The organism is Rheinheimera sp. KL1 (assembly GCF_001275035.1).
GTDB classification, from domain to species: Bacteria; Pseudomonadota; Gammaproteobacteria; order Enterobacterales; family Alteromonadaceae; genus Pararheinheimera; species Pararheinheimera tangshanensis.
This window is the reverse complement of record NZ_LAMX01000025.1, coordinates 1-57671: the sequence shown is the minus strand read 5'-3', so window position 1 is coordinate 57671 and position 57671 is coordinate 1. Positions and strand designations below refer to the sequence as shown.

The window sequence follows — 57671 nt, the reverse complement described above, 5'->3', positions numbered from 1 at the left end:
GCACATCCACCTGTCGAAACCAAAGCTGACTGGAGGAAAGCTCTTGCTGTAAGGTTTCAGCTGCATCTAGATCAACGTCAATAAAAGCAACTTGAGCCTGTTGCGCAGCAAAAGCACGAACCATAGCAGCCCCGATTCCGCTTGCTCCGCCGGTAATGAACACCACTTTTTGGCTTAGACTTGGATACACTGTAGCTTCCTGCAACCTGATGAACTCCGATATTGTTTGATTTGATACTATTGTTTTCTTAAACGTTTTAAGGAGATTGGCGGTTGAGTCGTGAAAATAAAGCTATACGGGGTCGATAGTCAAGTTATAACCAAAGAAACCTGCTCAGGACAAAAAACTTATATCGCAACTGTATGTATTTTAATATGATATATTACATTAATAAAATTTAAGAAGTGGTTGGCTGATGAAGAGTTCTCAAACGCATAATCTGACACATAAACTTACCTATGATTTAGGTTTAGCCATAGTTCAGGGGGTTTATCCTGTTGGAACCGGTCTTCCTTCAGAAGCCGACCTCTGCATTAAATATGATGTCAGTCGAAGTTCCACGAGGGAAGCGGTCAAAATGCTTTCAGCCAAGGGCCTTATCTCGTCTAGGCCAAAACAAGGGATCCGGGTTTTACCTGAAAGCAGTTGGAATATGTTTGATACTGACGTATTAAAATGGATTTTAAGCAGCAAACCTTCACTTTCATTACTGAAAGAATTTACTCAGGTACGGATTGCGATGGAACCTCAGGTTGCGGCATTGGCCGCAGTCACTGCCACATATCAGCAGTTGGCTGATATCGAAAAAGCGCTGGCGCGGATGGTTGACGCAGACAAAGGTCTGGACGATCCGCTAGAAGCAGATATAGCCTTTCATACCGCTATGCTGGTCGCAAGCAATAACAGATTTTTCTTACAACTCTCTGAGTTTATTAGTACGGCGTTGCATGTCAGTATTCGTTACACTAACAGGATTAAGGGTGTGCCGGGCGCCGATGTGCAAAAGCATGCAGAAATCCTGGAAACTATAAAGTCCCGCAACCCGGACAAAGCAAAAAAAGCGGTCGAAGCCATTCTGGACGAAGTGTTGGAACTGATTGAATCTAAACTCTAGTCTGTACTACCGCAAAAAAGACGAGCTCTGACCTTCAGCAGAGCTCGTCACTACCACTCTCTTTATACTGCTACTAATTCAAACACCAATGAGCTTTGCGGATGAACTATTGGCAGTTGCATACCAAAACTCATTAACGCTTCTGCACTGAGTATTTCACCCTGAATAAGCCTTAGTATCGACGGAGAATACTCCTTCAACTGAGTTGGCCAGATTAAACTGATCCGGTACTGACGTTTTGCATCCAGACCAGTAAATCGATAACGGGCCGGCAATGTACGTGCAGTTTCCCGAACTACGTTATAAGTGAACAAAGCTTTGGTTTTGTCTGTATTCACCAAGCCAAAATTTATGCAGTCACCATCGCTGTCAAGCCGGTATAAATCGCTTTGGTGAATAAACTCCCTATGCTGTTTATGCAGTTGAATCGCGGCCTTAAGTGCCACTTTTTCCTCAGGCGTCAGCTCTCTGGGGTCCATCTCAATCCCCATATGGCCAAACATAGCGACAGCTGCGCGCATTTCTAAAGTCACACGACGGCCGGTAATATGGCAATCACGCGGCCCTACATGAGCACCCATCACATTGGATGGGAAGAAAAATGAGCAGCCCCGCTGGATCTGCAATCTGTCCAATGCATCGTTAGAGTCTGAGGTCCATACTCTGTCGGTATGTGCAAGTACGCCATAATCAATACGTGCCCCACCAGAAGAGCAGCTTTCAATTTCTAAACCAGGGTGCGCGGCTTTAATGCGGTCAATCAGCGCATATAAGGCTTTTGTCTGTTGATGCACTGCAGGCTTGCCCAGTGCATTGCCCGGATGATTCAGATCACGATTTATATCCCATTTGATATAACGGATCAGTGGGTAGTGACTTAAGATGGCGTCGATGGAAGTAAACAAATAGTCAGTCACTTCGGCACGGCTTAAATCCAGCACTAGTTGGTTACGGAATCTAAGTTGCGGGTTACCGCTGGTCTGTAATACCCAATCCGGGTGTGCACGATATAAATCACTATCCGGATTCACCATCTCCGGCTCAAACCAAATACCAAACTCCATGCCAAGCGAGTTCACATGATTAATCAGCGGTGATAGCCCTTGCGGGTAAACACTAGCATCCACAGTCCAGTCGCCTAAACCTGCAAAATCACCACGCCGGCCTTTAAACCATCCATCGTCTAACACAAAACGTTCTACCCCAAGAGCTGCAACCTCATCAGCGAGAGTTTTTAGTGTCTCAACATCATGCTGAAAGTAGATCCCCTCCCAGGTATTGTAATGCACTGGTCGTGGCTTGCTGCGCTGCGCTTTGCTCAACAGGCGGTGACGCACAAACGCATGGAAGTTGCGCGATAAGGCACTAAACCCCTGATCAGACCATGAGGCATACAACACAGGGCTTTGATAACTTTCGCCTTGCTGTAAAATCATTTCTCCGGGTAACAGCAGCTCTCCCATCTGAAGGTAGCTGCGCCCCTCAGCAAGCAGCTCTACTCGAGTGCGGTGATTACCAGACCAGGCTAAGTGAAAACCAAAACACTCCCCTTGCTGTTCAGAGGTATTTTTGCCATGGACTAAAACGCCCGGAAAGTTATCGTGTGAGGTTTTTCCTTTGCGATTTTCCCGCAAAAAACTCCCCAAAAACAAATCGATAGTGCGACGTTGAAATTCATTAGACCAACGGCCTTCAAAGCTGGTCAGTTGCGTTAAGTGATCAGGCAACATAAAGGTCGGAGCAGCACACCAATGCATCTGTACAGGTTCTGCAGCAAGGTTACGGACTGCAGTTGATGCCTTTACAACGTCGTATTGTTCATCTAAGGACAGCAGATGTGTTAGTTCAATATTCCTGAGTAAATCGACGCTGACTAACTCAACCTCATGCAACGATAACTGCCGCACTTCGGTCAGTTGTGGCCCAACTGACCAGGCCTGCTGCTCATTACTTAATTCAAGGCCAGGCGCTCCGGTAAATCCCTCTGCATTTAGGGGTGTCAATGAAATAGGAGCTTCAATCACAACAGAACACTTCGCTTCTTGCCTTGTGCTCAGCAGAGTCAGCATCTGTGCCGTCGTGGCTTCAGTTAACTTTTTGCCAAAATACAACAAAGCAGGCGTACGGTTTCGGCAGTCCAATAACAAGCTCAGCGACTGACTTTCCAGCCGGATATACGAGGGAATAGCACTCATAGGTAAATTCCTTTGGCAAAGCGAACAATCAAGCTGATGCAAATGTACAGAGCATTAGACAGTCAGCATAAATAATAATATTATATATCATACAATTAATAATATCCTGTATTCAAGTTGCTGATGAAGACAGGTAGCTATGAAACAGCATCGTGATTTCATTCAGTTTTTTCGCAAAGGTCATAGGGAGTTTTTTATGTTAGGTGTGTGTTATTATCCGGAACACTGGCCGGAATCACTCTGGGCTGAAGATGCCAGAGAAATGGTTGAACTTGGCCTTCGTTATGTGCGGATCGGTGAGTTTGCCTGGTCCAGATTAGAATCTGCACCAGGAGTGTTCCATTTTGAATGGCTTGATCGCGCTATCGATACTCTGGCGCAAGCTGGGTTAAGCGTCATCATGTGTACACCTACAGCAACCCCACCTAAATGGTTAATTGATCTTTATCCTGATATTTTGCCTGTTGACATTAAAACAGGCACAGTTCGCGGTTTCGGCTCTCGTCGCCACTATGATTTTTCCAGTGAAAACTACCGTCGCGAAGCCATGCGGATATCACAAGTAGTGGCAAAGCGTTATGGTACTCATCCTGCCATTTGTGGCTGGCAGACAGACAACGAAATTGCATGCCATGACACAGCCCATAGCGGTAGCCAGAATGCGAAAATTGCGTTTCAGCGCTGGTGTAAGCAGTTTTACGGCACCATAGATAAATTAAACCAGGCCTGGGGTAATGTATTCTGGTCGATGGAATATCAGACTTTTGAGCAAATTGAATTGCCTATTCTGGCAGTGACTGAAACCAGTCCCTCTCATCAACTGGCCTACCGACGTTTTAGCTCAGATCAGGTGGTCAAATTCCATGACGAAATGGTTGATGTAATACGGGCTCATGCTCCTGGACAATTTGTCACCCACAACTTTATTCCTATGCACGATACCCAAACCGACAATTTTGCATTAGCAAAAAAACTCGACTTTGTCAGTTACGATAACTATCCATTAGGACGAACCGATCTATTTTTTGGCGATGCGCCAGTCGCACAGTTTAAAAAATATATGCGCACTGGCCACCCGGATTTTTCCAGTTATGCCTTTGACCAAAGCCGCGGAATTAGCAATAGTAGTTTTTGGGTAATGGAGCAACAACCAGGACCAGTAAACTGGGCACGGCATAACCCAAGACCAGAGAAAGGAATGGTGCGTCTCTGGTCATGGCAGGCTTTTGCTCATGGTGCAGAAGCAGTCTGCTACTTCCGCTGGCGCCAGGTTCCATTTGCACAGGAACAAATGCATGCAGGGATCAAAAGAAATGATAATTCCAGAGCAGCAGCCTATGCCGAAATTGCACAGGTGCGTGATGAATTAAAACTCATTACAGATCTGGCAGAGCAGCCCGTTCAGGCCAAAGTGGCCATCGTAATGACCACTGAAAATCAATGGGTGACTGAAATTGAGCGCCAGGGTGACAGCTTCAATCAGCATAAAGTAGAATTCGGCTGGTACAGTGCTTTACGTCAATTGGGTCTGGCGGTAGATTTTATTTCTCCGGAACATGATCTCAGCCCGTACCAGTTAATTATTGCACCTTGTATGCCTATTGTGAGCCAGAGCTTTGTCGATCGCTGTAAAGCCTCTTCAGCTCTGCTGGTATTTGGCCCACGTAGTGGCGCTAAAACCTTAGAATTAACCTTAGTGCCGAACCTCGGACCAGGCTTGTTGCAACAATTGATTGGAGTGAAGGTATTAAGTACTGAAACTATCCGGCCAGATTGTTATGAAGAGTTAGAGCTGGCAACAAAGTCAGGCAACAGCTATCAGAGCACTCAATGGCGGGAAGAACTGGAGCTCAGTGCGAACACTCGTGTTATAGCAAGCTACCATGATAAAACGCCGGCTGTGGCCCGTGACGGTCGCACTCTGTACGTTGCAACGTTAAGCTGTAATAGCTTTTTAGTGGATTTGTTTGCAGATTTGGCGAATGAACTTCAGTTGCCAATATTGCGGCTTGATGAAAGCCTGCGATCAGTCCAGCGTGGTAACTTACATTTTATCTTTAACTACAGTGCCAAAGTCCAACAGGTTGTAGCGCCTCAACATGCTGATTTTCTGATCGGCAGTTCGACTATTCAGCCTTATGACCTGGCTGTACTGCGCCTTCGCTAACACCCATCGGGGCGTTTCGCGGCGCCCCGCTTTCTGCTACACAGTAGCCATAAAAAAGCCAGTGGCCGGATCAACTCCGGCGACTGGCTGCCTAATTAGTACCACTTAAGAACCGATTTTTTCTACCACAGGTTCCAATTTGCCAGACCAACGGGTCTGTTGACCAAAGACAACTTTATTCAGTATCAAGGCAAAGGCAACGCAGCTGAATAAGGTAATGGGCATCAGGTGAATGTAATGCCAGCTGGAGTAAAATGGCGAGAAACTAAAAGTTAAAGAACCATAAAGTAATACACCAAAAATAACAGCAGCAATTGCAGCGCGCGCATCCACATTGGTAAACAGGAGACCGACCACAAAAATGGACAGGATCGGCATACTGAGCAAGCCATTAAGTTGCTGCAGTAAGTTAATAATGCTATCGGCATGCTGATAAACAGGCACCAGCACTAAGGTCAGTACTGTTAAGCCAAGTGTGACATAACCACTTAATTTAAATACATTCGGCTTTTTCTCAAAATAGGCTTCGTGAATATCGCAGACATACAATGCAGTCGCTGAATTAAGTAAACTGTTGTACGTTGATAAAACCGCAGCGGCCATAGCAGCCGCAAACACGCCACTGAGCCATCCTGGCATCAAATCTCCGACTATACGGCCATAGGCTGTATCACCAATGTCACCGTAAAGTTTATAGGAGACAATACCGGGCACCACCACTATAGCTGGTACCACAATAATCCGGATCAGAGCAGCTGCAAAGACGCCTTTTTGCGCTTCCTTGACATTGGGTGCAGCCATAGCGCGTTGGGTGATGGTTTGATTTGTGCCCCAATAATACATCTGAATGAAAATCATACCCGTGAGCAGAGTTTGCCAGGGTAATGGAGAATTCTCGTCCCCTATCAAGGTCAATCGTTCAGCAGGAATACCAGAAAAATCAAAATCAATAGCGACTAAAGCCATAATGACGACTAACACCGCCATACCTAAGACTAAGACACCATTGTAAGTATCAGACACAGCCACAGCTCTCAAACCACCAAAAAAGGCGTAAAAAGCCCCCACCAGTGCAAATAGTGTCGCTAAATAGATTAGTGGAATATCGACTTTAAACATGGTTTGCATTAACAGCGCACCGGAGTAAATAACAGCCGGCATATAAATAAAGGCATTCCCCAGAAAAAACAAACCTCCAATCACAGCTCTGATATGTTTATTGTGGTAGCGCTTTTCCAGCAATTCAGTGGTCGTCGTGCATTGGTATTTGTAGTAAACAGGAATGAATACTTTTGCCAGGATAATAAGCCCAATAACAGCGGCAAGCTCCCACCATACTAACAACATCATTTGGTTGCCGTTCATTCCGACTAACTGGTCGGTACTTAAGTTCGTCAGCGTGATAGAGCCTGCAACAAAGATCCAACTCAAGCCACCACCGGCAAGGAAATATTCTTTATTCTGACTATTGTGGTCACGACGTTGCCCACGACATTTCAGATAAGTTAAGGCACCAATCAAAGCACTGACAAGGACAAACACTGTCAGCTGAATCATATTATCAGACATTCTGTACTCACATTTTTGTTATTGTTTCACGAGAAAATAGCGCGTCAATGTTGAGAGCGATTTAATTCCAGCCGCACACTTTTCAATAATCCTAACTGCTGATCCTGAGAATCTGTCCCTGAATAACGCTGATTATGCAACTGAATCAGCTTGTTTAATTGGGTAATAGAAAGCAGCATCGCATGCAAGATCAACAAATAGCCTTGCTGCTGTAGTTGGTACACTTGTTCAGCGGTCAATGTTTGTAATTTGTCTTCATCAACAGTGGCTAACCCTTTGATGATTTGACTGCGGCCATCTTGTTGTAGCAGGTGCAAATCAAGTTCTTTAATTAATCCGAGCTCTGTGATGGTTTTGATAAACTGATAACTCAGATATTCGTGTTGAAGACCGGTTTCCAGCATAGTGACTTGCTGACGCAGAAATACCGAGGCTTGGCCATCCACAGTGTAAAGAGCATGAGCATTTGCTTCTGTTGCAGGGCAAATAACATCTTTATCCATGGTAATGGCCAATTTAGTGGGCTTAGCCTGTGATAAGGACAATGGGTAGGTTTGCATAGACACAGGCTGATAACTGGCCAGCCATTGCTCTTTCTGAACGAATAAATTTTGCCCTGGTGTAAAACTGCATAACGCAGATATTAACCATTGCCCACTCGTTTGATGACGGCTAAAAAAGACCGGAAGGTCACCAATCAGTTTACTAATTTCTGTCACTTGTATATTTAACATATGCAAACGCACGGCGAAGCGCAGTGGCGCGTTTTTAATCACTGCAGTCTGCGCATGAGTCTGGGCCGTTAATTCAACAAACATTGACATGATTTTATCCTCTGTTACTGCTAAGCCAGCCTGTAATATAATCACGGTGCGACGGCAGCGTTTGTAACAACTGCGCGGTAAGCTGCTGATTTCTTCTAATAATTTGCTCGGCTTGGGATTGTTGTTGGTACAAATAAGACTGACGGCTAAAATCAGGCTTGAAGCCCATTCCGTAGAGCACGTACTGGTAACTTGCAGCAGGGAACAACTCTAAGGCGCCATGAAAATCTTGTATTTGCGGACCGCGGTGTTGCCAAATCTTCAAATCATCTTGCAAGGACTGCGGAATAGATTCAGGCTTTAAGTGATCCTGCCAATAGGGTTCTGGTCTTTTTGTTAATAGATAATGTAACTTTAAAAAATCCAGGATCCGCTGCCATCTATACAACATCTGTTGGTTAAACCTAGTGGCAACCAATGGCATGGTAGCAAGATCCGCAGGCAAATTATCAGCAACAAAACGAGCAGAAATCTCAACCAGCATAATAGCCGTTGCTTCGAGAGGTTCGACAAACCCTGCGGACATCCCAATAGCAACACAGTTATGTTGCCAAAACTTGCTTCTGTGACCTGTCTGATAACTAATTTTACGCGCGCTAATACCTTGAGCCGCAGGGCCAATATAGCGGCGTAAATTAAATTCAGCTTCATCGTCACTCAAATACTTGCCTGCATACACATGACCAACTCCACGACGATGCGTCAGACCTATATCCCAAATCCAACCGGCATTTTGTGCTGTTGCTATCGTATGGCAAGGTATGGCTGCATCTGGCGTGTCGTATGGGACTTGCATCGCCAAGGCACTGTCATTAAATAACAAATGTTCGACAGGTTCAAAAGGCACACCCAGAGCTTTACCAAGTAACAAGGAGGAGAAACCGGTGCAATCAATAAATAAATCTGCTTCAAGTGGAGCGGTACCATCCGTCAGATACAAAGCCTGAATTTGTCCATCCTGACTCAACTGACAGCGCTCCACAGTACCAATACGGTGCTGCACTCCCAGATTATTTTTACAATGTTCTTTGAGTAAATCAGCGAAAGCCCCGGCATCCAGATGGTAGGCATAGTTGCATTGGCCTTGATATTCACCTTCAGCAAAACCTCTTGGAGCAAGCCCTGCTTCGCAGATTTGATGCTGAAAATTGCTCTCTACAGCAAACTGGCTAATATCCTGAACATAAGGGGCTAAATCAATACGGCCATAGCCCATGGGAACTGTAAAAGGGTGATAATAAAAATCCTCATTACCGTGCACCCAATTAACAAATCGACCTCCTTGTTTGAACACCGCATGACATCGTTGAAATAAATCGGCTTCTTTTATGCCAATTTGTTGCAGGGTATTTTTCATTGTCGGCCACGTGCCCTCACCTACCCCAATAGTTGGGATATCGGAAGATTCAACCAACACGACCTGCAAGCCATCTTGAGTATTACTACGATGCTGAGCTGCAATAATGGCAGCGCTCAACCAACCAGCGGTTCCACCACCAACAATAACTAATTTTTTGACTGCTTTTGACATCAGATTTGGGCTCTTATTCTCACTACTGACAACCTAACATGCCAAATCAGAGCGCGAAAGCTTTCTGATTTGGCAATTTTAGCTTTAGATTTCAGCAGGAGACGCAGCGTAACTGCGCTCTTGCTGTTGTATCAGAATGAACCGCGAATGCCCACAGAGTAGCGTGAACCATTGTCTTCCACAGAGTAAATCTGGTTCTGGAAGCGTCCGGTTTGCACCAGCTCTTCTTCCGTAATATTGATCCCCTCAATAAAGATGGTCAAATAGTCGTTGTAATCATAACTGGCGCTAATATCCCACTGACCAAAGGTTTTGGTATTAATAGGTTCGCCATTAAAACCATTGTCCAGCGCGCGCAGGAAACCTTCCCTGTTATTAAACGCGATACGTGCCTGCCACACATCCTGCTCATAAAACAGTACCAGGTTTTGCGAATCACCCAATCCTTCCAAAGCAAAACTCTGCGAACTATCTGCGGTGACAGATAAATCACTGTCAACGACGGTCGCATTGGCGGAGGCGCCGAAGCCGTTATCAAAAATATGCGTCAACGCAACTTCATAACCTGTAATACGGGCCGACTCGCCATTTTGAGGACGGGTGACAGTATAGATTTCAGATGAACCATTTAACTCATCCGTAGTGCCGACTATATCAGAGCTGCACAATGCTGAGTTGGCAATACTACAACCAAAATCAGGACCTGTGCGGCCAGTCATGTTATAAGTTTCAGTGCCTGTCAGAGTGACGATAAAATCTTCAACTTCTTTATTAAACACGGCAAAGCTGAATAAGTTTGAATCGTTGTAATACCACTCGTAAGAAATATCCCAGTTTTCAGCCTGGAAAGGTTTTAACGCCGGGTTACCGCCGCTGGCAGTCAGGTTTTGTCTGCGCGGTTCGTTAAAGGTAGTCGCAGGCGACATCTGGTCCATAGTAGGACGGGTAATGGTATCGTAACTGGCAAAGCGCAGTACCATATCATCAGCAATGCCTAATTTGACATTCAGATTGGGTAACAGGTTTGAATAGCTGGTCCCTTGATTGATATCAGTGGCAGGGCCAAACACGTTAGCAAATAACGTTGCATCTGCAGTAGGAACTATGTCTGTAACGAAACTCTGAACGGCACTGACACTAACATCAGTTGACGCATAACGTGCTCCCAGGTTCACAGATAAAGGCATATCTCCCAGATCATATTGCAGAGTAAAGTCCATATATAAGCTGGTAACATCTTCATTTATGGTATAGCGGTTATTTTGCAATGTTGGCTCAATTGGGAAGCCTGAGTCAGCCAGATACTGAATCATCTTATCGCCATCATAGGTATAGAACGTATCAATCAAGCCCGGAAAGAAGTTGTTTGCTGTATAGGGTCTAAAGTCAATCTCATCCAGTGGCGCCGCAGTTCCGTAACCACAATACACACATTGAGAACCGAGGATCTGGAAGGCTGATTTTTCACGTTCCTGACGGTAAATACCAAAATTAGCTTTTTCAAAAACACCTTTTTCAGCAAGGTATTCAAAGTCCGCTTTAAACTCGTTGATCTCGTCTTTATTGGTAAATTGATTACCTTTTTCGTTGTAATGCATACGAGCGCGACTTTCGTCAGCCAGGCTACCGTTCTCGAAGCCACCGTGTGCTACCGTAGGTAAACCACCAGTTGCATCAAAAGTGTAGTCGTTAATCATGCCTACCACATTAAAACGGTCACGGCCGGCACGATCGTTTTCAGCACTAGTGGTCGATATGTCAAAACTAGCTTTTAATGCATCATTGATTTTCCAGTCAACATTTAAACCAAAGGCATCATTGGTAATATCGCGAGAGTTTCGGGTATGAGATACAAAGTCAGTTGCAGGATCGCCGCTGCCTTGATGTAACCCTATTTCCTGGGTGAAGCGCACAAGAGTACCAGTCGCAGGATCTATTTCAGCGCTGCCCACCCGATCAGGCTCAAACCATGACGCAAGATCGGTTACCTGTGAATCGACCTCAAATTTTGATATCAAACCATCAAGCGTTACCGTCACATCTTCAGAAGGAGCAAATTGCAATACCAGACTAGCATTTGTGCGGCTACGATCCTGCTCATCGATGATCTGATCCCAGTTTCGCGGAATGTAGGCATTGGTAAACAACACACCATCGTCTTTATTAGAGATCGTTTGACCACCACGCCAGCCAGCTGTAGCAATTTGATTGATCTGGACTTTCCGTTCTTGCTGACTTACGGCAAGCAATACGCCAAACATATCATCGTTAAAGGTATTGCTGACTAAAAAAGAGGCAGATGGAGATGTCTCTTCCGATAAACTTTCATACATCCCTTTAATGGAGCCTGCGATTCGAAGATCATCATAATCAAAAGGACGTGCTGTTGTTACGTTGATTGTGCCGCCTATACCACCTTCCTGCAATTTAGCAGTGGTACTTTTATAGACGTCAGCACCTGAGATTTGATCCGCAGCTAACACGTCAAAATTAAATTCGCGGCCTGCACTTTCAGTAGCTAGCTGACGTCCATTCACCAGTACAGTGTTAAATTGAGGTCCAAAACCCCGAATAGTGACAGCCTGGCCCTCGCCGCCACTTCGATCAATAGAAACACCAGTGATACGCTGCAGCGATTCTGCCACGTTCAAATCAGGAAACTTCCCCAGGTCTTCTGCTTTAATACCATCAGAAACGACTGTCGAAGATTTTTTATCTTCAAACGAAGCTTTTAAGCTACTGCGTATTCCCCTTACCGCTATGACTTCTATCTTTTCCTTTTCAGCTGCTGGCTGCTGTGATTGCTGTGATTGCTGTGCAATAGCCTGACCACTACACAAACCAGCAATGGCAACGCTTAGCGCAGTTTTTTTTCCAATAGTTAATATTTTGCTATTTTTCATCGTTTAACACCCTGTCTTGCCTTGTTTTAAGAATCATTTTATTTTATTAGCTTATTTATCTTATAAATACTTTAATAACGATTAAAACTCAACCTTTTTTACACCTTTTGCCGGCTAAAAATGTAAGAATCTGCTCTCTCGCTTTGTCAGGTCGATTTACCACCTTGAAATTTGCTGAATGCATAAACTATTTGATGTTGGTAAATTTGATCGTTGAGCAATAACGTCGAAGGGAAATTTTTTTGGTTAGGTGAATCAGGCCAATACTGAGCTTCCAGACATAGAGCCTGCCTCGGCCGGAAAGGCGCCGACAGAGCCTGACCTGCGTAAAATTGCAAACCCGGCATAGTGCTGCTCACAGTCAAACTGATATTACTTAAAGAAGAGCTTAAGGTCGCCATCTGCCGCAATTCATCCACCTGATTCTCAAAGATAAAACAATGATCAAATCCACCAGCTTGTATTAACTGAGGATCCGGTAGTGAGAGCTTATCGGCAATCAAGCTTGGTTGGCGAAAATCAAAAGCACTACCCGTAACTTCTCTTCTCTCACCAGTAGGGATCAAATCAGAAGTGACAGGCAAAAATTGTTCTGCGTGAATTTGTAACAGATGACGGCTAATATCCTGACTACCATCCAGGTTGAAATAGCAATGATTAGTTAAACTTACCAGAGTGCTACTCTGTGTCGTGGCACGAAAACTGATTTTTAGTTCGTGATCTGTCAGCCTGATGGTTTGCCACACGGATAAATCTCCGGGAAAGCCATTGTCACCATCCGGACTGTGCAATAACAACTCAACCTCATCAACCTGATGGTGCAGAACTTGCCAGCATTTGTGACTAAACCCATGCCCACCATGCAAACAGTGCTGGTCACCCGCAGTATCAAGTGCGACCAATCTGCCGTCCAAATATAGTCTGCCCTTGGCAATCCGGTTTGCATAGCGACCAATAGTCGCACCTAAATATCCATGATTCTGTTGATAATCAGCATAGTCAGCATGACGTAATGTAAGTTCCTGTCCTTCAAACTGGATAGAACTGATAGTTGCACCAAAAGGTAGTACCTCAATCCGTAATCCAGAATTACTTTGCAGCACCAAAGGGATAAATGCAGAAGCTGTGATAAATGAGGTCATGATCAAATTGGATAAAATGACTAATAACCAAACATATCCTATTTATCGTATAAATAAAACAAAAAATGAGCTGGAAATTAACGCTTCATTTCAGGACACACCTGAATGTACTGCTTTGCACTTGTGAAGAACGCTCTGCGGCTTTGCCACTCTGAGGAACCGAAGTGGCGAATCTAAAAAGCAGCTCAATACCGTAAAAATGAGATCGAGGCGTGACGGGAGGACCATACTTTAAGTTAGAGCAACCGACTGAACTGCTGTCGTCAGACCGCCGAATCAAAGGCATAAAAAAACCAGCTCAAGGCTGGTTGATTGGTTTACTAGGTCAGAAACCCAGCAAAATGGCGGAGCGGACGGGACTCGAACCCGCGACCCCCGGCGTGACAGGCCGTGACCACTTTCAATAGTGTCCATAACCTCAAAAGATGAAAGTGGTAACTAACTGTTTTTAAATGATGTCAGTACCCCAATGAGCCGGACATCAACCAAGATCTATTAACGCGGTGACCATGGACACAGGTGTCCAAAAAGCAGGCCGAGGGTCGGCGGTTGAAGTTGTTTGGTCTGGTTATGGTCTGAAATTTCAGACCATAATTTTAACACTTTGCAGAAAGTGAGGAGGGAACTTGAACAACTCTCTCATTGCGGTCTGAATATTCAGACTCAGCTCCACTTTCCCGATAACAATTCGGCGGTCAGAACAAAAACTATCTCTCACAGCCGCAGAACTTTATTTTCACTTCAGATAAAGAAAAGGTCTGTATTGATTAATTTTCGTCGATGTCGAATTCAAGCAGGTCTGACTATTCAGACCTTAATTTCTACACTTTTCGCCAATTTTTTCTGCCTATGACCATGCTTGACCAAGCTCAAAATGATACTGCCAGAACGAGCCTATTTTTTAAATGGTGGAAAAACTGTATTGCCGGAAGGTCTGAAAAGTAGGACCAACATTTTAAGCCCCCCAAAAGCATATCCTCTAAGAGGAATGCAGGCTGACTGTAGGTTAATCTACCTCTGCTTTCTTGCAAAAACGTATTACCGGACAGTCTGAAAATTAAGACTTTGCAGTGTTTCAAAGGCAGATAACCTGAGCATACATACTCTGTATTTTGAAATTCAGACACAGCTGTATTCAATTCCAAACATAACAAAAACTGGATGAGCAAAGACGATGTACATTAGCTAATCAACATACCCCTTTAGGATTGCCATAGGTATATCACTAACTGTGCCTCAGTAAACTATCGTAGCCATAAACACTGATAATATCTGGATTTCACCGCAAGAAATTGTTGATTACACAAAATCAAGCGCCAATTATTTCAACAAAAATAGCAGGTTGGTTCTCGAGTATATTTAGATAGTAGTTAGAAGGATTAAAAAAATGAGCTCATCCCGTATAAAGGATGAGCTCTCCGCTGTATTAAAAACTTAGCTTAAAAACCGACTTAGCAATCAAACCGGTCAGCATTCATGACCTTAGACCAAGCTTTTACAAAATCTTTCACAAACTTCTCTTTGTTATCGTCCTGAGCATAGACTTCAGCGTAGGAGCGCAGAATTGAGTTAGAACCAAACACCAGATCAACACGGGTTGCCGTCCATTTTACCTCGCCACTGCTGCGCTCAACGATGTTATAGCTGTTACGGCCTGTTGGCTGCCAGCTATAGTTCATGTCGGTCAGATTGACAAAAAAATCATTGGTTAGAGCACCTGGTCTGTCAGTAAAGACACCGTGTTTACTGCCTCCATAGTTGGTATCCAGTACACGCATACCACCAATCAGTGCTGTCATTTCCGGCGCGGTTAAACCCAATAATTGAGTTTTATCCAACATCATTTCTTCAGGCTGGACCACATAGTCTTTCTTAAGATAGTTACGGTAAGCGTCATGTAGTGGCTCTAGTACTTCAAACGACTCAACATCTGTTTGCTCCTGAGTCGCATCGCCTCGTCCGGGTAAAAACGGCACTGTGATGGTGACACCAGCAGCTTTTGCTGCCTGCTCAATAGCCGCAGAGCCACCGAGGACAATCAAATCAGCCAGACTAACTTTTTTGCTCAAGCCTGCCTGAATATCCTCTAAGGTTGACATTACTCTTTGTAAACGTGCCGGTTCATTGGCTTCCCAATCTTTTTGCGGCGCTAAGCGAATACGCGCGCCGTTGGCGCCACCACGGTAATCAGAACCACGGAAAGTACGGGCGCTATCCCAGGCGGTCGATACCAGTTCACTTACAGATAAGCCACTTGCCAGGATCTTCGATTTAAGATCAACAATTTCTGCATCTGTAAGTCTATAGTCAACAGCTGGGACCGGATCTTGCCAAATTAAATCTTCTTGCGGGACATCAGTACCTAAGTAACGACTTTTAGGGCCTAAATCACGATGGGTTAACTTAAACCAAGCACGAGCAAACACATCTTCAAAGTACGCCTGATCGTTATAAAAACGCTCTGAGATCTTACGGTACTCAGGATCCATTTTCATCGCCATGTCGGCATCGGTCATGATCGGATTGTAGCGGATGGACGGATCTTCTACGTCAACCGGTTTATCCTCTTCTTTAATATTAATAGGCTCCCACTGCCAGGCACCGGCTGGGCTCTTTTTCAGTTCCCAGTCATAGTTTAATAGCAGATAAAAGTAGCCGTTATCCCATTGAGTGGGATTCGTAGTCCAGGCACCTTCAATACCGCTGGTAACGGTATCACGGCCTATACCACGGGTTTTGTGATTATTCCAGCCCAAACCTTGCTCTTCGATGCCTGCCGCTTCAGGTTCTGGACCTAAATTCTCTGCACGACCATTACCATGACATTTACCTACAGTATGCCCACCCGCAGTCAGAGCAACAGTTTCCTCATCATTCATCGCCATACGGGCAAAAGTTACCCGGACATCATGTGCTGTTTTCAGAGGATCTGGCTTGCCATCAACGCCTTCCGGGTTCACATAAATCAATCCCATCATGACAGCAGCCAGCGGATTGTCTAAGTCTCGCTCACCAGAGTAGCGACTGCCTGCGCTGTCCGATTTGGCTAACCACTCTTTTTCACTGCCCCAGTAGGTGTCTTTTTCGGGATGCCATATATCCTGACGACCGCCCGCAAATCCGAAGGTTTTAAAGCCCATCGACTCATACGCCATATTACCGGCCAGAATAATTAAATCGGCCCAGGATAATTTGTTGCCGTATTTTTTCTTAATAGGCCAGAGTAAGCGACGGGCTTTATCCAGGTTGGCATTATCCGGCCAGCTGTTAATGGGCGCAAAACGTTGATTGCCTGTGCCACCACCGCCACGACCATCAGCTATACGGTAACTGCCTGCACTGTGCCAGGCCATGCGGATCATCAAACCACCATAATGCCCCCAATCGGCAGGCCACCAGCTCTGACTCTGTGTCATTAAGCTCTTTAAATCATGTTTGACCGCTTCTAAATCAAGTTTTTTAAATTCTTCGGCGTAATTAAAATCATCCCCCAGAGGGTTAGTCTTGGTGTCATGCTGATGCAGGATGTCTAAGTTCAACGCGTTGGGCCACCAATCCATCACAGATTTAGCAGCAGAAGTATTACCACCATGCACTACAGGGCATTTTCCGGCCGAACTATTCGTCGTATTGTCCATTGAAATCGTCCTTTTGTGTTGAAGAAAAAATGAAACTGATGTTTAAGATAGTAAAGTCTTATGAATAAACAACTCTCGTCTGTCAGAGAACAGGCTAAATTTGAGGCGTATCAAACTAATTATCTGCTGAGAAAAACTGTCATTAGCCTGCACCTAATGACAGTGAAAACTTTGAGCTGGCCTGCGCATCGTCGGCCAATTTGGATATGAATTAACGTTCGACTGGGTAACCTGCATCCAGCCAGGCTTGGAATCCGCCTGCCACAGAAAGGACTTGAGTGAAACCCATGTTTTTAAGCGCATCAGCAGCCAAGGCGGAGCGCGCACCCGAGCGACACATCAGATAAATTGGCTTAGCAGCCAACTGCTCAAGCGCAGTCATTGTATCGCAATTGGAACCAACACTCGGATGTTGGTGAATACGCATCTCCAGCACACCCCGAGGATAATTTACCGAGCGGTCGACATACCCCTGAATAAATTCATCAGGCTCACGCACATCAATGAGTATGGCATGATGATCCTGCAGGGCTGAGGCTAACTCCTGAACAGAAACTTCAACGATTCTGGCCTTAGCTTCATTCACTATTTGTTGCGAACTCTTCATACATCACCTCTTTCACTAATTTAAAACGGATTGAGTAAGAACCACAGTAGCCATAATAATCAGGAAGATTGAAAAGGCTTTTTGCAGTTTTTCTTTCGGTAATTTATGTCCTATCCAGACGCCAAAAAAACTACCAGCGACACCGCCAACCACCATAATTCCGATGACAGTCCAGTCGAAGGATAAGTTCTGTTCAGTCAAGACTTCGTAGTACTTAGCAAAACCCACCACAGATTTCAGTGCGATAATCAGTAAACTGGTGCCTATCGCCATGATCATAGGCACGCCACCAAGCAGGACTAGCGCAGGGACTATCAAAAAACCACCGCCTACACCGACAAAACCTGTGATGACCCCAACGACCAAGCCATCCAAAGCGACCTTTAAAAAGTTCACTTTGGTTGTGACTTCAGCATTTTTATTGCTGCGCCACATCATTACTGCTGCAACAACCATTAACAGAACGAACACAGACAACTGAATAACGCTGTCGACCAGAGTGCCCAGCCAGGCCCCACCATAAGTTCCGACCATGCCAGGAATACCAAATAGCAGCACATGAGGCCAGGACACTCTTTTATGCCAAATATTAGGAATACTGCCAAACAAGCTGATACCTGCAACGATGAGTAAAGAGGATGCAATCGCCAGATTCGCGGGCATATCAACTAAATACATCAGTACCGGAACCGTCAGGATGGAGCCACCTGAGCCGAAGATGCCAAGGCTTAATCCTATTAAAATTGCACCCAATATTGCGTGGACCATAATTTTTTCTCTTTGCCAGTTAACCTAAATGGATAGAACAGTTACAACATATTAATAGGTAGCTTTAAGTACACTTTGCCTTTCTCATCGGCAGGAGGCATATGTCCGGCACGGATGTTGACTTGTATTGAAGGTAAAATAAGCCGTGGCATCGCAAGGGTTGCATCCCGAGCTTCACGTTTCTCAACAAATTGTGCTTCTGTAACGCCGTCATGCACATGAATGTTGTGCTCACGTTGTTCACCTACAGTGGTCACATATTCATGTTCACGCCCCTTGGTTGGGTAATCGTGACAGACATAAATTTTTGTTTCTTCAGGCAAAGCCAGTAACTTGGTGATGGACTGGAACAAAGTCGAAGCACTGCCGCCTGGGAAATCGCAGCGCGAAGTTCCGACATCAGGCATAAATAAGGTATCGCCTACAAATGCTGCTTCTTCATTAATCAGGTAGGCCAGATCAGCAGGTGTATGACCCGGGGTGTGGATCACACGAATAGTCATAGCTCCCACTTGCACTACTTCGCCATCATGGAATAAACGATCAAATTGAGCGCCATTGGGTAAAAACTCTTTTTCAAGATTAAACACTTCTTTGAAAATTGTTTGTACCTGCTTGATATGGGCACCTATGCCAACTTTAGCTCCCAGATGCTCTCTGAAAAATGGCGCTGCGGATAAATGATCGGCATGGGCATGGGTCTCAAGCACCCAGTCCAGTTTCAGCTCATTTTGCTGAATATAAGCCAACATGAGTTCTGCACTTTGTGTCGAAGTGCGGCCTGATTTGTAATCAAAATCCAGCACAGGATCGATCACTACAGCATGCTTTGAAGCAATATCAGTGACGACGTAACTGAATGTCTCGCTATCTTTATCCAAAAATGCTTCTACATGAATATCACTCATCTTTTGCTCCTGAGGGAGCGCAAGCGCTCCCTTTTGTATTAACAAATAAACAGATTTACAGTGTTTTAGTGCAGTAGTACCAATCCACGTAGTTATGGCCCTGATCTTTGCGTACCGCTGCATCAGCCATTGTTGCTGGTGGAGGAACAATAACAGGTTCGCCTACATGCCAGTTTTCTGGAGTGGCGATCTTATTTGCATCACTGGTTTGCATGGCTTCAAGCATACGAACAAACTCGTCAATACTGCGACCGTTGCTCATAGGGTAATACACCATAGCTCTCATAATGCCATTTGGGTCAATGAAGAAGGTTGCACGGACTGCGGCAGTATCACTTGCACCTGGCTGGATCATGCCGTAAGACTTTGCCACTGCCATTGACAGATCAGCAATAATTGGGAATGGAATGGTGATACCAAAGTTTTGCTCGATACTACGAGCCCAGGCAATGTGAGAGTGCACACTGTCAATGGACAAACCCAACAGCTCACAATTTAATGCTGCAAATTTTTCCGCACGAGTCGCAAAACCGATAAATTCGGTGGTACACACAGGTGTGAAGTCCGCAGGGTGTGAAAACAGTACCAACCACTTACCTTTATAGTCAGCAAGCGATTTCATACCGTGCGTAGTCTTTGCAGTAAAGTCTGGAGCAGGTTGATTTAATTGTGGAAAAGTTACAGTTGATTCAGTCATCTCGAATACCTCAGTTGTTTGGTTGGGTCTAACTTTCGTATTCCAATTTAGTATAAGCATATAACAAAAGGAAATAAATAGATTAGATTGATCTAATTCAATAAATCGATGAATAAATCAAGCATTAGATTTTATTGATGTATATCAATACCCTAGATAGGACCTGGTCTATAGTTAAAGAGAGAAATAGAGATTGAGGTGACTCGTGATGAACAAAACTTTGCTGACATTTCTACTTGTTATCGCCAGCACAGACTGCGCTTTACAGGCTCAAGAGCCCAAAAATGAGCCGGTTCAGGTAATCCAACCTGCAAAAATAACCCAACCGGAAAAAGTTGAACTGGGTAAACAACTATTTTTTGACCCACGTTTATCCATGTCAGGTGTGATTTCATGTAACACTTGCCACAATCTGTCTTTTGGTGGAACAGATAACCTAAAAACTTCTGTTGGGCATAAATGGCGGCCTGGACCAGTTAATTCACCCACAGTGTTGAATTCAAGCTTAGCTATAGCTCAGTTTTGGGATGGCAGAGCGGCAAATCTTCAGGAACAAGCAGCAGGTCCTATACAAGCAGAGGTTGAAATGGCGATGCCACACACATTAGCTGTGGAAGTCATACAGTCAATACCAGGCTATGTTAGTCAGTTTAAGAACTTGTTTGGCAGCGATAAGGTGACTTTAGCTCAAATCACCGAAGCGATAGCGCTATTTGAAGAAACGTTGGTTACCCCAAATTCGCGCTTTGATCAGTGGCTGTTGGGTAAAGATAGCGCGATAACAGCACAAGAACTAGCTGGTTACCAGTTATTCAAAAGTAGTGGCTGCATAGGCTGCCATAATGGACCCGCATTGGGCGGTACGTCCTTCCAAAAAATGGGAGTTCTTGAACCCTATCTTTCTTCATCACCGGCAGAAGGTCGTTCAGCTGTTACAGGTAAAGACGCAGATCGTTTTAATTTCAAAGTTCCTACCTTGCGCAACGTTGAACTGACCTACCCCTATTTCTATGATGGCGAGGCTGAAACATTGTCTGAGGCTATTGCGATCATGGGGCGTTTGCAACTGGGTCGCCCTTACAACCAGCAAGAGCTTGATGATCTCGTTGCCTTTATGAAAACACTGACTGGGGATAGGCCTGATATAAAACTTCCTATTCTGCCTGCATCTGTCGATGCTACACACAGACCTGAGCCTTTTAAATGAGACGGAGTGTACATTCGTGAATATATAACGCCCTCTCTGTTTGCATCCAAAGAGGAGGATTTTACTTTATAGTTTATTCTGATTAAGAATCAGCTTAAAAAGCGTGCATACTATTAGTCGATTTTTCAGCAACACACGAGGCAATGATGAAAAAAGATAAAAAAATGGATATCAATATCGGCATCGACGAAAAGAATAGAAAAAAAATTGCTCAAGGATTATCTAAACTACTTGCAGACAGTTATACACTTTATCTGATGACCCATAATTTTCATTGGAATGTCACTGGTCCTCAGTTTAATGGATTACATAACATGTTTATGGATCAATATACCGAGCAGTGGACTGCGCTGGATCAGATTGCCGAGAGAATTAGGGCTTTAGGATTTCCAGCGCCAGGAACTTACAAAGAATTTTCCAAGCTAAGTTCAATCGAAGAGATTGAAGGTGTTCCATCAGCAACCGAGATGTTAGCTTATCTTGTTAATGCACAAGAGGCGACGGCTAGAACAGCACGAAGTCTGTTTGAACTTGTCAATGAAGCTAACGATCAACCTAGTGCAGATATCCTTACTCAACGACTTAATATACATGAGAAAACAGCGTGGATGCTCAGAAGTATGATGGCTGACTAACTATGGCAATTAAGCTGAAGTAAAAGGACTTACTTCCACTTAATTGCTTTGAAATTGGTCTCAACTCTCAAATTGACAGAAGTCTTAATTACCAAAATGACATGGTTCTAAAATTCTGCTAAAACTGTGATATTAATTTGCAGGACTATTGTCTAAAAACTTCAGAATAGTCTGCTGTTCAATATCCACGGTGTTCATAACATCACCAACGACACCTCCCATAACTTTTCCCATTTGAGCTGCGTGAATGTTGGAGACATACGTTCTGCCATCCGCCTTCGTATAAACAGCAATAGAACAGGGCATGAAGACCGCCGCATATCTGCTTTCTTCGTCGTTTAAAATAGTTGCAGCGTGCTTCGCATTACAAAGTTCAAGGATCCGAACCTGTCTCACAAGCGGCTCGCCACCATTTTTAACGACGTTATCATTCATATTTATGATTTTAGGCATTGCCCACCCCAAATCATGCGCATTTTTCTGTATCGTAGTGATTGTGTCACCCAAATCAAAAGGGCTTAAACGCTCATTTACTACCATAGATTTAGGTGAACAAGCAGCAAGCCAAAACACTGCGGTCATTGACAAAATATGTTTATACATAGCACCCCCATTAATTTAGATAAAGCTAATGTAAAGGGTGCAAACTTAGTTGTGAATGCGACATAACGCCGCAGAACGCCTGATGATAGACTTAATTAACTTGAGACAGGTAACATTCCGCAAATGTCTTTACCAATCTCTGCAGGAATTGCTTCGAGTTGGCCAAAGCCAACCTGACAAATCACTGAATAGAAATTACATTACTTTTTGCGCATACCAACGAACCTGCACTTTTTCCAACAAGATTGGATGCCTGCGCATCTCTCTCTAATAAAATAACATCTAGCAATAAAACGTATAATTGATCGCACACTAACAGCGGGTGCTGATAACTTTTCTTTATTTTTGAAATCTGCATTATCAATTTTTGTAATTTCCATGCCGATCTCTGATGCGATGCCTGTGATACGCACTGCTCATTTATTTGACGTTGGAGATCGTTTAGCCGTTCAGGATCGACCTTAGCTAAACGCATTAGCTCATCAAAATCAGGTAAAGAAGGATAATTTTGAGTCATAGTTGTTACTTTTCACTTTTGATAGCCATAACCTGGACAACTGCAGCCATCCCCGTATGACCTATCCCTTCAATCACTTCCCTGTTAATCACATTCAGGTGAAAACACTCCAACGGCTGAATTTCCTTTTGTAGCTGTTCAGGACAGTACAACATGTCTAAATCCTTTGGCCCACCTGTATTTAATTGTAGCTGCTCTTTACGATAAAACTCTCCGACAAAAGCTCCTCCGAAGCTCAAGCTAGCGGGCATCCTTTGAAAGACTTGCTGTCTAATTTTTGGAGGTAAATGCATAAATACAGCAACAATCAAATCCCACTGTGAGCTTTCAAACACATAATCAGCCAAATCGCTAATCAACCAATTCACCTCGACACCGCGTTGTTTGGCTAAACGCTGACCTTTTTCAACTGCTACTTGGGAAATATCTAATGCCGTAACATCAAAACCTTGTTCTGCTAAGAAGACAGCATTACGCCCTTCACCCTCGGCCAAACAAAGAACTCGTTTCTTACCTTTAAGTTTTGGCATCAGAGACACAAGGAAATCATTAGGATTAATTCCGTATACAAATTCATCTGTAGTGTAACGTTGGTCCCAAAAGTCTTTCGATGACATAAAATTCTCCTCAAGTAGCCACCATAAAGCTAAAAGCATACGAGCATGTTAAACAGACATTGAATACTAGGAACGACTTCGCTAACATTTAACTTAATTTAGATAAATCTAATTTTAAGCATTGTCAATTTACACTATGAAACGGCATCGGGCCAAAAGAGTTAGCGGCGCAAGCCGCAGCAGACGCAACGGCCCTATGTGAGGGCTTTTCGAGATAGCAATAGCGGTAAATTATTAATCTAATAAGTTGCATACATTCTATGAGGGATACCTATGAAACTGAGTGAAAAATCTGCAGACTTAATCATGCCGTTCATTCTATCGATTGTGATGACGTTTGTAATTTCCATAGTGACATCAGGCATAAGCCTTGGTTTCAGCGACTTTACGCTACTTCGTTGGCTTTCGGCTTGGGGAATTTCGTGGCTCATCGCATTTCCGACTCTTTTAATGGTTTTACCAATTGTCAGGGAGTTAACAAAGAGAATAATCAAGTGGGCAAACACTCACTGAGCCCGTTTCTCTTTTTGTCTTAGTCTATTAAGTTACAACGAGTAGAGCGACGCAATCAGAAACTACAAAACAGACATCCCTATTACCGAATCGCCGATTACCACACTCTAAAGTATGCAATTTAGCAGGTGCAGCTTTCTTCAAAACGCTCTGATCGGATGCGACATATTGTCGCATCGAAACACTCTTCGCTACTTTGCATGCAACCATAGACTAATTTCAGAACTGTTTCCATAAAACGATTAATACGTGATTAATCAATTGATTAATCTGATAGATGACGCTATTTTCTGCCTCTTTTCCGTACAAAACCTCAATAAACTAAGCTAAAAACCTCAGTTATTACCACAATGACCTGTATCGAACTTTCTGCTTTTCAGCTTGCACAAAAAAGCAACTCCACCTACAGTAGCTTATATTATTCATTATTAATATAAGATATTCCTTTATGGAATATGCATTTAATTAGTAATTTACAGATAGCGTTATGGCTGTCTTCGGAGATTTTATGAGCACAAGTAAACATTTAAATACAATGACTTATGATGTAGTGATTGTAGGAGGTGGAGCAGCTGGTTTAGCAACAATAGCGAGCTTATTAAAAAGACAACCGGATTTGAGTATTGCACTTGTCGAGCCAAGTAAACATCACTATTACCAACCTGGATGGACTTTGGTTGGTGGGGGTGTATTCGAGCAAAGGAGCACTTGCAAAGAAATGGCTGATTTAATCCCCAAATCTGTAAGCTGGTTCGAAAATGCAGCCGTAAGCTTCTCTCCACACCAAAACTCCGTATTTTTAACTGATGATATTAAATTAAACTATCGCAGCCTTGTTGTTGCTACAGGGCTCAAATTGGATTGGAGCGCAATTGCTGGGTTAGAAGGTAACTTAGGGCAAAACGGTATTACGTCAAACTACCAACCGGGTATGGCGCCTTACACTTGGGAGTTGGTAAAGAAACTCGAACGTGGTAGTGCTATTTTTACTCAACCTCCTATGCCGATAAAATGTGCAGGTGCTCCTCAGAAAGCTATGTATTTGGCATGTGATCACTGGTTACGTGACAAGAGACTCCAAAATATTAATGTTGAATTTTGCTCAGCCGGAGCAGCACTGTTTGGTGTTGCTGATTATCTACCTGCGCTCATGAGTTATGTTGAAAAATATAACATCACACTAAATCTACAAACTAATCTTATTGGTATAGATGTAGACGCTAAAAAAGCAACTTTTAAAAAAACTAACGCAGATAGCAGTACTGAAATCATTGAAAAAAGCTTTGATATGCTGCATGTCACACCAGCTCAAGTGGCGCCAGATGTTATACGCCAAAGTCCCCTTGCTGATGCCGCTGGTTGGGTCGATATCTACCCTGATACGATGCAGCATAAAGTATACGCCAATATATTTTCTCTCGGAGACTGCGCAAACTCGCCAAACTCAAAAACTGCAGCAGCAGTTCGTAAGCAGGCTCCTGTAGTCGCAGAAAACTTGATCAGTATGTTAAATAATAAAAAGTTACGTTCAGTATATGATGGATACGGATCATGCCCTCTGACTGTAGAGCGGGGAAAAATTGTATTGGCGGAATTTATCTATGGAGGAAAAATAGATCCAAGCTTTCCGAAGTGGCTTATCGATGGAACAAAGCCATCTTCTTTATCATGGTTTTTAAAAGAAAAAATGCTACCTCCTCTCTACTGGTATGCCATGTTAAAAGGCCACGAATGGATGGCGAATCCGATACACCGCGATGATTTGCCAACAGATCGACATGCAAAACCCAGCTGTAACTTTGATGCCAACTGACGTACGTTGAGGATCGGACTGAATTCCTAACTCTGTAGCTATTAACAACTTAACTTAGCTACAGAGCTTAAGATAGAACTCTTCAATGAGTCCCGACCTTTTGTCCACATCAACCGAGCTCTGTTTTAGAATAGTTATAGGCGTAGTAAACAACCGGTATAACAATAAGTGTCAACAGAGTAGAGATTAAAATACCAAATATAAGCGCAACAGCTAACCCGCCAAAAATTGGATCATCCAAGATAAAAAAAGCCCCCAGCATTGCAGCCAGCCCAGTGAGAATAATAGGCCGAGCCCTCACTGCTGACGCATGAACAACAGCAGTTTGTAGTACGACGCCTCTGGCCACCTGCTGCTGTATATAATCAACTAAAAGTATAGAGTTTCGAACAATAATTCCGGCAAGGGCTATCATGCCTATCATAGATGTTGCTGTGAACTGCGCTTGCATCAACCAGTGCCCCGGCAAAATACCTATCAATGTGAGTGGGATTGGCGCCATGATAATTAGCGGAACGCTGTAAGACTTGAACTGAGCAACCACCAGCAAATAGATCAGAATTAGACCAACACCATAAGCCAAGCCCATATCTCGAAATGTTTCATAGGTTATTTGCCACTCGCCGTCCCATTTTATTCCAATCATATCGGTATTTTCAGGCGCATTTATCATCAATTGTGGCATCTGCGGATAAAGCTGATTGAGTTGTCGCTTAATCTCTAACATGCCATAAAGGGGACTATCATAGCCACCTGCCAGGTCTGCTGTAACAAAGACCACTGGTCTCAAATCTTTTCGGTATATCGCGTTTTGTCTTTGTGTCAGAGTTCTGGTAACAACCTCTGATAGTGGGACTGTCCCACCACTAGTTCTTACTAGAGGTAGTTGCTTCAATTGTTCCCAATCAGCCAGGGCTCCTTGACTAAGCCTTAAATCAATAGGAGTGAGGTTGTAACGCTGCTCGTCATGTAAGTAACCAGCATTCCCGCCCGAGATCGCAATTTTTAGAGCATTATTTACCGCAGCGACAGACACACCGTAAAGAGCTGCTTTGTTTTGATCAACAGACAATATCCAGCGCTGCTGTACAGCCTCTGCAGTGGTATCAACATCGGTTACATCATCTATCTGATTAAATATAGCCATTATCTCACTGGCCATTTTCAACTGGGCTGGGTAGTCGGGACCATACACTTCGGCAACCAAAGGTGCCATGACAGGAGGTCCTGGAGGAACTTCGACTAATTTAATGCTCGCGCCTGTCTCCCTCGCTAGCTTTAACAAATGAGGTCTGACACGAAGCGCTATGGCATGACTTTGCTCATCACGTTGAAGCCTGGATACAAGATTAACCTGAACATCGCCTTGCCAAGGAGAGCTCCTTAAATAGTATTGTCTGATTAACCCATTGAAATTAATAGGAGAGGCAGTTCCCGCATAAGTTTGCACATGCGTTACTTCAGGTTGGCCTAGTAAAACTAGACTAATTCTATTCAGAACCGCCTGAGTATTTTCCAGCGTGCTCCCTTCAGGTAAATCAACAACGACCTGAAACTCTGATTTATTATCAAAAGGCAGCATTTTTAGTATAACGGTGCGATTGACTACAAGTAACACCGAAGCAGCTATCGCCACTAACAACGCCACCAATAGCCAAACACGTTTACTGCGACCTGCGGTACCTCGAAGAAAAGGTAACATCAGTCGACTAAAAAACACCTCCGTCTTACCGCCATGATTAGATTCGTGATGAGCGGTTGGTTTTTTATTTGCAAAAACAACATAAAATAACCAAGGTGTCAGAATGAACGCTATCAGCAAAGAGATCATCATCCCCATACTGGCATTGATTGGAATTGGGCTCATGTAGGGCCCCATTAATCCACTAACAAAAGCCATGGGTAGTAATGCTGCAACGACAGTAAACGTTGCGAGAATAGTTGGAGCTCCTACTTCTTCAACTGCGAGTGGGATAGCGTCAATCAAGCTTTTTTTACCATCGAGCCAATGTCGATGAAGGTTTTCGACAACAACTATTGCATCATCAACTAAAATACCAATTGAGAAAATCAGTGCGAACAATGACACTCTGTTTAAAGTAAAGCCGTAAGCCCATGAAGCAAATAGTGTAATGGCTAAAGTAATAATCACGGCCATTCCGACAACAAAAGCCTCACGCCAACCTAAGGCAAAACCGACCAATAAAACGACGGACAACGTAGCGAACAGGAGTTTTTTAATTAGAGTGTCAGCTTTGTCCTTCGCTGTATCTCCATAATTTCTGCTGGTTGTCAGTTGGATATCTTTGCTCAAATAGACTTTTGAAAGGTGTTCAAGTTTACGTTCGATGTCCTGCGTTAACGTGACAGCGTTATAACCCGGTTGTTTGGCCACATAAATTGTAACAGCAGAACTTTGAACTACGTCTTCACTGGATGAATTAAACCGCTGAAAATGCTGCACGTAATTTTCAGGTTCAGCACTTTGAAAACTGATCTCAGCCACGTCCGATATATAAACTGGCAATGCCCCCTGTTCTGTTTGTCTCACCGCAACAATCAGGTTGGCTATATCTTTTTCCGAACGTAAAGCCAGACCAGATTCAAGTACAACCTCCTTTTGTGGCTCTAACATAGCCATTTGTTGATTCATTCCACTGCTTTGCTGCAGTGCGGCCTGAATATGTGATAAGTCTAGGTTATAAGCAGCTAACCTCGCGGGGTCAAATCGAAGAATAACTCTCTCTGAAGCTTCTCCAATGCTGTAAACATCACGACTACCGGACACTTGCTGCAACTGCTCTTCCAGGCCTTTTGCGGAGGCGCTCAGTTCTGCGCGAGTAACATCAGGTTTATTACTCCATAATGTAACTGCGAATACAGGAACATCATCAATTCCTTTAGGTTTGATTAAGACTGGACCAATCAAACTATCTTTAGGCTGCCAGTCTGCATTTGCATAGAATGCGTTATACAAACGAACCAATGCTTCTGTCCGCGGTTCACCAACTTTAAATTGTACTGTTAGAACAGCCATTCCAGCTTCAGAGACCGAATAGACATGTTCTATCCCAGCAATTTCAGCGACAATTTTTTCTGCGGGTATTGCCACCTGTTTCTCGACCATGGATGCAGTAGCACCTTGATAAGGGATAAATACGTTGGCAAAGGTCACCTCTATTTGTGGTTCTTCTTCTCGCGGGGTCACAAAAACAGCAAAAACACCAAGCAAAAAACCAACCAACGCTAACAAAGGCGTGATTTGGCTTACTTTAAAAATCTGAGCAAGATGCCCGGCCAATCCAAGTTTTTCATTCATTTGCCAACAACTCCAAAATCATTATGAAATCACTTACTGGCTAAGCCCGCTTAAATAAGCCAATGCATCTGTAATGACTTCGGTCCCGACATCTAGTCCAGAGAGAACTTGTACTTGATTATTCTCTATGTCTTGTACCCGAACATACTGCAACACAATCCCTTCTGGCGTTTTTTGCCATACAGCACTCATCTCACCACGCCAAAAGACAGCAGATTTTGGCAAAATCAACACTGGTTCCATCGCAACCTGAACCTTGAGCACCTGCCAGCTTCCGGGATACAGCGAGTATTTCATGTAGTCATCTGGCGGCAATACCATACGGAGAAGAAAACTATGTCCACCATCACGAGCCTCGGGCGCAATAGTAAGTTTTGGATTGTCGAAATTAAGAAGTTGACCATCAGCCAACTCGATCTGAGCCCGATCCGCCTGCTGCACGGAAGAGACATGTTGTTGTGGCAACTGTCCACTAACTCGCATGTGCTGCAGACTCAAACCGCGGATCAGTGGTTTACCAGGAGTTGCTAGTTCGCCTAATTCTACAAATCGCTCTTGAACTATACCGCTGTATGGAGCTTTAACCGACGTTTGCTCCAGGAGCTCATTTGCTCGGGCAACAGATGCTGTTGCTTGAGCAACTCTGGCTTTCGCCGCATCGAAATTTGCTGTAGCCTGATCAAATGCAGATTTAGAAATTAATCCTTGTTCCCGGATCTCTTTAGCTCTGAGCCATTCTTTTTCCATCTCAGTTTGCCGGCTCAAAGCTTCCTCCAAGGCCGCTTTTGCCTGCTGCAAACCGGCTTGTTGTTCCGAATCACTAAATTTGACAATAACAGCTCCCTGAGGAACTAAGTCATTAACGTCAAACGGGAGCTCTACTATACGACCACTGGTCTGCGCCGAGACAGTAGAGGCAGATGTAGCTTCCACTGTCACTGGTAACCTAACCCAGCGAGGATAATCAATGGCGCTCAGTTTAGTAAATTCTGAATTGTCTGTTGCATATGCATTAGTTATACAGAAAAAAACCGTCATTAATATTTTGACTTGTAGTTTCATTGATTCTCTCACGATAGCGGATTAGTTCATTACCTATTCTTTGTCTTTTGTCCGATGGATCCCAATAGCACCCAACATGTATTTTTCGTAAATTGGTTCACTAGTGCCATGTTTGACTTTGTACATAAAGTACTTTTCAAAAGCTATTTTAGCGACATGGACCCATTTCCCCATAGATGTCCAACTCGTATTACGAGGCGGATTTTGTGGTAATGCTACAAATGCAGCGCCCTTGTCCCCCATATCTGCAAGACATATGGCATTTAGAGTTGGTTTTGTATCCATGTCCTGTCCGCGCTCTAGACTCAGGATGTTTTCGACAACACTGGTTGTCATAGACTCAATCATAAAACCAGTTTTAGGGGCTCCGACTGGCACAGGTGTTTGTTCCAAGGGTGGAATTGCTACACAAACCCCAGCCGCAAATATTTTTGGGTAACAGATGCTTCGTTGAAATTCATCTGTCAGGACAAAACCTTTTTCATTACACAAACCTGGAACTTGAGCTATGGCCTCTGAGCCCCGGAAAGAGGGTAAAAACATTGCCAAATTAAAAGGGAGTTGATGACTAAATTCAATTTCACCCTTACGGTTAATCTCATGGATATGGGCAGAACCGGAGTCGAAATAATCAACTTTTGCGTTACATATCCACTTGATATCTCGCTCACGAAATTCATGTTCCATCATAGATTTGGAATCACCGACGCCACCTAAGCCCATATGACCAATGTAAGGCTCGCTAGTTACAAACGTGATTGGAATTCGATCACGGATTTTCTTTTTACGCAGTAAGTGTTCAAGAGTTAATACGTACTCATACGCGGGACCAAAGCAGCTTGCACCTTGCATAGCTCCGACAAGAACGGGTCCCGGTGATTCAACTAATTGACAATAAGCTTGATAAGCCTTTACAGCGTGATCAACAGTACAGATAGATTGAGTATAACCATGCTCAGGACCTGCCCCCGTAACAGCATCAAAAGCCAAACGAGGTCCAGTACAAAGTACCAGATAATCATAATGAAAAGCCTGACCGTCACCGGTAGTTACTGCGTTATTCTCTGCGTCAATGGATGCAACCCCACTAGTATTGAATGGAATTTTGTACTTTTCTGCATAGGGCGTTAAATCCAAAACAACCTGTTCACGGGTACGCTCCCCCAACGCAACCCATGGATTTGAAGGCACAAACTGAAACTCTGCCCCCTCCCCAATTAGCATTACTTCGTGGTTTTTGTCTAACTTTTGGCGTAATTCATATACCACGGACATTCCGCCCAACCCTGCACCAACAACAATAGTACGTTTCATTTCATGAACCTTTTACAGAAAAATCTAATATACCAAGTTAGCTTAGTAGAGAAGCTCTTTAAATCAACAACTTGATTATTCATCTTGACTGGATAATTGCAGGTGCTGCCAATCTTGTTGGGGGAGTAAGTCTAACGAAACAAAACCCGGGACTTTGTGCACTAACAACATAACGTGCTTCTCAGCTAGCCACGGCTCTATGTTCCTCCATATACGCTCAGCCATACTCTCATCTAATCCATTGAATGGCTCGTCTAGCACAACCAGCTGAGGAGTGCGCAGCAATAACCTTGCCAGACATATACGTCTGGCTTGACCACCTGATAGCTCTTGCCCGGTGTCACCCAACCAACTATCAAGATCAGCAGGTAAAGACTTCGCCCACTCATCAAGTTCAACCAGGCGTAGTACTTGCCAAACTTTTTCCTCTGAAATATCTGACAATCCAAGTGTGACGTTAACAAATAGAGTGTCAGCTAAAATACTATTTCGCTGACTTAAATAAGCACTGCTTTCCTGTAATGACACACTGTACTGTTCTGAACTTACATTCTGTCCATCGATTTTAAAGCAAGCTATGGCCCCTAAATGTTTAGATTGCAAATGATCTTCACCAAGAATTAATTCAGCCAGAGTTGATTTACCGCTTCCTGAGCGTCCAGTCACGAGTAAATAAGGCTTTTCAGTACTGAACTCCAACGTCAACATCTGCTTCAAACTTACAGGGATATAAGGATAGTCACTTAAATGAATGTCTAATTTATTCCACGGGTTCTGCGGCGACAAAGCAGTATCCTTCATTTCCTCATTAGGGTTTGCAAGCGGATACAATCGCTCCGCTGCATAACGAGTTTTTCCCAACACACCAAGTTGACTCGGTAACAACTGGAGTAGCTCACCGAAGGCAAAAACGGCGAGCACTAATAAAATAGCTACCGGCGCTTCAAACCGTCCTTCTTGTGCTCCTTTGATCGAACAAATTGCTGCAACTAAAACCATGATGCTATGCAGAGTGTTAATTGCTAACTGCGCATTTGCTTGCAAACGGACTAATCGACACTGTAACTTATTAAATTGATTAGTAAATACTAATAAACCTTGTTGGTTGTACTCCTGCATTTTGGCGCAACGTAATTCAGGCAAACCATTCATATGATTGATGAACTCTTCTCTGGCAGTATTAAAAAGCTGCACCATAGCCTTGCTATCGTTTTGCTGTAATCGAAGAAACAGGATGAAAATCATACAGCTCAAGAATAAGGTTGAAGTAAATAAAAAAAAGTGCAGCGGTATAAGACCAAAGACTAACTAACAGGCTCAACAATATTAAACCCAACACAGCAGCAAATGGAGGTAACAATAAACGAAGTAACAGACTATCCATACTATCCAAGTCTGCAGTCAAACGACTTAACCAGTCAGCATTGGTTTGTTTCTTTAACTCTGAGGCACGAAAAGTGGAGAGTCCTCTAAATAATTGCTGGCGGATAAGTGATAACTGCCTTAAGACAGAATCATGGTTATACAATCGTTCCATGTAGCGACTTACTGTGCGCCCAAGGGCAAAAAAACGAATTCCGCTCCCCGGTAAATAGATATCCAGAGCCAGCATTGCACCTGCAGCTACACTGATGCCAGCAAGAGCTGTTGCGGTAATGAACCAACCAGACAATGCTAAAAGCGCCATCGCAAATGCTGCAGTTAGAAACACCAATAGGGCACCAATAATCACTCGATTACGATGTCTCCATAAAAGTATGATGCTCCAGTAGCGCAAAGAATTGACTTCATTTAGTCTTTTATTTTTCAATGGTTAAAGACTCCAATGAAGATAAATCCCAGTGTTCATCTGCTAGCGTTAATAACGCCGGATCATGACTGACGAGTATGAGAACCATAGATGGTTTTAAGTTCTGCAAAACGTTCAGGACAAGGTCGCGACTTTGCGGATCTAAACTTGCCGTTGGTTCATCCAGCAGCATTATTTCACTCCCAATCAACAGCGTGCGGGCCAAAGCTAATCGCTGCATCTGACCACCGGATACACCCCCTCCCTGTTCATCGATAAGACGACCAAGTCCATTGGGATGCCCTCGCACGTAACTATCCAGACCAAGTAAAGCCAGAACCTCAAGCATATCTTGCTCCGACACATCAGGAGATAACACTTTTAGGTTATCACCCCAACTCCCATTGATGATCCAAGGCTGCTGAGGCAAATAAGCAACAGTATGTTGCTGTAAGGGTTGACCATTAAACAAAACATCTCCTGACAAGGGAGGGAGCAACCCTGCAATACTTTGTAGTAAAGTACTTTTGCCTGATCCGGACCTACCACTAACAAGAAGACATTGTCCCTTCTTCAAGCTGGCTGAGAGATTTTTATATAAAGGATGTTGATTGGAGTGACCTATTGTTAGTCGTTGGATATCTAATTGAGACGTTGAAGCTCGGATAGAGGTAGGTTCGCTCTCTGAACTTACCTTATTAAAATCATCAGGGATTAGTTGCAAAATTAGTTGCCCTGCCGAAGCTAAAGCGGCCGCTTTATCGTGATAAAACTGAGCAAAGGTCCGAAGCGGCTGGAAAAACTCTGGAGCTAATAACAAAATAAATAACCCAGACAACAAGGTTAGCTCAGCAGAAGGTCCCCAACTGATCGCACCTAACAGAGAGAACCCTATGTAAAGAGCTATGCTTGCAATTGCAACACTGCTAAAAAACTCTAAGACTGCAGAAGACAGGAATGCAATTTTTAGTGTTTTCATCACAACATCTCGGTACCTATTACTCCTCTGAGCAACTTCATCAAGAGTTTGTGTTTCGGCATTTAATCGCTTTATCGTAGTGAGATTTTTGATTCGGTCTAAAAAATGCCCGGCAAGTCTCTGGCGCGATACAAAATGATTTTTATTGAGCTGTTCAGCACCTTTTCCTACCAGAACCATAAATAGCGGTATCAAAGGAGCGCTTAGCAGCAGCAAAAGAGCGGCAAGCCAATCATGAATATAGACAGCTATAAGGATGATCAGAGTTGAAAATACACTGATGTATTGCTGCGGCCAATATCTGGCCAAAAAACCATCAAAAGCTTCTGTATCCTCCAACCACTGGCTAGCACACGCAGCAGGAGAGTATTGTTGTATCAATGAGACGGGCTGTCGTCGCCAGCTCTGCAGAAGTGCCAATCGAACTGAATCACGCCCAGCCGCACTAGCTGCGCCGGAAATTTGCTCTTGAGCTCTTAACAAACAAATTCGGGCTACCATAAAACCAGCTACTGAACAAAGCCAGTTTACTGGCAGCCCCGACTCTGGTGCTATAACCACCCCCAAGTAAAGTGCATAACACAAACTATACCACTGAGCAGTTAAACAGAAAGTCGCTAGTACAGCACAACCTACTGCAAGAAATAGCTTCGAGGATTGCTTTTGACTTACGAGTCTCAAAAGATGCGGTGCGTCACTGAAATGTAACGCACTCGCTCCCCGGGTATCAGAAATTACAGCCTTGCGGTTAGACCTCACTGTTAATGATATCCGCCAGCTTTAACCTTGCCGCGGAATACCCAATAGGTCCATGCTGTATAAGTAAGCACTATAGGTATCACGAACAGGAAGCCTAATAACAAGAACAGCTGCGACTCAAAGGCTGATGCCGCGTCATAAAGAGTGTAATTAGGTGGAACCATATAAGGCCATTTACTGGCCAATAATCCAAGGTAGGTGAATAAGAACAAGCCCATGGTTGCAACAAATGGCATACCTTCTTGCTGTTTTCTAAGCGAGCTAAAAACCAGAAAAGCACAATACAATGCTAACAACGGAAGTATCCAAATTGCACTGAAACCACTAAACCAACGTTCTTTAACTAATGGATCTACAAATGGCGTATAAACACTAATCACAGCAAAAACGACTAGGACCATTAACAAAAGCCGCGGTGCTAATTTGTAGGCCCACTGCTGGACTGAGCCTTCAGATTTCATAATCAGCCAAGTAGCACCGAGCAAAGCATATCCAGCCACCAGACCTAAGCCTGTAATTACCGTAAAAGGAGTTAGCCAATCCAAAGCTCCGCCTACATAGCGAAAATTTTCTGTTTTAAACCCTTGAATGTATGCACCTACAACCGCGCCTTGGGCAAATGCCGCTACTGTTGAACCACCCGCAAAAGCCCAATTCCATAAGTATTTAGATGTCTTCGCTTTGAATCTAAACTCAAAAGCAACTCCCCGGAAAATTAGTCCAGCAAGCAATAGAAAAACACCTATGTACAAGGCAGGTAAAAACACAGCATAGACTAAAGGAAACGCAGCTAATAGACCCGCTCCTCCCAAAACAAGCCAGGTCTCATTACCATCCCACACTGGAGCAACTGAATTCATCATGACATCTCTGTGATGCTCATCAGGGGCAAACGGAAAAAGAATCCCTTGCCCCAAATCAAATCCATCCATCAACACATACATCATGACGCCAAATGCAATGATACCAGCCCAAATCAGCGTTAAATCAAATGGTTGTTCCATTAATTATCTCCTTCCAAACTAGCGTGCGCGGCAGAAAATGGTCTTTTCGCACGTTCAACTTCGTCTTGCTCATGGGGCCGGTTTGCTTTTTCGATACCTCCGCGAAATACCTTGAGCAAATAGTAAACGCCTGCGCTAAATACCAACGCGTACACAACGATATATCCAATTAGGGTAAACAGAGCCATTCCACCAGTCAAAGACGGAGTAACGCCCTGAGCATGGGTCATCTGACCATAAATCAACCAAGGCGCTCGGCCCGTTTCAGTCACAACCCATCCCGCCAGTACAGCAAAAAACGGACTTAAACTCATTAATCTCAAGCCTTGTAGAAAGCTGGTTGATTGGTAATATCTTCCTTTGATCCGTAGCACTAAACCCCAGATCGAAAATAAGACCATAAGTAATCCCATCGCGACCATGACTCGAAATGCCCAAAAAACAATAAACACAGGTGGTTGCATCTCGGGCGCGACTTCATTTAACCCTGGAACTTCGCCGTTCCAATCATGAGTCAGAACGTAACTCGCCATTTTTGGAACTTTCACTTCAAAATGGTTGGTCTGCGCTTCCTGATCTGGAATTGCAAAAAGTAGTAACGGTACCCCATTGCTGGTTTGCCAGTTCCCCTCCATCGCTGCGACTTTCATAGGTTGATGCTTTAGTGTATTTAAACCGTGCAAATCACCAATAAACACTTGCAATGGCGCCAATATTAGAAGCATCCAAAGCGCTATAGATAAAGCCTTACGGTTCGTTTCAAATTCGCGTTTTTGCAAAATAAACCATGCACTAACACCAGCGACTACCAGAGCAGCAGTCAGAAATGAAGCCAATGCCATGTGAGCAAAGCGGTAGGCAAAAGAAGCAGTAAATAAAGCATCAGCCCATGAAACAACATGGTACATGCCGTTTCTTAGTTCAAGACCATCGGGAGTCTGCATTAAAGAGTTCGCTGACAAAATCCAGAAAGAAGAAATAAAGGTTCCTGTAGCAACCATAATCGCAGCGAAAAGATGCACGCCTTGTGGAACCTTATCCCGTCCAAATAGCAACACACCTAAGAACGCAGCTTCAAGGAAAAACGCAGTAATCACCTCGTAGCTTAATACCGGACCAAGGAAGTTGGCTGTGGCGTATGCGAAATTACTCCAATTTGTTCCAAACTGGAAAGACATCACAATACCGGATACAACGCCCATGCCAAACACAACAGCAAACACCTGTATCCAGAATTTGGATAACTTTTGCCAAAGGGGATTGCCTGTTTTGAAAGAAAGCGCTTCAAGAACAGCGATAAAGCTGGCTAAACCTATGGTAAACACAGGGAAGATTGCATGAAAGCATACGACAAACGCGAACTGTATGCGTGAAAGGACGAGCGGATCAAGCTCCATAACGACTCCCGAAGAGTTAATTTTGAAAACACTAGTACATTGTACTTAAGCTATATTAAACATTTCTTATAAACAAGTGCGGCATATTGCCGCAGTTACGAACTTTACAGCTTAAAGTTATCGCTAACAGCATGTTATAGGATTATCATTAATAAGAATTCTCTAATTAACAAGGAAATAGCATGAAAGCTAACGTAGGTGGTTTAGACAAGACTCTTCGTATTACAGCTGGAGTGGTTTTAATTGCTCTGGCTGCAACTGGAACCGTAGGCATGTGGGGATGGATTGGTATCGTGCCTTTGCTGACGGGATTATTCAGCTTTTGCCCACTTTACACTCTACTGGGTATTAAGACCTGTAAAATTAGTTGAAACTAGCATCTGGATTAAATAAAAAACTCACACACCTTTGAGAAAGCTTATGTTAAGGATATGTCGTATATGACCTTACATACATCAGCAGATATTTAATCTATGACTCGCTAAGTCTCAATAATGCGGCAATCGAATGACTGCCGCATTATGTGATCAACGAGTTGGGCCGATATCAAAACGACTGCTTAGCTCTAACATTTGTTGTGCAGTGACCTCTAGTTGCGCAGAAACCAAATCAGCCTCTTTCGACCTAGTCTTCGTTTGGTCACTGAACTGATTCACACGGGTCAAATTCTTATCCATTTCCTGAACGACAATACTTTGCTGCTCAGTTGCACTCGCTATTTGCAGCGTCATATCACTAATTTGACTAACTGAGTCCATAATTCTCAACAAAGATTCTTTAGCATCATCGACAAGCAGTACACCTTCTTTCGCTTTATCTACTCCGGAAGTCATCACTTCAACCGATAGCTGAGCAGTGCGTTGTAACGCATCAATTTTAGATTTGATTTCCGCTGTTGATGCTTGAGTTCTTCCAGCCAGACTGCGTACTTCATCTGCTACGACCGCAAAACCGCGCCCTTGCTCTCCAGCACGCGCCGCTTCGATAGCTGCATTGAGAGCAAGTAAGTTAGTCTGTTCAGCTATCGCCTGAATAGTGTCAAGAATAGTCCCAATGTTCAGACTCTCTTGTCGCACCATACCTATGGTCTCTGACGCTCGTGTCACTTCATCTGCAATTGAGTTTATTGCACGAATAACCTGATGAACTTTGTCCTGGCCGTCTAAAGCATTCTTCTCTGAAATCTCTGTAGCACCAGATGTATTCTGAGCATGTTTGGCAACCTCTGTAATGGTTGCGGCCATTTCATTCATTGCAGTGGCTAACTGGTCTATTTCGAGGGCCTGTTGTTGAAGATCCAGATCTGTTCTTTTGGTGACATCAGAAACCTTTGCTGATTGCTCTGCTATGGATTGTGAAGTTTGTAAGAGGTGACTCATCATTTGTCTGAGCGATAGTTGCATCTTATTAAATGCCTGAGCAACCTGCCCGAGCTCATCATCCGAACCAGTATCAAGTTGAGGCCTGTTAAGTTGGCCTGACGCTATAGCTTCAGCTTGGTCTCTCAAACGTTTAGCTGGATGTGATACAAGTCTTTGTAACACGACGGTCATCACTATCGCAGCGACTATAGCCAGAAAAATGGCAGACCAGACTGCTGTAACTGCTGATTGTTCGGTCTCTTGCGCAGTCTTCACTATCTGTTCACGCTGCTTAGCAAGCAATGTACCGGTCTCATTTAGTCCAGCTCTTAATTTAGCGAGATGAACCAATGTTTCTTCTTTATAAATCTGATGACGATCCCGTTCAGCCATAGAGCCCAACTTAGCAGCACTAGCATGCAAAGCTTTGTGGTGACTATCAAGCGCATCAAAAGCCTGGCGGAGTTCAGTGGAAGAAAACTGGTAAGCATCGGAAGATTTCAACTGCTGATACCACTGCCCAAATTTGCATTGTGTTGGCTGCAACTCTCCGGTAAATGGCTGATTAAAAAGCAAACTATTAGCAAGCTGATTAGTCCAGTCTAAGTGATCTATTTCTTTTTCTAATTGCAAAATCGCGAGGCTTCGACGCTCATTAGCCTGCTCCCTTGCTTCAGATGTTGCGCTTTGTGAGTAGACAAAAATCACACCGACTAACAAGATAAATAAGATTAAACCAGTGAAACTCAACCCAATTTTCTTACCCAAAGACAACGAAGTACGTGTAGAGCTCATAAAAATTCTCTTTTTAAACAAGATTACTGTCTTAACAGATAAAACTCTAAAGCTTTTAAGGGAGACATTGAGAGAAAATACAAAATCTCCCTATTTTCAAAAATGCCTTGCAGCCTAATTTAAAAACTAACATGAGTTACTAATTTTATCAATTTCAACTTTCTCATACTAAAATAGCAACAAAGAACCTGACACTCTTCCTTGTAAAAATAGGTAAGCAAACTGAAACAATCACCCTAAACTTTTAACGACAAAGTACTTTCGCTACCAATACTCCTTATCTAGGAGTGGTTAAATATTAGCTTCTATTAAGTTATAAACCAAAATAGTGAGAAAGTATGTCAGATCCAGAGGTAATACTAGGTGAAAGAGCTTTGCTTCACAAAGCTCTGGGTTTCAAATTCCAGCTTTTAATTAAAAGCTGTAGTTAAATCCGGCATAAAACGAGCGGCCCATTCCCGGCATTCTGATACCAAAAGGAATGCCATTGAGTGACATCGTCATCCCCTGCGCTGTATAGGCACCGCCTTGTGGCAGGTAATACAAGGTGTCGAATAGATTTTCGATACCCGCATCTACTCTCAGTTGTGACCAGCTGTGGCTCAGCCGCAGTGCAACAATGCCATAACCCGGCGTAGCTTGCTCACCGCGAATATCGGACAACCTGGTTTTGCTTTTACTCAGTTGCCATTCCAGGCTGTTATCCCAACCGCCTGTTGCGTGGCTTAAGGTCAGTCGGCCATGTAAAGGTGGGGTTTGATACAGGCCAGCTCCGGTATCCGTATTACGCGCATCCAGATAGCTGCCAATAGCACTGAATTGCCAACGCCCATTCTGATTTTGCGCCAACTCTGTTTGCAGACTCAGGTCCACGCCTTTCAGTTCAGCCTGCTGGTTTTGATAACGCAGAATATTAAACTGCCCGGCTTGCCAGCTGCTGTTCGCCGCGACGGCATCTATATAGTTATCCACCCGCGTAATATAAGGTCTGACTAATAACTGTTGCTTCTGATCGAGACTATGCCAGTTCAGGCTGGCAGCCAACAATCGGGCACGCTCAGGACGCAGCTGCAGGTTACCAACATACCCATTACCATCCCCCACCAGGTTATTCATCGAGGCAGCCATAGCCCAACCCGACCAGACATAGGTTTCATATAAATTTGCTGACCGATTTTTTTGGGCAAGCGCCAGCTCAAACTCAAACTGCTTCGTCAGTTGATAACGACTAACTAAGCTTAAGTCTAGATTATCATCACTGAGCTTACGCTCTGCCTGATTAAACTGTGCCGCTTGCAAAGCCTGCATGCCCATCGCAGTGCTGCTAGTGGAGTAGCCACTCACTGGTCCGGCATTACGCTCGACCCGCTCATGACGCACACCGTATTGCACCAGCCAGTCCTCGTTAATAGCGAGCTCATGCTCTGCAAAAACCGCAAAACGGCTGCGCTCACCCTGATTTATATTGAGAAAAGTACCGGGGCCCATGGCGCCGCCAGACGCAGTCCAGTAATCGTCCAGTTTCAGTTGCTGCCAGTCTGTGCCAAGACGCAGTAGCGAGTCGCGGCTAAGATCGACATCACCACTGAAATGAAAACCGCTATTGGCCGACTCAGAGTTCATTGGCATACCCGCGGCGCAAGTCCCAGCAGGATCGCCATGAAACCGCACAGGCTCACAGGCTTTGCCCATCACTGCCAGACTGCCGTACCAGAACTGCCGGTCCGGCCCAAAGTCCATTTGATGCTCTACATTTTCCCGATACAGCCGGCTTTTCAGCTGTCCAAACCCGGTATCGCGCTGCCAACTTAGATTCGCCCGATGTTGCTGATTCTGCAGTAAATCCATGCGTTGATTGGCAAAACCCTGATAAGGCATCTGCTGATAGCCAAGCTGTAATTCCAACAGATCAGCGCCTTGCTGATGCGCCAACCGCAGCAGATGATTCTGCGTTTCAAAACCGGTCGATGCCACTTCATCCAGAGCAATACTGTGTCCAGGCCGTCCACTGGCGCTTTGCGTTTTAAAATCAGCCGCCGCATGGTAATTATTGCCCTTGCTCCAGTTGCCACTGTACTGCACAAAATACTTCTGTGCACTGTGGCTAAGTTTCACATCTGTACCACGGGCTTGATTATTACTGCGATAAAAACCGCCTAAGGCACCACTGGATTTTGGCGTTGCGGAAAACTCTGGAGCTAAAGACTCGCTGACAATACTGCCGCCAATACTGTCACCACCAACACTGACTGGTGTCACACCGGCAAAAACTCGGATTTTACCCACAGCTGAAGGCGCCAGATAAGACAGCGGCGGATTCATATGATTAGGACAGGCAGCGACTTGATCCATACCATCGACCTGGATCCGAACTCGGTCATCGGCCAAACCTCGGATACTAGGCAAACCCGACACAGCCCCTGCTTGCTTCACCGTGACACCTGCAAAACGACTTAATAGCGCAGCCGTATCGCTGGTGGCTGCGATTTGGTTTTGTAGCTGTTCTGCAGTGACAGACCATGACTTAGCACCTGCGGCCTTGCCTTCAATTTCAATATGCTCAATATCTGTAGCCGCTAGCACAGGCTGGCAGACAAGATAAAAAGCCAAAGTACTGGATGAAATAGCAAAAGTAGCAAAGTGCAGACTGGATTGTAACGACATAGGCGGGCCTTACTGTAATCATCTCAAAAGTCGATATGGTAGTCAGTTAAAAGAGATAAATTAATGCGACAAAATGTCACACTAGACTTTGGCAACCAAATGTCTACTTTTCGGAAGTATTGTTCAAACGTTATCAACTATGGGCTCTGCAGCATTTATAGGGTGTCAAATTACAGTTGGTAGCTCTCTTTTTCGGGTTTCCCCGATCAGTATAAAGTGACTTGGTGCAAAACTTCTGCTTGCTGAACTTTTAAATCGGAGTAATTTATTAGATAAATCTAATTGAGGTAATATCCATGTATAAAAAACTCATCGTAATTTTGGCCCTCTACTCCTATCTACCTTTAGCTGCGGAGACAACCGAGAGTTTAACTACTGAAGCTCAGGCACGTATTAAACTATTCTCTACAGAATTGAAAACGAATTTGATGCAAGCCGTAAAGCAAGGCGGCCATCCGAATGGTGTTCAGGTATGTAGCGTTATCGCCCCCGAAATTCAAAAGAAGTTGGCATCTGATGGCTGGACAGTAGCGAGAACAGCTCTGAAATACCGAAATCCAGCCAATAAGCCGGATCAGTGGGAGAAGCAAAACCTGGACTGGATGTTATCTGCGTCACAAAAAGGTGAGCCTTTAGCCACTATGGCCAAATCTGAAATCATTGAGGATCAGGGCAAAAAGACCTTCCGTTTCATCAAAGCTATTCCAATGGACACGATGTGTGTTGCCTGTCATGGTCAAACTATTGCTAAAGAAGTAAAAACAAAAATCTCGACTTTGTATCCTGCGGATTTAGCCACAGGTTTTACTCCGGGTGAACTTCGGGGCGCTTTTACCTTGCAAAAACAACTCAATTAATACACAGAGTAGCCTGAGTGAGGATCCAGTTTAGGGAATAAGCTGCGGTAAAGCTTATTTCCTTATTATCCCCATTGCTTTTAGTCAGTCAGTCGGTCGATGGATGAATTAATGGAACGGGTTGAGCATTTTATGGACACTGTTTCACCCTTTCCGAGTCGTATAAATGGGGGCAAGCGGGTATAGCATTATTAGGATAAATTATTTAGGAGGAAAAGGCTTCGATATTCACAAGCTAAGTCTGGCGATGGGCCTGACCGCCAGTAAAAGTAAAAAACACAAACTGGACTTAATCCAACCCCGCCATTTCATCAATACAGCCAAAGCCACTGGTTTTGATGCAGAACGGATGCAGCAGATCATGGATGAATTTGCCGTAACCATGCCAGACGCCATTGCCCGGCTTCAGCAACGTATGCATGCACTAATACCACTGCGGATCCAAACTGCGATTTTTGACAATACCTTGCAGCAACTCAAGCGACTGCAGGATTAAATAGCACTACCTGCAGCTTTAGAAGTCTTATTTCTGAATATAAAAATTCAGCCCCGGATTGCGTCTAGCTCTTTCACTACATAAAAGCTCTGGAGAAACCTATCTTTTTTAATAGCCGGGTAAAATGCTCATATTAAAATCAGCGACAAAAGCCATATCATTTGACAAACAAAAAACAAATCAATATAAACATTAATTTTACATTTATTTATTTAATAAATTACAAATAACACTTGCATGAAACATTTCTCTCGCATAGTATCCGCACAAATCGAGAGAAATTTTATGCGCGACCCCATACGTGACTTTACCTGGTTACCAGCATTTGCTGAACTGACTGCTGCTTTAATAAATGAACAACTTGAACTGTGTTGTTCCGTTCAAACTATCACCTCCCTTGAATTTTGTGACCTGCGGGTTATAAAAAACAAAGACCAGCATTATTACCTGATGCCTCTGGGTACATTTTTTCAATTGCACGATAGTGTGGATCTGAAACCTGTATCAGCACAACAATACGCCCGAGAGTTTTCTGATCACAATGCAGCGCTCAGATATTTATTAAATGATCTACTCACTATCTGCTCTGCTATTTCACCAATTCAACGTGTCGATCTACTGGACCGTTTGTTCCTGAAAAACCGTAGGGGGCAATTGCCGATACTACGCAATCCTGAACTGCTCGCTGCATTTAGATTAAAACTTGGCTTGCCTGTCATCGGTTACGTCAATGTAGGCATTCTGTGTGAAAAGCTTGGGTTGTCTGATCAATCCAGGTCTCTGAAAAATCATCGCCATTACCGCAGCCGCGGGAACAGAGTCGTCTCAGCACCACAAAAAATCGGACAACAGGGGGCCGCAAAATGAACAATTTTGAACAGCTGCCTGCTGAACTGAAATTTTTTGACGGTCAACCTGTGCTGCAATTGGTTGTGCAGGTTGCACAGCAATTGTTACCTGAGCGTTATAACGAGCTATCAGAATTACGCCAACACCAAGTTGCCTCTGATGAGTGGTCTACACCACAGGCGCTCTGGGCAGCACTGAAATCCAGACATCAAATTTCAAATTATCAGCTGCTGGCGGCACTGGTGTTTCCCTACCCAGAAATGCAACCAGTGATAAGAGCTGCACTGAGATTGTTGTTACAGCTGGTTTTTGACTGGCGGGGTTATGAACCCGGCGACACACCTTCAATAGTTAAAACCTGCGCGCAGGCAATTCGAATGGTTGGTAGGGGTAAACATAATTCGGGGTTCCCACAGCCTGATGCTGACCTGACGGATCCGCAATTAGACTCCTGGCTGCACACTCTATTGGGTTTAACAGCACCAGCTCAGTCCCTACTCGACATTGAACTGCGTAAAGTGGCTGAATATCTGCGAGCACAGCGCCCAGCCATCACAAAAATCAGGCAAAAATTTGCGCCTGTTGCGCCCACCCCTACTGGCTCTGTAGAAACAAAAATTTCTGCTCCATTAATGAGACGTGCGCCGACCGCTATGCCGGCTCAGGTTAATGATTTAAACGATGGCAGTCTGAAGCTCCTCACGCACTTTTTAGAAAAAAAGCTTGTGTCGGCATCTCCCATTGAACAGTCAAACGCGGCTTATCTGATCGCATTATTATTAGCTGGCGTGTTACTGCCATCGCGACCACAGAATGACAAAACCCCGAGTCAAAATTTAATTCAACGTGAAGTCATAAAGTTTCATGAAGATGGTATTTCTGTGCATTACCAGTTGGAACTACCTCAGGGGGTTAATTACACACAGAAGTGTCTGAATGACAATTTTGCGGTAAGACTAAAATATCAATGGCCCTGCCTCGTGGATCCAACATTAATCAATGATCAAAAAGCCAAGGAGCTACTCAGCGAGTTTAATCAGGCGAATGGCATGCGCCTGTCCCAAGCTGTGTTGGCACGCTTTCAATCGACCTATTTCCAGCGCGTGGAATCAGATTCAGTTTTAAGCTCTCACCTGTCAGGGCGTAGCGCTAAAAAAGACGTACTGAACAATTATGTTTTTGTCGAGTCAGGACAACTGCAACAGGCTAAGGCTCGCTACTTACAACATATTCAAACCGTCACCGCGTCCGAGTTCCTGTTGCCCGATTGTGAGGTTCCACAGGGCTGGTTGGGGTCAACTCGTGTGCCAGAAATATCAGGGTTACTGACAGATCTATTTAAATTTCTGTATAAAAGATCTGATCAGAGAAATTTGTCCCGGCACAACAGAATCGTACTACACACAATATTAATACTGCAGTTGTCCACCTGTCACAGGCCAATTCAATCGCCATTTGAGAGACTCAACCATTTTGACCACAACCTGAAAACCTGCAGGGTCAATGATAAAAATTTAGAGTTTGAGCCGCGAATTATTGTGTTGCCAGATCTGGCGCAGAAACAGTTAACGGCCTATATCAACCACCTCAGGCAGACAGGGGAGCGTTATGCCAGCCCCCAGCATTTAAAATACGCTGCCAAAGCGGCACTGCAGAACCAAGATGATTTGTTCTTTTTCGAAGATCGAACCGCTGTAGTTCCGGTTACTCCGTCAAAAATGCATGTGTTGCTAGCCGATGTTATTGAGGCACTGAACAATCATTACGAAAAAAACTATTACGAAAAACTGCGACTATTTACCAAACTCCCGCTCAATTGGTACCGGCATTATCTTGCGACACATTTTCGGTCGCTGATCCAACAGGGCGATATTTCCCAAACAAATTTTGATTATTTTTTCGGCCATAGCGAAAAATCGTTAGCAGCAGATGGCAGTGACGCTGCAGTAATAGCAAAACAGATCAATGGCCTACTGCTGAGCCTCAAGATCAAAACGGTGAATTTTAATGGGTAGTTTGTATCGCCAAAACAGAATCAAAAATCATGAAGCTCGTTGCAGAACACTTGCAGAGCAATTGATGCCAAAACTCACTGAATTGCCGCAGAATTGTAGTTATGCCGATTTGCGAAAATGGCTAAAAACCACGGTGGATCAATCCACTATTGCACATTCGAACAAATCGAAGGTGCGAAAGTTTTTGCTCAAACTCGTACTCAACACTGCAGAATTGAGTAAATTCAAACGTAATGAAAAATGGAAAAGCAAACTGCAACGTAGACAAGAAGATTTTTTTATCCTGCAAAATAATTTAAGACGATTTAGTGATGCACTGTTGAGCCATCCTATTAAGCCGCAGACCACCGCAAGCGACTTTTTGCGGGTATTGCTGAGCTCGCTTATTGTGCATAGTGGTGTGAATTCAATGCAGATGTTAGGTGCTGTTGTATCGCAATTACACGACCGCTCGGCACTAAATTTGGTTGAAAACATTGCCTGGCTGGAGCTAGAGTTTGAGCATCCTCAGCGATTAATAAACTCCCTTACCGGTTACCAACACCAACTATTTTTACATCCATATACACTGGCAGTGTGGCGTTATTGGTTCCAGTCAAGACTGTTTGAGCAGTGCGCCATCCCAGCAGCAGAATCGGCACTGAGTCTAGTGTATGAACTGGCAGAGCAACTTGGTATTACACTACCTAAAAGAAAAAAAAATTTTTTAGCTGCGGCGATTCACGCTGTTCCAGATTGTGCGGGTCTCACAGAGTTATTACGCAATACAGTCAATGGAAGTTATCCGAATGCCTGTCTAAATCACCAGCAATTCAAACATCTATTCAACCCGTTAAGCACTCGGCTGGCGCAAAGCCTGCCTCCACGAAGTACAAAATCCGCTGAGCACTTTTTTCACTCGCAAGATATTCGTCACAGCTATCAGCAGTTAATAAATTCTCTCAAGCCCCCTACCGGAGAGCTAAAGGGCAGCGTCTCTCACTCGCTTCGTGAACTAAAAAAACTAGCAGAAACAGCACCAGGCCTCCTTTTGCGCGACTTGGCCCTGTGGGGTGTGCAACAACTATCTGAAAAACATATAAAAATTAGTAGCCTATTGCGGTATTACAACGCATTCGCAAAATCGTTGTTGAACGCTCTGCATGGGATGGATTGGCATGATTTTTCATCGGAATCCTGGACTGAAATTTACCAGCGCTTACTGGAGCAACCTGAAAAAAATCTGGCCGTGATTTACCGCAAGGATAGGCTGGTTTCATTCCATAATTTTTTAATCGCTACTCACTCTGTAGCAACGGTTCAATGGCCTGATGCCAAATCAGCACCAGTTGAACATGTCCGGACAGGTTTTATCGACGAGTCACTGTTCACTCGACTATGCAATTTAATCTGGCGCACTGAGCCCAACCCCAGCATGGCGCAACAACTAGTACTAGTGTGTACCATGGCATTTCGACTGGGCCTACGGATCAGCGAGGTGTTAAAAATCCAGCTCAGAGATTGTAGTACCGCTGAGCAGCCAACAGTGCTCATTCACAGTAACCGATACGGAAACGACAAAAGCCCAAATAGCCGCCGACAACTCCCGATGCAACTGTTGTTAGACCACGAACTGGATATGTTTTTATCCCAGCTCGCACGGCGCCGGGCAACGGCCGCAGGCCATTCTGAATTTTTATTGTTCCATTATGATGGTTCACCAACAGAGCAATTAGATGGCAATCAACTAGCGAGCTGGGTGTCCACACTGCTCCGGGAACTCTCTCCTGCCACTAAATGGACGTTTCATCATTTTCGTCACACCGCGCTCAGCAGACTAATGTTGATTAGCCATAGCCAGCTTTTGGATAAACTACCAGCAGCACTGCGCGCTAATCTAGTGCCATACAGCTCTAAAACGAGCGCTGAGTTGTCAGAAATGTTATCAAAAAACTCCTATGAAAACCTCGTGACTATCGCAGGTCATGGCGCTATAGAAATGACGGTCAAATCATATATGCATTTAGCACCGTTGATGACTGGACTGGCGCTGCAAAATCATCAAGCTGATGTGAATCCGATAACGCTTCAGACTCTTACAAACGCCTCTGGGCGCCAAATGACGTCATTAAAACGCCAGTTTACCCTCTCAGCAATCCCAGATTTACTCAGTAAAAAACTGGCGAGGGAACAGACCTCGGTAGCAGTTTACCGTCCGGAAACTTGGCTGCCGACTACTTCAGTCGACGATATGGAAATTTGCCACCAGGCATTGCGAGCTCTCGAATCAGGCCACAACTACCAAGATGTTGCAGAGTATTTTTTATTGCCAGAGAGCAAAATCAGCCAATGGCACCAACGAGCACAGGCGCTGGCTGAATTAAAAAGCCGCAATGGAAATTCCAGGATCATTCCGCTGCAACGCGCACCAGCATTTATGCCAGCCCCGCTGCACGACAGAGCCGACCGGGCAATATTTGTGCAGCTCACTGAACGAATGTACCAGCACCAGCTTGGGCCAAAATTAACACATGTTGCCAAACAGGTTCTGCTGGGCAGCAACGCTACCCACAGCCGTGTCAGCCTGAAAACTACGACTGATCTAAACAAATTTTTGACTCATATTTCTAAACTGTTAGACCCGCGCCAACTCATCATCACTGATAAAACCGGAGCGTTATACAACCCTGATAATAAGAGATTTTCGTATGTGACCCCATTCCACGTCTCGGTAAAATTCACACGGTACGGCGAACCCGACTCAGCTGTATGTACTAATCACGCACTGAAATTGTTTTGTTTTTTGGTGGTGGTTTATTATGGTGATCCGTGGGATTTAACGTGAGTAGTTGATTAAGGTTTCGAAGATAAATCCTGAGTAAAAATGAATCTCTACTTTGCCTTAAAATTGCGGAGATTCGATTTTTTATTAAGCCTGTATATCATAAGTGATCTCAGCCTAGGTTCTTGCGCCGCAACACGCGTACCGGCTCAACATAGATAAATCGCCGATTATTTGCAATATCGTCGCAGGAAGTTGCAGTGCATCGGTCGCGGCAAGTTGTAATTCATCTGTTCGTATAAGTTATAACCCAGAAACCGCGCCAAACTATCTAACTTATTTTAACGCACAAGTTATTGTCTAACATCATCAAGTGATGCACTAAAATGTTCATTCGCATAAGTTATGGTGCATCCGCTCGCAATCACTACATAACTTGTTAGAACGCATAAATTGTCATATATTGAGTGGTATTCTATAGTTATTTTGTTTGTTCGCACAAATTATTGAGGCTTTCCTATGAAAGTGCCTGTTAAAAGTGTGGCTGATATTGGCCAGGTCATTCGTATCACGCGGATTAGTCAGGATTTGGACCAGCTGACCGCCGCGCAACTATCCAATGCCGGACAGTCATTTTTGAGCCATCTGGAAAATGGGAAAGAAACCGCGCAAATCGGTAAGGTTTTGCAAGTGCTTGAGTCATTGGGTATTGGAGTAGAGCTTACTCTACCACCAGATATCGAAGTGTTTTTGGCCAAAAATAATAAATCAGAAAAAAACATCAACAGTAAACGGGTACGCCGGTCATGAGAGAGCTTATCGTTTATCTTGACCGCACTTTTGTAGGCAAGCTAATAGAAGAATCGTCTATTTGGGGTTTTGAGTACGACGCTGATTGGTTGGCCCAGGGCTTTAACATTATCCCAGGGCTTGCTTTTGTGGCCGGCCGTCAACTGGATGGAGCGACAACGCGTCCGGTTCAGTGGTTCTTTGATAATCTGTTACCCGAAGAGAATGCCAGAACCCTGCTTGAAAAGTCAGCCCATGTTGAACCGGGCGACGCGTTTGCACTTCTTACTGCTATTGGCCATGAGTCTGCTGGCGCGTTCACACTATTACAACCGGGCGTTGAATTAAAGCCTGGCGAGGTTTATCCGCTGACGCCTGCGGAAATGAATGACAGAATTTTAAACCTTCCCAAGTTGCCTATGAATGATAGTCGGCGAAAGAAAATGTCATTGGCTGGCGCTCAACACAAAATGCTGGTGATTTTCAAAGATGGGCAGCTCTATGAGCCAGCTGGCCAGTTCCCATCGACCCATATTTTAAAACCGGAACATTCAGAGCCAAATGTCTACGGTTTCACTACTCGTAATGAGTGGTTCGTGATGTCTCTGGCCAAGGCCTGCGGCCTGTCTGTGCCTGACGTTCACCACATTTTTCTGCCAGCTCCAGTATATATCGTGGAGCGATTTGACCGTTCAGGTGAGTATCCGGATGTTCATCGTTTACATGTCATGGATGGATGCCAGCTTTTAGGGTTGTCGTTTAGGGAAAAATACAGCGCGAGTACAGTCGACAGTCTCAAAAAACTCTCAGATAGCTGTATTGCCCCTGGCCCAGCTCGCCTGGCCATCTTCAGATGGGCTCTGTTCAACGCTATTGTTGGTAATAGTGACGCACACCTGAAAAACCTATCCTTCCGATTAACTGACCGCGGCTATCAACTAATGCCTCATTATGACCTATTAAGTACCATCATTTATACAATACCTGGTAAGCATCCATGTGAGGATTTATCACAAAGAATGGGTGATGCGATTCAGTTTGGAGAGCTGAGGAAAGAGCACGTCTTGCAATTTGGGCTGACGCTTGGGTTGCCCAAAGCCCTTTCATTAAGAGTTTTGGTGCAAATGATAAAAGACATCGTGCCGGCAGCCGACAAGTTGATTTCGCAAGTTGAAGTAGAGCCTTCACACCCTGGTAAAGCCGGTGAAATGCAAATGCTGAACAAGATCAGGTATTTGTGCATTCAGGAAATGATTGGTCAGTTAAAAGTGGACCTGATTTCAATAACTTAATCAGCTCTTTACTCATATCCGCGAAGTGGTACCTCACTCAACCGCAAACCACTCGCCCAACAACAAATACGTCAAAATCCGCGATTTGGCATTCACTCAGGCTCCGTTCACTAAGCGATGTATTCTTCAAATATGCAGCAAACTCAGAGGCTAGCTCTGTGTGCTCCTGTTGGATTGCCTCCAGTGATGTCATTAACTGTTCTGAGTTTTTGGCTGCGTTTTTTATAGAGCGAATTAGATGTTGGCGTTTGAGTTCTAGCCGTTTTAACGCTTTTTTATAAGCTGTTTTGCAGTGGTGCTGAATTATTTCATCCCGCTTCTGGTCGTATGTGGCCAATATACTGAGCTCGCTGAGCCATTGCGATACATGACAAGCGCGAACTAATTCTGCCCGTAACTCATCACTAATCCCTGAGCACGCTGCGGTTTTAGTATAAGCAGGCTCAGACTCTTGCCGTAGCTCTGTTGCCAGAAACAATTGCTCGGCAATATCGTGTGGCAAAATCCGGCCATCGCCACAATAACCCAACACGGCCGAAATACTGATTGAAGATTCACTCCTAGACCGCAGTTGATATACCTCCAGCGTAAAACCGGAATTGAATGATGATTGCCATGGCTCAGGAACCAGGGATAAAACCTGCGAGTCGACCCTACCCTGCCCGTAAAAAGGCACAAAGCTTCTGGATGAGCATTGAACCAGCTCATTAAGTTGATGAAACATCAGCAACGAGTTTTTGTCGTTCTGAATATCAGCAACGTTATCAGCACTCAACAGGTGTGTTGTTGCAGGATGAATACCGCATATCTGCGCGTGCAGACTGGCAAACTGCTTCTGGTATTTACGATAACCAAGTTGTGCAGTACAAAGCTGCTCCGCATTGCTCATATCTGGCCACAGATCTGGCGCGCGATGAACGTCCAGCACCATAGCTGCAATACTCTGAGATTTTTTACTCCAATCTACAGACGTTGCGCCCATACACAAATCAGCTACTGTCATACTCAATATTTCTTGCTGCAACAGCTGTTGCTCTGGTTCTAGAGAGGTATCCAGCGCCGGAATTTGAAACTCTGTGTGGCTGAGAATTTCATCTGAGGATTGAAAAAAGCGTTTAAACACACTGATTTTTTCTGCCAACCGTTTTGCTATATGGGCGTCTGCACCATATTGCAGGTTAAATAAATGATAGATATATACTTCGTGTTTTTGGCCAATACGGTGTACCCGGCCAATACGCTGCTCTACAACCTGAGGGTTCCAGGGTAAATCGTAATTGATCAGAACGTTACAAAACTGCAGGTTCAACCCTTCGTTAGCTGCATCTGTAGCGATCAAGATTTTGCCATGCTCGCGAAAATACCATAAAAGGGCTTTTCTCTTGTTTTGATCAAGTAGTGGTAACGTATCTAAACCCAGTGATTGCCAGTAGAGCTCAACAATTTCACTCACGCGCTCTGAGTCATTATCGCCACTAATCAGAACGAGTTCCTCCACGGAAAAACCTGACTGGAGAAGCTGCTGATAAACCTCCCGCTGCGTTTCTTTAAACGACACAAAGACGATAGCTTTTTCTGGCATTTGTCTTTGCTTAAGGTCCTGCAGCAGCTTTGGTAATGCGTTTACAAGCTGTTTTATTTTGGGATTAACATCAAACAAGCTCAACTGGTGAATCAACTGATCTAAACAGACTTTCAGGCGTTGTAATGAGCTCAGTGAGCGCAAATACATAGGCTTACTCTTATCGGGTTCAACCTCGAAGGTGGACATACAGGCAGCCAATTCATCGTTATCCAACGTTTCATTTGGCTCATAGGTGCTACTCTCACCTACAGATTGCCGTACATGCTCAGAATTTGCGCTATCAAGCGCCGTAGCAATCTCCAGCCTCAGTTTATTGAATACAGACAAAAGCGCTTGATTTGAAGATCCCCAAATGCGTGAGAAAGCTAGCTCAAGCAGGTTTATTAACGGCATAAAAACACCATTACGGCTGAGCCCGCGGCCCTCACACTCATAAAAATCGCTGATAAATCCGAGAAGCCGATCCTGAAACTCATCATGCTGAGCAGTAGCACTCTGGTTAAAAAATATAGGTAATAAACGACGCTGCGTAATGTCCAATTGCCCCCGCGCCTGTAAATCAGATCTGAGATTACGAACGACCAAATACTCGGTCAGGCCACCAAGATCTTTATCTGAATCGATGGTTTTGAAATGAGGCTGAATAAACTGCAGTAAATTCCGATAATCCTGCCACCTGTTTTGCAACGGTGTAGCGGTTAGCAATAATTTCGGCACGCCATGAGTAGCTTGCAGTAATCTGGCGGCTCTGGAGGTTTTAATGCCTTCGTCCTCTTCAGACGGTCTTGTTGGCGGAACTTCCAGATTTCTGACTACATGAGCCTCGTCCAGTACCACTAAATCGTAATCGCTAAAATCCAGTTGAAGATCCTTTTGATCCACGCAATGGTAATTCGTCACTACAACAGCTGGGGTTTTCGGGAAAAATAATTCGACTAATTGTTCAGGCTGCTGCCTGAATTGACTGCACAGGCCGCTGGTAACTACACGAACAGGCAAACCAAAATGTTCGCTCAACTCATCAAACCATTGCCCTACAAGCATGACCGGAGCCACAACCAGAATGCGCCGCCGCCCTTCAAACCAGAGCTGGCTAATAACCAATGCGGCTTCAATGGTTTTACCAAGCCCTACCTCATCAGCCAATACACAGCCACCACATCGCAATGAGTTAAGGGCAAACAAGGCTGAAGAAATTTGATGAGCGGTGGGTGTTCTGGTGGATGTTGTGAACAGTCGGGCAATAGTAGTGGTAGATGTCTGAGATTCGGATAATCGCAGAGCTAAATAATTCAGTTTGAAAACATTGTGCATAATTGAACCAGGGTATTTTCCGTGGATTATGCACAGCCAAAAACAAATGTAAACAATTAAATTAACATCAACTCAAAAATATAACATTCAATAGAAACTTAGTATTGATCGACTCAGCAGCTCCCAGCCATTTTTTCTCAAACTGTTGAAATGACGGTCTGAATTTTCAGACCGTCGACTGACCAGTGCTATCAATAGAACGGTTCGTACTAATGTCTAAGCTCAGTTATGCCTAATGAGTTGTATGGCAAATCGAGCCTAATGCAATTTATTACATAGAACTTTCTCAACGTTACACAACAATTCCAGGGATGTCCTGCGCCTGTGCAGCCAAGTGTGTGGTTCGATCTTTTACATGTTGTCTCAACAATTGCCAATAATCCCGTTCCCCTGCATTTAAAACTGCGTCCCCGGTAATAAGTGCATCAGCATCCCCAAGGGTATCTAATTCTCTCAGCACGTTTTTGCTGAGGGTGGATAGCGTTCTGGCGACCAGCTTTTTATCTAACCCACAGGTCTCAGCAAAATCAGCCAGTTGGTACGCATGAATAGAACCCGGCTCAAATTCGTCCCCCATTGCCATGGCCAAACTGTGTTTAAACTGTTCAAACATCGCTACGTTGACCAAATCGTAACTCTGAGTGAATTGGCAACGCTGAGTAGTTACACCATTAACTATTTGGCTCCCCAGCTTGCCATAATGAAATGACAGGTTCTTCGCATGGCTGTCATAGTTGCTAATCATTAAATTGAACAACTGCCAGTTCAATAGCCACAAGCTGTTCTCAGCAGATGTTGGTGTTTGCCGGCAAAAAGCGAATAACTTACTGAGGCTTGCGCCATCACGAATATGTGCCACATCCCGGCCATCGCCAAGGTTACGCTCATATTTATAGTCGCGAGGCAAATCCAGCGCCTGGCAACCATCAATCACATGCTGACGCAGAACCCGGCCCGCCCTAGGGTCATATTTACGATCGAAACGTTTTACTAATAACGCAGGGTGATGCCCAAACCGCATGAACTGCACAGGTGCAACAGCCAAACCGACCTTTTCAGCCAGTTTCATACAGAAGAATTCGTTCAGCACTAAATGGAGGCAGTTTTTACGTTCAAATTTCAGCAAATGGGTAGAACACAAGGATCCATCGCCAAAGCCTATTTGGCCGTCAGGAGCCACGAAGACGTTCAACTTGTCCTGAACGCCAGCCACACTCAAACGCGGCTTTTCATCCCACATCAACAGACTAATGTCTTCTTTTTGTTCCAGTCTAAGGATCATTTCCGTTGAAGAAATAGGCCGAAAACTGGGTTTAGTTAGTGGTGATGTCGCCTCGCCAAACACAAAAGCGCCAGACAAATCCTGTCCCAACTCACGAATTTGAGGGTATACCTGCTTTTCACTCACACCAATATTCTGTGCTAACAATCGCCTGGCTTCACCTTCGGGTAATAAGTTATCCAGGTAGTTATAAAGACTGGCGGGGTGATGAGGTTGATGTAAAAAAAGTGCAGGTGAAAGCGGAAAGCCCTCTTGCTGCCAAAGTTGATGATAATCCAGTTGAGGTAAACCAGTACTTCTATCAAGCTGGAGTTGTCCTACAGCGTTCTGCCCATAAAACACAGGCGTGAGATAGCTCATACCCAGCCCTCATCCACAGCATTTAAAGCCCTATCCGTGTTAGTACTAACATCAGCTAGCTGAATGCCTAAGCCTTTTAATACTGCAAAGGTAGCGCCTAAAGTGCAGTTGGGGTTGCCATTTTCAATACGCGATAAAGTATTAATGCCTATCCCACACAGAGCTGCACAATCCTCCAGTTTCATTTTCAGAGCTGTCCTTCTGGCACGGATCAATACACCGAGTGTGGCTACGTCAGTCAGCACTGCGTTCTCTGGTTGTTTGGTAGGAACCACTTGTTTTGCCATCACGCACCTTTATATATTCACTGTACACGGTGATTATAGACTGCAAATTATAAATAACCACAATAATCACCGATACTGAACAATAATTAACGTGATTTGTTGAAAACCTGTATATTCACCACTATGAGTGAACATCACAACACATCAACACCACTCCTCTACTTTTTAGTTTCAATCCCCACACGAGCCATGTAAATTAGCCGCCGGTTACTATTAACGCCCCAATTTTTAAACACCAAAGCCAACTAATTGCATGGCTCAAAAGGATTTCCTAACATGAACAAATCTGAACTGATTGAAAAAATTGCCCACAAAGCCGATATCAAAAAACCAGCAGCTCAGGCCGCATTAGATGCCATTGTTGACTCTATTACTGCAGCATTAAAAGAAGGCGACAATGTCAGCCTGGTAGGCTTTGGCACCTTTGAAAGCAGAGCTCGTGCTGCCCGCTCAGGCCGCAACCCTCAAACAGGTGAAACTATCCAAATTGCGGCTGCCAACACTCCAGCGTTCAAAGCTGGTAAAGGTCTCAAGGATGCTCTGAATTAAAGGTGCACGAAGCGATTTACAAGCACCAACCAGTCATCCAAACTAGCGTAAAGCTGCATACAAGGAATCAGTTATGAGTATCATGGAAGAGACGACTTATACTACCGAAGATCTGGCTCTGACTGGTTTTAAAACTGCGGATAAAATCCTGTTGTCATGGGGATGCACTGAGCAGCAGTGCCATACAATCCTCGGGATCTCAGGACTCTCCTACCACAAGTTTAAGTCGGCCCCAGACACAACTCAGTTGAATCCAGAACAATTTGAACGCGTGAGCCACCTTCTGAATATTCACCAAACACTGAGAACGACGTTCAGCACCCCTGCTAATCTTAGCGGGTTTATGGGAATGACAAACGAAAATGCTCCTTTTGATGGCCGCACACCACTAGCCATGATTGCGTCTGGTGAGCTTGCCGATCTGCGGGAAGTTGCCCAGCATATCGATACATTCAAAAGTGGATTGCCTGGACTGCTCAGAGCACCCAATCCGTGTTGAGTTTACACCTACTACGCATCTACTAATTGAAACTGTGATTTAAATTGGCTTTTTCAATTTCCAGAACCTGCTTGCACCAGTTGCATTTTCAGGTGAGCCATTGATCTCAGCTTGTTCGCATAATGCGTTCTCTCGGATGAATTATCTGCGGTTAGCCCCGATGTTTTATGTCGGATTCTGATACCTGCGTGAGCACCTGACCCTAGCAACAGCCTGATTTCGAAGTAAATAAAAAAGCCCCTCGCTTGCGCGAAGGGCTTTTCCATTTATTGGGAGCCTGGCGGTGAACTACTCTCGCATGGCATCTGCCACACTACCATCGTC

At 44.3% G+C, this 57671-nt stretch carries 44 protein-coding genes (1 of these 44 running past the window's edge); 16 read left to right on the top strand and 28 right to left on the bottom strand.

Going from position 1 to position 57671, the window contains the following annotated elements; genetic code table 11:
• Positions 1 to 190, bottom strand: partial view of an SDR family NAD(P)-dependent oxidoreductase gene (locus WH43_RS13875; RefSeq protein ID WP_221411403.1) — the 5' end (the start) only. The gene continues 554 nt to the left of window position 1, outside the view; 190 of the gene's 744 nt are visible here — the first part of the coding sequence; it begins with the start codon at positions 188 to 190; its stop codon lies off the left edge, out of view.
• 226 nt (positions 191 to 416) lie between these two features.
• Here WH43_RS13875 and WH43_RS13870 point away from each other — a divergent pair, with 226 nt between their 5' ends.
• Positions 417 to 1115 carry a FadR/GntR family transcriptional regulator gene (locus WH43_RS13870; RefSeq protein ID WP_053425200.1) on the top strand — a complete coding sequence of 233 codons (699 nt, stop codon included), beginning with the start codon at positions 417 to 419 and terminating at the stop codon, positions 1113 to 1115.
• Between the two features lie 62 nt (positions 1116 to 1177).
• Here WH43_RS13870 and WH43_RS13865 read toward each other — a convergent pair whose 3' ends face one another.
• Positions 1178 to 3310 carry an alpha-galactosidase gene (locus WH43_RS13865; RefSeq protein ID WP_053425199.1) on the bottom strand — a complete coding sequence of 711 codons (2133 nt, stop codon included), beginning with the start codon at positions 3308 to 3310 and terminating at the stop codon, positions 1178 to 1180.
• 196 nt (positions 3311 to 3506) lie between these two features.
• Here WH43_RS13865 and WH43_RS13860 point away from each other — a divergent pair, with 196 nt between their 5' ends.
• Positions 3507 to 5477 carry a beta-galactosidase gene (locus WH43_RS13860; protein WP_053425256.1) on the top strand — a complete coding sequence of 657 codons (1971 nt, stop codon included), beginning with the start codon at positions 3507 to 3509 and terminating at the stop codon, positions 5475 to 5477.
• Positions 5478 to 5582: 105 nt separating this feature from the next.
• On the opposite strand, the gene WH43_RS13855 is transcribed toward WH43_RS13860, so the two are convergent.
• From WH43_RS13855 to WH43_RS13805, 10 genes are all read right to left on the bottom strand, one after another.
• On the bottom strand, positions 5583 to 7046 hold the full coding sequence (locus WH43_RS13855; RefSeq protein ID WP_053425198.1) for a sodium:solute symporter family transporter: 1464 nt from the start codon (positions 7044 to 7046) through the stop codon (positions 5583 to 5585).
• 44 nt (positions 7047 to 7090) lie between these two features.
• Positions 7091 to 7870, bottom strand: coding sequence for a SapC family protein (locus WH43_RS13850; protein WP_152342863.1), 780 nt, complete (start codon positions 7868 to 7870; stop codon positions 7091 to 7093).
• 4 nt (positions 7871 to 7874) lie between these two features.
• Positions 7875 to 9401 (bottom strand): tryptophan halogenase family protein, encoded by a 1527-nt coding sequence (locus WH43_RS13845; protein ID WP_053425197.1) that lies wholly within the window; start codon positions 9399 to 9401, stop codon positions 7875 to 7877.
• A 131-nt stretch (positions 9402 to 9532) separates the two neighbouring features.
• A complete protein-coding gene (locus tag WH43_RS13840; RefSeq protein ID WP_053425196.1) occupies positions 9533 to 12304 on the bottom strand; it encodes a TonB-dependent receptor in 2772 nt (923 codons plus the stop codon).
• Positions 12305 to 12450: 146 nt separating this feature from the next.
• Entirely contained in the window at positions 12451 to 13446 is a 996-nt protein-coding gene (locus WH43_RS13835; protein ID WP_053425195.1) for an aldose epimerase family protein, read from the bottom strand.
• Positions 13447 to 14897: 1451 nt separating this feature from the next.
• Positions 14898 to 17084, bottom strand: coding sequence for a catalase/peroxidase HPI (gene katG / locus WH43_RS13825; RefSeq protein WP_053425193.1), 2187 nt, complete (start codon positions 17082 to 17084; stop codon positions 14898 to 14900).
• Between the two features lie 211 nt (positions 17085 to 17295).
• A complete protein-coding gene (locus WH43_RS13820) occupies positions 17296 to 17691 on the bottom strand; it encodes a rhodanese-like domain-containing protein (RefSeq protein ID WP_053425192.1) in 396 nt (131 codons plus the stop codon).
• Between the two features lie 15 nt (positions 17692 to 17706).
• Positions 17707 to 18459, bottom strand: coding sequence for a sulfite exporter TauE/SafE family protein (locus tag WH43_RS13815; RefSeq protein ID WP_053425191.1), 753 nt, complete (start codon positions 18457 to 18459; stop codon positions 17707 to 17709).
• 41 nt (positions 18460 to 18500) lie between these two features.
• Positions 18501 to 19367 (bottom strand): MBL fold metallo-hydrolase, encoded by an 867-nt coding sequence (locus WH43_RS13810; protein ID WP_053425190.1) that lies wholly within the window; start codon positions 19365 to 19367, stop codon positions 18501 to 18503.
• Positions 19368 to 19422: 55 nt separating this feature from the next.
• Positions 19423 to 20064, bottom strand: a complete 642-nt coding sequence (locus tag WH43_RS13805; protein ID WP_053425189.1) for a peroxiredoxin — start codon at positions 20062 to 20064, stop codon at positions 19423 to 19425.
• A gap of 208 nt (positions 20065 to 20272) precedes the next feature.
• Between WH43_RS13805 and WH43_RS13800 the strand changes: the two genes are divergently transcribed.
• A complete protein-coding gene (locus WH43_RS13800) occupies positions 20273 to 21271 on the top strand; it encodes a cytochrome-c peroxidase (RefSeq protein WP_053425188.1) in 999 nt (332 codons plus the stop codon).
• Between the two features lie 164 nt (positions 21272 to 21435).
• Positions 21436 to 21906: a Dps family protein gene (locus tag WH43_RS13795; protein WP_221411377.1), complete on the top strand. Its 471-nt coding sequence runs from the start codon at positions 21436 to 21438 to the stop codon at positions 21904 to 21906.
• Between the two features lie 132 nt (positions 21907 to 22038).
• Here the strand turns inward: WH43_RS13795 and WH43_RS13790 are convergent, their stop codons facing one another.
• The 3 genes from WH43_RS13790 to WH43_RS13780 all read right to left on the bottom strand — a co-directional run bounded on the left by WH43_RS13790 (position 22039) and on the right by WH43_RS13780 (position 23643).
• On the bottom strand, positions 22039 to 22509 hold the full coding sequence (locus WH43_RS13790) for a DUF302 domain-containing protein (RefSeq protein ID WP_053425187.1): 471 nt from the start codon (positions 22507 to 22509) through the stop codon (positions 22039 to 22041).
• 181 nt (positions 22510 to 22690) lie between these two features.
• Positions 22691 to 23026, bottom strand: a complete 336-nt coding sequence (locus tag WH43_RS13785) for a DUF3135 domain-containing protein (protein ID WP_053425186.1) — start codon at positions 23024 to 23026, stop codon at positions 22691 to 22693.
• Between the two features lie 5 nt (positions 23027 to 23031).
• Complete coding sequence (locus WH43_RS13780) at positions 23032 to 23643, bottom strand: class I SAM-dependent methyltransferase (RefSeq protein WP_053425185.1); 612 nt, start codon at positions 23641 to 23643, stop codon at positions 23032 to 23034.
• 273 nt (positions 23644 to 23916) lie between these two features.
• On the opposite strand from WH43_RS13780, the gene WH43_RS19845 reads away from it, so the two are divergent.
• Positions 23917 to 24156, top strand: coding sequence for a DUF2798 domain-containing protein (locus WH43_RS19845; RefSeq protein WP_082335790.1), 240 nt, complete (start codon positions 23917 to 23919; stop codon positions 24154 to 24156).
• A gap of 508 nt (positions 24157 to 24664) precedes the next feature.
• The gene (locus WH43_RS13770) at positions 24665 to 25969 is read left to right on the top strand and encodes an NAD(P)/FAD-dependent oxidoreductase (RefSeq protein ID WP_053425253.1); all 1305 of its coding nucleotides are present in this window, start codon (positions 24665 to 24667) and stop codon (positions 25967 to 25969) included.
• A 109-nt stretch (positions 25970 to 26078) separates the two neighbouring features.
• Here the strand turns inward: WH43_RS13770 and WH43_RS13765 are convergent, their stop codons facing one another.
• The 8 genes from WH43_RS13765 to WH43_RS13730 form a co-directional block, all read right to left on the bottom strand.
• Positions 26079 to 29288, bottom strand: coding sequence for an efflux RND transporter permease subunit (locus WH43_RS13765; RefSeq protein ID WP_053425183.1), 3210 nt, complete (start codon positions 29286 to 29288; stop codon positions 26079 to 26081).
• Positions 29289 to 29321: 33 nt separating this feature from the next.
• Positions 29322 to 30350 carry an efflux RND transporter periplasmic adaptor subunit gene (locus tag WH43_RS13760; protein ID WP_053425182.1) on the bottom strand — a complete coding sequence of 343 codons (1029 nt, stop codon included), beginning with the start codon at positions 30348 to 30350 and terminating at the stop codon, positions 29322 to 29324.
• Between the two features lie 33 nt (positions 30351 to 30383).
• Positions 30384 to 31664 carry an NAD(P)/FAD-dependent oxidoreductase gene (locus WH43_RS13755; protein WP_053425181.1) on the bottom strand — a complete coding sequence of 427 codons (1281 nt, stop codon included), beginning with the start codon at positions 31662 to 31664 and terminating at the stop codon, positions 30384 to 30386.
• Positions 31665 to 31739: 75 nt separating this feature from the next.
• On the bottom strand, positions 31740 to 32909 hold the full coding sequence (locus tag WH43_RS13750) for an ATP-binding cassette domain-containing protein (RefSeq protein ID WP_082335789.1): 1170 nt from the start codon (positions 32907 to 32909) through the stop codon (positions 31740 to 31742).
• Entirely contained in the window at positions 32869 to 33474 is a 606-nt protein-coding gene (locus tag WH43_RS13745) for an ABC transporter domain-containing protein (RefSeq protein WP_152342862.1), read from the bottom strand. Before WH43_RS13745 ends, WH43_RS13750 begins: the two co-directional genes overlap by 41 nt.
• Positions 33464 to 35191 carry a thiol reductant ABC exporter subunit CydD gene (gene cydD / locus WH43_RS13740; RefSeq protein WP_286049749.1) on the bottom strand — a complete coding sequence of 576 codons (1728 nt, stop codon included), beginning with the start codon at positions 35189 to 35191 and terminating at the stop codon, positions 33464 to 33466. Before cydD ends, WH43_RS13745 begins: the two co-directional genes overlap by 11 nt.
• Before the next feature lie 2 nt (positions 35192 to 35193).
• Positions 35194 to 36195 (bottom strand): cytochrome d ubiquinol oxidase subunit II, encoded by a 1002-nt coding sequence (gene cydB / locus WH43_RS13735; RefSeq protein ID WP_053425178.1) that lies wholly within the window; start codon positions 36193 to 36195, stop codon positions 35194 to 35196.
• Positions 36195 to 37592: a cytochrome ubiquinol oxidase subunit I gene (locus tag WH43_RS13730; RefSeq protein ID WP_053425177.1), complete on the bottom strand. Its 1398-nt coding sequence runs from the start codon at positions 37590 to 37592 to the stop codon at positions 36195 to 36197. Before WH43_RS13730 ends, cydB begins: the two co-directional genes overlap by 1 nt.
• 182 nt (positions 37593 to 37774) lie before the next feature.
• On the opposite strand from WH43_RS13730, the gene WH43_RS13725 reads away from it, so the two are divergent.
• Positions 37775 to 37963 carry a YgaP family membrane protein gene (locus tag WH43_RS13725; RefSeq protein WP_053425176.1) on the top strand — a complete coding sequence of 63 codons (189 nt, stop codon included), beginning with the start codon at positions 37775 to 37777 and terminating at the stop codon, positions 37961 to 37963.
• Positions 37964 to 38119: 156 nt separating this feature from the next.
• Here the strand turns inward: WH43_RS13725 and WH43_RS13720 are convergent, their stop codons facing one another.
• Both WH43_RS13720 and WH43_RS13715 read right to left on the bottom strand, forming a co-directional pair.
• Positions 38120 to 39748 (bottom strand): methyl-accepting chemotaxis protein, encoded by a 1629-nt coding sequence (locus WH43_RS13720; RefSeq protein ID WP_053425175.1) that lies wholly within the window; start codon positions 39746 to 39748, stop codon positions 38120 to 38122.
• Between the two features lie 414 nt (positions 39749 to 40162).
• Positions 40163 to 42412: a TonB-dependent receptor gene (locus tag WH43_RS13715; RefSeq protein ID WP_053425174.1), complete on the bottom strand. Its 2250-nt coding sequence runs from the start codon at positions 42410 to 42412 to the stop codon at positions 40163 to 40165.
• Positions 42413 to 42708: 296 nt separating this feature from the next.
• On the opposite strand from WH43_RS13715, the gene WH43_RS13710 reads away from it, so the two are divergent.
• The 7 genes from WH43_RS13710 (at position 42709) to WH43_RS13680 (ending at position 51471) form a co-directional block, all read left to right on the top strand.
• A complete protein-coding gene (locus WH43_RS13710; RefSeq protein WP_053425173.1) occupies positions 42709 to 43269 on the top strand; it encodes a Tll0287-like domain-containing protein in 561 nt (186 codons plus the stop codon).
• Positions 43270 to 43435: 166 nt separating this feature from the next.
• Complete coding sequence (locus tag WH43_RS13705; protein ID WP_152342861.1) at positions 43436 to 43765, top strand: HipA domain-containing protein; 330 nt, start codon at positions 43436 to 43438, stop codon at positions 43763 to 43765.
• 285 nt (positions 43766 to 44050) lie between these two features.
• Complete coding sequence (locus tag WH43_RS13700) at positions 44051 to 44632, top strand: hypothetical protein (protein ID WP_053425171.1); 582 nt, start codon at positions 44051 to 44053, stop codon at positions 44630 to 44632.
• Complete coding sequence (locus WH43_RS13695; protein ID WP_053425170.1) at positions 44629 to 46629, top strand: hypothetical protein; 2001 nt, start codon at positions 44629 to 44631, stop codon at positions 46627 to 46629. Before WH43_RS13700 ends, WH43_RS13695 begins: the two co-directional genes overlap by 4 nt.
• Positions 46622 to 49453, top strand: a complete 2832-nt coding sequence (locus WH43_RS13690; RefSeq protein ID WP_053425169.1) for a tyrosine-type recombinase/integrase — start codon at positions 46622 to 46624, stop codon at positions 49451 to 49453. The genes WH43_RS13695 and WH43_RS13690 overlap by 8 nt, the downstream gene beginning before the upstream one ends.
• Positions 49454 to 49909: 456 nt before the next feature.
• Complete coding sequence (locus WH43_RS13685) at positions 49910 to 50200, top strand: helix-turn-helix domain-containing protein (protein ID WP_286049748.1); 291 nt, start codon at positions 49910 to 49912, stop codon at positions 50198 to 50200.
• Positions 50197 to 51471 carry a HipA domain-containing protein gene (locus WH43_RS13680; RefSeq protein WP_053425168.1) on the top strand — a complete coding sequence of 425 codons (1275 nt, stop codon included), beginning with the start codon at positions 50197 to 50199 and terminating at the stop codon, positions 51469 to 51471. The genes WH43_RS13685 and WH43_RS13680 overlap by 4 nt, the downstream gene beginning before the upstream one ends.
• A gap of 37 nt (positions 51472 to 51508) precedes the next feature.
• Here the strand turns inward: WH43_RS13680 and WH43_RS13675 are convergent, their stop codons facing one another.
• The 3 genes from WH43_RS13675 to WH43_RS13665 all read right to left on the bottom strand — a co-directional run bounded on the left by WH43_RS13675 (position 51509) and on the right by WH43_RS13665 (position 56299).
• A complete protein-coding gene (locus WH43_RS13675; protein ID WP_053425167.1) occupies positions 51509 to 54370 on the bottom strand; it encodes an SNF2-related protein in 2862 nt (953 codons plus the stop codon).
• Positions 54371 to 54662: 292 nt separating this feature from the next.
• Complete coding sequence (locus WH43_RS13670; RefSeq protein ID WP_053425166.1) at positions 54663 to 56012, bottom strand: HipA domain-containing protein; 1350 nt, start codon at positions 56010 to 56012, stop codon at positions 54663 to 54665.
• On the bottom strand, positions 56009 to 56299 hold the full coding sequence (locus tag WH43_RS13665) for a helix-turn-helix domain-containing protein (protein WP_053425165.1): 291 nt from the start codon (positions 56297 to 56299) through the stop codon (positions 56009 to 56011). Before WH43_RS13665 ends, WH43_RS13670 begins: the two co-directional genes overlap by 4 nt.
• A 276-nt stretch (positions 56300 to 56575) precedes the next feature.
• Between WH43_RS13665 and hbs the strand changes: the two genes are divergently transcribed.
• Positions 56576 to 56848 (top strand): non-specific DNA-binding protein Hbs, encoded by a 273-nt coding sequence (gene hbs, locus WH43_RS13660; RefSeq protein ID WP_053425164.1) that lies wholly within the window; start codon positions 56576 to 56578, stop codon positions 56846 to 56848.
• Between the two features lie 73 nt (positions 56849 to 56921).
• Positions 56922 to 57347 carry an antitoxin Xre-like helix-turn-helix domain-containing protein gene (locus tag WH43_RS13655; protein ID WP_053425163.1) on the top strand — a complete coding sequence of 142 codons (426 nt, stop codon included), beginning with the start codon at positions 56922 to 56924 and terminating at the stop codon, positions 57345 to 57347.
• The last annotated feature ends 324 nt before the right edge of the window (positions 57348 to 57671 follow it).

Excerpts from the sequence above, each read along its gene's own strand:
- WH43_RS13870 (WP_053425200.1), top strand. The coding sequence starts at position 417 with ATGAAGAGTTCTCAAACGCATAATCTGACACATAAACTTACCTATGAT.
- WH43_RS13865 (WP_053425199.1), bottom strand. The coding sequence starts at position 3,310 with ATGAGTGCTATTCCCTCGTATATCCGGCTGGAAAGTCAGTCGCTGAGC.
- WH43_RS13860 (WP_053425256.1), top strand. The coding sequence starts at position 3,507 with ATGTTAGGTGTGTGTTATTATCCGGAACACTGGCCGGAATCACTCTGG.
- WH43_RS13855 (WP_053425198.1), bottom strand. The coding sequence starts at position 7,046 with ATGTCTGATAATATGATTCAGCTGACAGTGTTTGTCCTTGTCAGTGCT.
- WH43_RS13850 (WP_152342863.1), bottom strand. The coding sequence starts at position 7,870 with ATGTCAATGTTTGTTGAATTAACGGCCCAGACTCATGCGCAGACTGCA.
- WH43_RS13845 (WP_053425197.1), bottom strand. The coding sequence starts at position 9,401 with ATGTCAAAAGCAGTCAAAAAATTAGTTATTGTTGGTGGTGGAACCGCT.
- WH43_RS13840 (WP_053425196.1), bottom strand. The coding sequence starts at position 12,304 with ATGAAAAATAGCAAAATATTAACTATTGGAAAAAAAACTGCGCTAAGC.
- WH43_RS13835 (WP_053425195.1), bottom strand. The coding sequence starts at position 13,446 with ATGACCTCATTTATCACAGCTTCTGCATTTATCCCTTTGGTGCTGCAA.
- katG (WP_053425193.1), bottom strand. The coding sequence starts at position 17,084 with ATGGACAATACGACGAATAGTTCGGCCGGAAAATGCCCTGTAGTGCAT.
- WH43_RS13820 (WP_053425192.1), bottom strand. The coding sequence starts at position 17,691 with ATGAAGAGTTCGCAACAAATAGTGAATGAAGCTAAGGCCAGAATCGTT.
- WH43_RS13815 (WP_053425191.1), bottom strand. The coding sequence starts at position 18,459 with ATGGTCCACGCAATATTGGGTGCAATTTTAATAGGATTAAGCCTTGGC.
- WH43_RS13810 (WP_053425190.1), bottom strand. The coding sequence starts at position 19,367 with ATGAGTGATATTCATGTAGAAGCATTTTTGGATAAAGATAGCGAGACA.
- WH43_RS13805 (WP_053425189.1), bottom strand. The coding sequence starts at position 20,064 with ATGACTGAATCAACTGTAACTTTTCCACAATTAAATCAACCTGCTCCA.
- WH43_RS13800 (WP_053425188.1), top strand. The coding sequence starts at position 20,273 with ATGAACAAAACTTTGCTGACATTTCTACTTGTTATCGCCAGCACAGAC.
- WH43_RS13795 (WP_221411377.1), top strand. The coding sequence starts at position 21,436 with ATGGATATCAATATCGGCATCGACGAAAAGAATAGAAAAAAAATTGCT.
- WH43_RS13790 (WP_053425187.1), bottom strand. The coding sequence starts at position 22,509 with ATGTATAAACATATTTTGTCAATGACCGCAGTGTTTTGGCTTGCTGCT.
- WH43_RS13785 (WP_053425186.1), bottom strand. The coding sequence starts at position 23,026 with ATGACTCAAAATTATCCTTCTTTACCTGATTTTGATGAGCTAATGCGT.
- WH43_RS13780 (WP_053425185.1), bottom strand. The coding sequence starts at position 23,643 with ATGTCATCGAAAGACTTTTGGGACCAACGTTACACTACAGATGAATTT.
- WH43_RS19845 (WP_082335790.1), top strand. The coding sequence starts at position 23,917 with ATGAAACTGAGTGAAAAATCTGCAGACTTAATCATGCCGTTCATTCTA.
- WH43_RS13770 (WP_053425253.1), top strand. The coding sequence starts at position 24,665 with ATGAGCACAAGTAAACATTTAAATACAATGACTTATGATGTAGTGATT.
- WH43_RS13765 (WP_053425183.1), bottom strand. The coding sequence starts at position 29,288 with ATGAATGAAAAACTTGGATTGGCCGGGCATCTTGCTCAGATTTTTAAA.
- WH43_RS13760 (WP_053425182.1), bottom strand. The coding sequence starts at position 30,350 with ATGAAACTACAAGTCAAAATATTAATGACGGTTTTTTTCTGTATAACT.
- WH43_RS13755 (WP_053425181.1), bottom strand. The coding sequence starts at position 31,664 with ATGAAACGTACTATTGTTGTTGGTGCAGGGTTGGGCGGAATGTCCGTG.
- WH43_RS13750 (WP_082335789.1), bottom strand. The coding sequence starts at position 32,909 with ATGATTTTCATCCTGTTTCTTCGATTACAGCAAAACGATAGCAAGGCT.
- cydB (WP_053425178.1), bottom strand. The coding sequence starts at position 36,195 with ATGGAACAACCATTTGATTTAACGCTGATTTGGGCTGGTATCATTGCA.
- WH43_RS13730 (WP_053425177.1), bottom strand. The coding sequence starts at position 37,592 with ATGGAGCTTGATCCGCTCGTCCTTTCACGCATACAGTTCGCGTTTGTC.
- WH43_RS13725 (WP_053425176.1), top strand. The coding sequence starts at position 37,775 with ATGAAAGCTAACGTAGGTGGTTTAGACAAGACTCTTCGTATTACAGCT.
- WH43_RS13720 (WP_053425175.1), bottom strand. The coding sequence starts at position 39,748 with ATGAGCTCTACACGTACTTCGTTGTCTTTGGGTAAGAAAATTGGGTTG.
- WH43_RS13715 (WP_053425174.1), bottom strand. The coding sequence starts at position 42,412 with ATGTCGTTACAATCCAGTCTGCACTTTGCTACTTTTGCTATTTCATCC.
- WH43_RS13710 (WP_053425173.1), top strand. The coding sequence starts at position 42,709 with ATGTATAAAAAACTCATCGTAATTTTGGCCCTCTACTCCTATCTACCT.
- WH43_RS13705 (WP_152342861.1), top strand. The coding sequence starts at position 43,436 with ATGGGGGCAAGCGGGTATAGCATTATTAGGATAAATTATTTAGGAGGA.
- WH43_RS13700 (WP_053425171.1), top strand. The coding sequence starts at position 44,051 with ATGCGCGACCCCATACGTGACTTTACCTGGTTACCAGCATTTGCTGAA.
- WH43_RS13695 (WP_053425170.1), top strand. The coding sequence starts at position 44,629 with ATGAACAATTTTGAACAGCTGCCTGCTGAACTGAAATTTTTTGACGGT.
- WH43_RS13690 (WP_053425169.1), top strand. The coding sequence starts at position 46,622 with ATGGGTAGTTTGTATCGCCAAAACAGAATCAAAAATCATGAAGCTCGT.
- WH43_RS13685 (WP_286049748.1), top strand. The coding sequence starts at position 49,910 with ATGAAAGTGCCTGTTAAAAGTGTGGCTGATATTGGCCAGGTCATTCGT.
- WH43_RS13680 (WP_053425168.1), top strand. The coding sequence starts at position 50,197 with ATGAGAGAGCTTATCGTTTATCTTGACCGCACTTTTGTAGGCAAGCTA.
- WH43_RS13675 (WP_053425167.1), bottom strand. The coding sequence starts at position 54,370 with ATGCACAATGTTTTCAAACTGAATTATTTAGCTCTGCGATTATCCGAA.
- WH43_RS13670 (WP_053425166.1), bottom strand. The coding sequence starts at position 56,012 with ATGAGCTATCTCACGCCTGTGTTTTATGGGCAGAACGCTGTAGGACAA.
- WH43_RS13665 (WP_053425165.1), bottom strand. The coding sequence starts at position 56,299 with ATGGCAAAACAAGTGGTTCCTACCAAACAACCAGAGAACGCAGTGCTG.
- hbs (WP_053425164.1), top strand. The coding sequence starts at position 56,576 with ATGAACAAATCTGAACTGATTGAAAAAATTGCCCACAAAGCCGATATC.
- WH43_RS13655 (WP_053425163.1), top strand. The coding sequence starts at position 56,922 with ATGAGTATCATGGAAGAGACGACTTATACTACCGAAGATCTGGCTCTG.